At 69.4% G+C, this 53,768-nt stretch carries 65 protein-coding genes, 2 tRNA genes, 1 pseudogene and 1 riboswitch (2 of these 69 running past the window's edge); of the genes and pseudogenes, 37 read left to right on the forward strand and 31 right to left on the reverse strand.

Annotation, left to right across the window (positions count from 1 at the left end; genetic code table 11):
* On the reverse strand, positions 1–588 hold the 5' portion of the coding sequence (locus tag HHX40_RS19050) for a nuclease-related domain-containing protein (RefSeq protein ID WP_244302161.1). The gene continues 114 nt to the left of window position 1, outside the view; the window shows 588 of its 702 coding nt (coding positions 1–588); it begins with the start codon at positions 586–588; its stop codon lies off the left edge, out of view.
* A 273-nt stretch (positions 589–861) separates the two neighbouring features.
* Here HHX40_RS19050 and HHX40_RS19055 point away from each other — a divergent pair, with 273 nt between their 5' ends.
* Entirely contained in the window at positions 862–2,289 is a 1,428-nt protein-coding gene (locus HHX40_RS19055; protein ID WP_117409534.1) for an amidase, read from the forward strand.
* A 4-nt stretch (positions 2,290–2,293) separates the two neighbouring features.
* Here HHX40_RS19055 and HHX40_RS19060 read toward each other — a convergent pair whose 3' ends face one another.
* The 4 genes from HHX40_RS19060 to pepN form a co-directional block, all read right to left on the reverse strand.
* Positions 2,294–3,262 (reverse strand): hypothetical protein, encoded by a 969-nt coding sequence (locus HHX40_RS19060; RefSeq protein ID WP_182881629.1) that lies wholly within the window; start codon positions 3,260–3,262, stop codon positions 2,294–2,296.
* Between the two features lie 9 nt (positions 3,263–3,271).
* On the reverse strand, positions 3,272–4,756 hold the full coding sequence (locus HHX40_RS19065; RefSeq protein WP_182881630.1) for a DUF2207 family protein: 1,485 nt from the start codon (positions 4,754–4,756) through the stop codon (positions 3,272–3,274).
* A gap of 2 nt (positions 4,757–4,758) precedes the next feature.
* Positions 4,759–5,301 carry a LemA family protein gene (locus HHX40_RS19070; protein WP_182881725.1) on the reverse strand — a complete coding sequence of 181 codons (543 nt, stop codon included), beginning with the start codon at positions 5,299–5,301 and terminating at the stop codon, positions 4,759–4,761.
* Positions 5,302–5,568: 267 nt separating this feature from the next.
* Positions 5,569–8,133 carry an aminopeptidase N gene (pepN, locus tag HHX40_RS19075; protein WP_182881631.1) on the reverse strand — a complete coding sequence of 855 codons (2,565 nt, stop codon included), beginning with the start codon at positions 8,131–8,133 and terminating at the stop codon, positions 5,569–5,571.
* Between the two features lie 203 nt (positions 8,134–8,336).
* Between pepN and HHX40_RS19080 the strand changes: the two genes are divergently transcribed.
* Positions 8,337–9,743, forward strand: a complete 1,407-nt coding sequence (locus tag HHX40_RS19080) for an aldehyde dehydrogenase family protein (protein WP_182881632.1) — start codon at positions 8,337–8,339, stop codon at positions 9,741–9,743.
* 9 nt (positions 9,744–9,752) lie between these two features.
* Here HHX40_RS19080 and def read toward each other — a convergent pair whose 3' ends face one another.
* Entirely contained in the window at positions 9,753–10,241 is a 489-nt protein-coding gene (gene def, locus HHX40_RS19085) for a peptide deformylase (RefSeq protein ID WP_117409540.1), read from the reverse strand.
* 111 nt (positions 10,242–10,352) lie between these two features.
* Here def and HHX40_RS19090 point away from each other — a divergent pair, with 111 nt between their 5' ends.
* Positions 10,353–10,823, forward strand: coding sequence for a ribose-5-phosphate isomerase (locus tag HHX40_RS19090; protein WP_182881633.1), 471 nt, complete (start codon positions 10,353–10,355; stop codon positions 10,821–10,823).
* Between the two features lie 95 nt (positions 10,824–10,918).
* On the opposite strand, the gene HHX40_RS19095 is transcribed toward HHX40_RS19090, so the two are convergent.
* A complete protein-coding gene (locus HHX40_RS19095) occupies positions 10,919–11,083 on the reverse strand; it encodes a hypothetical protein (RefSeq protein WP_165900879.1) in 165 nt (54 codons plus the stop codon).
* A 195-nt stretch (positions 11,084–11,278) separates the two neighbouring features.
* On the opposite strand from HHX40_RS19095, the gene HHX40_RS19100 reads away from it, so the two are divergent.
* Positions 11,279–12,391 carry a PP2C family protein-serine/threonine phosphatase gene (locus tag HHX40_RS19100; protein ID WP_182881634.1) on the forward strand — a complete coding sequence of 371 codons (1,113 nt, stop codon included), beginning with the start codon at positions 11,279–11,281 and terminating at the stop codon, positions 12,389–12,391.
* 19 nt (positions 12,392–12,410) lie between these two features.
* On the opposite strand, the gene HHX40_RS19105 is transcribed toward HHX40_RS19100, so the two are convergent.
* On the reverse strand, positions 12,411–13,016 hold the full coding sequence (locus HHX40_RS19105) for a LuxR C-terminal-related transcriptional regulator (RefSeq protein ID WP_182873698.1): 606 nt from the start codon (positions 13,014–13,016) through the stop codon (positions 12,411–12,413).
* Between the two features lie 191 nt (positions 13,017–13,207).
* Between HHX40_RS19105 and HHX40_RS19110 the strand changes: the two genes are divergently transcribed.
* Positions 13,208–14,512 carry a M50 family metallopeptidase gene (locus HHX40_RS19110; protein WP_182881635.1) on the forward strand — a complete coding sequence of 435 codons (1,305 nt, stop codon included), beginning with the start codon at positions 13,208–13,210 and terminating at the stop codon, positions 14,510–14,512.
* 73 nt (positions 14,513–14,585) lie between these two features.
* Here HHX40_RS19110 and HHX40_RS19115 read toward each other — a convergent pair whose 3' ends face one another.
* Positions 14,586–15,095 carry a DinB family protein gene (locus HHX40_RS19115; protein WP_117409724.1) on the reverse strand — a complete coding sequence of 170 codons (510 nt, stop codon included), beginning with the start codon at positions 15,093–15,095 and terminating at the stop codon, positions 14,586–14,588.
* 222 nt (positions 15,096–15,317) lie between these two features.
* On the opposite strand from HHX40_RS19115, the gene HHX40_RS19120 reads away from it, so the two are divergent.
* Positions 15,318–15,746, forward strand: coding sequence for a hypothetical protein (locus tag HHX40_RS19120; protein ID WP_182881636.1), 429 nt, complete (start codon positions 15,318–15,320; stop codon positions 15,744–15,746).
* Between the two features lie 56 nt (positions 15,747–15,802).
* Here the strand turns inward: HHX40_RS19120 and HHX40_RS19125 are convergent, their stop codons facing one another.
* The 3 genes from HHX40_RS19125 to HHX40_RS19135 all read right to left on the reverse strand — a co-directional run bounded on the left by HHX40_RS19125 (position 15,803) and on the right by HHX40_RS19135 (position 18,873).
* Complete coding sequence (locus HHX40_RS19125; RefSeq protein WP_310738185.1) at positions 15,803–16,714, reverse strand: hypothetical protein; 912 nt, start codon at positions 16,712–16,714, stop codon at positions 15,803–15,805.
* Between the two features lie 34 nt (positions 16,715–16,748).
* Positions 16,749–16,886: riboswitch (cyclic di-AMP (ydaO/yuaA leader) on the reverse strand.
* 73 nt (positions 16,887–16,959) lie between these two features.
* Complete coding sequence (gene galT, locus HHX40_RS19130) at positions 16,960–18,018, reverse strand: galactose-1-phosphate uridylyltransferase (protein ID WP_182881637.1); 1,059 nt, start codon at positions 18,016–18,018, stop codon at positions 16,960–16,962.
* 48 nt (positions 18,019–18,066) lie between these two features.
* Complete coding sequence (locus tag HHX40_RS19135; protein ID WP_117409720.1) at positions 18,067–18,873, reverse strand: DeoR/GlpR family DNA-binding transcription regulator; 807 nt, start codon at positions 18,871–18,873, stop codon at positions 18,067–18,069.
* 138 nt (positions 18,874–19,011) lie between these two features.
* On the opposite strand from HHX40_RS19135, the gene HHX40_RS38240 reads away from it, so the two are divergent.
* Positions 19,012–19,089 (forward strand): 50S ribosomal protein bL37, encoded by a 78-nt coding sequence (locus tag HHX40_RS38240; protein ID WP_396697758.1) that lies wholly within the window; start codon positions 19,012–19,014, stop codon positions 19,087–19,089.
* A gap of 18 nt (positions 19,090–19,107) precedes the next feature.
* On the opposite strand, the gene HHX40_RS19140 is transcribed toward HHX40_RS38240, so the two are convergent.
* From HHX40_RS19140 to HHX40_RS19155, 4 genes are all read right to left on the reverse strand, one after another.
* On the reverse strand, positions 19,108–19,674 hold the full coding sequence (locus tag HHX40_RS19140) for a TIGR03086 family metal-binding protein (protein WP_182881638.1): 567 nt from the start codon (positions 19,672–19,674) through the stop codon (positions 19,108–19,110).
* A gap of 87 nt (positions 19,675–19,761) precedes the next feature.
* Positions 19,762–21,480, reverse strand: a complete 1,719-nt coding sequence (locus tag HHX40_RS19145) for an ATP-binding SpoIIE family protein phosphatase (protein WP_182881639.1) — start codon at positions 21,478–21,480, stop codon at positions 19,762–19,764.
* A 194-nt stretch (positions 21,481–21,674) separates the two neighbouring features.
* The gene (locus tag HHX40_RS19150; protein ID WP_182881640.1) at positions 21,675–23,033 is read right to left on the reverse strand and encodes a TrpB-like pyridoxal phosphate-dependent enzyme; all 1,359 of its coding nucleotides are present in this window, start codon (positions 23,031–23,033) and stop codon (positions 21,675–21,677) included.
* 64 nt (positions 23,034–23,097) lie between these two features.
* On the reverse strand, positions 23,098–23,595 hold the full coding sequence (locus HHX40_RS19155) for a DUF2087 domain-containing protein (RefSeq protein WP_182881641.1): 498 nt from the start codon (positions 23,593–23,595) through the stop codon (positions 23,098–23,100).
* Between the two features lie 50 nt (positions 23,596–23,645).
* On the opposite strand from HHX40_RS19155, the gene HHX40_RS19160 reads away from it, so the two are divergent.
* Positions 23,646–24,038, forward strand: a complete 393-nt coding sequence (locus HHX40_RS19160; protein ID WP_117409730.1) for a VOC family protein — start codon at positions 23,646–23,648, stop codon at positions 24,036–24,038.
* Between the two features lie 5 nt (positions 24,039–24,043).
* Here the strand turns inward: HHX40_RS19160 and HHX40_RS19165 are convergent, their stop codons facing one another.
* Complete coding sequence (locus HHX40_RS19165) at positions 24,044–24,457, reverse strand: SRPBCC family protein (protein ID WP_182881642.1); 414 nt, start codon at positions 24,455–24,457, stop codon at positions 24,044–24,046.
* 71 nt (positions 24,458–24,528) lie between these two features.
* On the opposite strand from HHX40_RS19165, the gene HHX40_RS19170 reads away from it, so the two are divergent.
* From HHX40_RS19170 to HHX40_RS19185, 4 genes are all read left to right on the forward strand, one after another.
* On the forward strand, positions 24,529–27,594 hold the full coding sequence (locus HHX40_RS19170) for an ATP-binding protein (RefSeq protein ID WP_182881643.1): 3,066 nt from the start codon (positions 24,529–24,531) through the stop codon (positions 27,592–27,594).
* A 149-nt stretch (positions 27,595–27,743) separates the two neighbouring features.
* Positions 27,744–28,907 (forward strand): FAD-dependent monooxygenase, encoded by a 1,164-nt coding sequence (locus HHX40_RS19175; RefSeq protein ID WP_182881644.1) that lies wholly within the window; start codon positions 27,744–27,746, stop codon positions 28,905–28,907.
* A 425-nt stretch (positions 28,908–29,332) separates the two neighbouring features.
* Entirely contained in the window at positions 29,333–30,784 is a 1,452-nt protein-coding gene (locus tag HHX40_RS37750) for an HNH endonuclease signature motif containing protein (protein WP_182881645.1), read from the forward strand.
* Positions 30,785–30,851: 67 nt separating this feature from the next.
* The gene (locus HHX40_RS19185; RefSeq protein WP_182881646.1) at positions 30,852–31,724 is read left to right on the forward strand and encodes a hypothetical protein; all 873 of its coding nucleotides are present in this window, start codon (positions 30,852–30,854) and stop codon (positions 31,722–31,724) included.
* Positions 31,725–32,462: 738 nt separating this feature from the next.
* Here the strand turns inward: HHX40_RS19185 and HHX40_RS19190 are convergent.
* On the reverse strand, positions 32,463–32,888 hold the full coding sequence (locus HHX40_RS19190; protein WP_182881647.1) for an NUDIX hydrolase: 426 nt from the start codon (positions 32,886–32,888) through the stop codon (positions 32,463–32,465).
* A 10-nt stretch (positions 32,889–32,898) separates the two neighbouring features.
* Positions 32,899–33,648, reverse strand: a complete 750-nt coding sequence (locus HHX40_RS19195) for a GntR family transcriptional regulator (protein ID WP_182881648.1) — start codon at positions 33,646–33,648, stop codon at positions 32,899–32,901.
* Between the two features lie 150 nt (positions 33,649–33,798).
* Between HHX40_RS19195 and HHX40_RS19200 the strand changes: the two genes are divergently transcribed.
* From HHX40_RS19200 to HHX40_RS19290, 22 genes and pseudogenes are all read left to right on the forward strand, one after another.
* Positions 33,799–34,161 carry a hypothetical protein gene (locus tag HHX40_RS19200; protein WP_182881649.1) on the forward strand — a complete coding sequence of 121 codons (363 nt, stop codon included), beginning with the start codon at positions 33,799–33,801 and terminating at the stop codon, positions 34,159–34,161.
* Between the two features lie 98 nt (positions 34,162–34,259).
* Positions 34,260–34,487 carry a hypothetical protein gene (locus HHX40_RS19205; protein WP_182881650.1) on the forward strand — a complete coding sequence of 76 codons (228 nt, stop codon included), beginning with the start codon at positions 34,260–34,262 and terminating at the stop codon, positions 34,485–34,487.
* A gap of 3 nt (positions 34,488–34,490) precedes the next feature.
* Positions 34,491–34,643: a hypothetical protein gene (locus HHX40_RS19210; protein WP_182881651.1), complete on the forward strand. Its 153-nt coding sequence runs from the start codon at positions 34,491–34,493 to the stop codon at positions 34,641–34,643.
* Complete coding sequence (locus HHX40_RS19215) at positions 34,643–35,815, forward strand: FtsK/SpoIIIE domain-containing protein (protein ID WP_182881652.1); 1,173 nt, start codon at positions 34,643–34,645, stop codon at positions 35,813–35,815. The genes HHX40_RS19210 and HHX40_RS19215 overlap by 1 nt, the downstream gene beginning before the upstream one ends.
* A gap of 99 nt (positions 35,816–35,914) precedes the next feature.
* A complete protein-coding gene (locus HHX40_RS19220; RefSeq protein WP_182881653.1) occupies positions 35,915–36,667 on the forward strand; it encodes a DUF2637 domain-containing protein in 753 nt (250 codons plus the stop codon).
* A 14-nt stretch (positions 36,668–36,681) separates the two neighbouring features.
* Positions 36,682–36,999 (forward strand): hypothetical protein, encoded by a 318-nt coding sequence (locus HHX40_RS19225; protein WP_182881654.1) that lies wholly within the window; start codon positions 36,682–36,684, stop codon positions 36,997–36,999.
* Between the two features lie 18 nt (positions 37,000–37,017).
* Positions 37,018–37,173, forward strand: a complete 156-nt coding sequence (locus tag HHX40_RS19230; RefSeq protein ID WP_182881655.1) for a hypothetical protein — start codon at positions 37,018–37,020, stop codon at positions 37,171–37,173.
* A gap of 35 nt (positions 37,174–37,208) precedes the next feature.
* Positions 37,209–37,388 (forward strand): hypothetical protein, encoded by a 180-nt coding sequence (locus HHX40_RS19235; RefSeq protein WP_182881656.1) that lies wholly within the window; start codon positions 37,209–37,211, stop codon positions 37,386–37,388.
* 2 nt (positions 37,389–37,390) lie between these two features.
* Positions 37,391–37,945, forward strand: a pseudogene (locus HHX40_RS38245) (NUDIX domain-containing protein); the annotation flags it as partial.
* A 317-nt stretch (positions 37,946–38,262) separates the two neighbouring features.
* Complete coding sequence (locus tag HHX40_RS38250; RefSeq protein WP_396788071.1) at positions 38,263–38,544, forward strand: Pycsar system effector family protein; 282 nt, start codon at positions 38,263–38,265, stop codon at positions 38,542–38,544.
* A gap of 44 nt (positions 38,545–38,588) precedes the next feature.
* Positions 38,589–38,750 (forward strand): hypothetical protein, encoded by a 162-nt coding sequence (locus HHX40_RS19245; protein ID WP_182881657.1) that lies wholly within the window; start codon positions 38,589–38,591, stop codon positions 38,748–38,750.
* Positions 38,747–39,142, forward strand: coding sequence for an RNase adapter RapZ (locus tag HHX40_RS19250; protein WP_182881658.1), 396 nt, complete (start codon positions 38,747–38,749; stop codon positions 39,140–39,142). Before HHX40_RS19245 ends, HHX40_RS19250 begins: the two co-directional genes overlap by 4 nt.
* Before the next feature lie 54 nt (positions 39,143–39,196).
* Entirely contained in the window at positions 39,197–39,340 is a 144-nt protein-coding gene (locus HHX40_RS19255) for a hypothetical protein (RefSeq protein WP_182881659.1), read from the forward strand.
* Positions 39,337–39,525 (forward strand): hypothetical protein, encoded by a 189-nt coding sequence (locus HHX40_RS19260; protein WP_182881660.1) that lies wholly within the window; start codon positions 39,337–39,339, stop codon positions 39,523–39,525. The genes HHX40_RS19255 and HHX40_RS19260 overlap by 4 nt, the downstream gene beginning before the upstream one ends.
* A complete protein-coding gene (locus HHX40_RS36825) occupies positions 39,522–39,647 on the forward strand; it encodes a hypothetical protein (protein ID WP_259403705.1) in 126 nt (41 codons plus the stop codon). The genes HHX40_RS19260 and HHX40_RS36825 overlap by 4 nt, the downstream gene beginning before the upstream one ends.
* 83 nt (positions 39,648–39,730) lie before the next feature.
* The gene (locus HHX40_RS19265) at positions 39,731–39,883 is read left to right on the forward strand and encodes a hypothetical protein (protein ID WP_182881661.1); all 153 of its coding nucleotides are present in this window, start codon (positions 39,731–39,733) and stop codon (positions 39,881–39,883) included.
* A complete protein-coding gene (locus HHX40_RS19270) occupies positions 39,880–40,023 on the forward strand; it encodes a hypothetical protein (RefSeq protein WP_182881662.1) in 144 nt (47 codons plus the stop codon). Before HHX40_RS19265 ends, HHX40_RS19270 begins: the two co-directional genes overlap by 4 nt.
* A 235-nt stretch (positions 40,024–40,258) precedes the next feature.
* Positions 40,259–40,393 (forward strand): hypothetical protein, encoded by a 135-nt coding sequence (locus HHX40_RS36830; protein ID WP_259403706.1) that lies wholly within the window; start codon positions 40,259–40,261, stop codon positions 40,391–40,393.
* Positions 40,390–40,626 carry a hypothetical protein gene (locus tag HHX40_RS19275; protein WP_182881663.1) on the forward strand — a complete coding sequence of 79 codons (237 nt, stop codon included), beginning with the start codon at positions 40,390–40,392 and terminating at the stop codon, positions 40,624–40,626. The genes HHX40_RS36830 and HHX40_RS19275 overlap by 4 nt, the downstream gene beginning before the upstream one ends.
* Positions 40,623–42,029 (forward strand): replication initiator, encoded by a 1,407-nt coding sequence (locus HHX40_RS19280; protein ID WP_182881664.1) that lies wholly within the window; start codon positions 40,623–40,625, stop codon positions 42,027–42,029. The genes HHX40_RS19275 and HHX40_RS19280 overlap by 4 nt, the downstream gene beginning before the upstream one ends.
* A complete protein-coding gene (locus HHX40_RS19285) occupies positions 42,026–42,229 on the forward strand; it encodes a helix-turn-helix domain-containing protein (RefSeq protein ID WP_182881665.1) in 204 nt (67 codons plus the stop codon). Before HHX40_RS19280 ends, HHX40_RS19285 begins: the two co-directional genes overlap by 4 nt.
* A complete protein-coding gene (locus HHX40_RS19290) occupies positions 42,229–43,383 on the forward strand; it encodes a tyrosine-type recombinase/integrase (RefSeq protein WP_182881666.1) in 1,155 nt (384 codons plus the stop codon). The genes HHX40_RS19285 and HHX40_RS19290 overlap by 1 nt, the downstream gene beginning before the upstream one ends.
* Before the next feature lie 76 nt (positions 43,384–43,459).
* On the opposite strand, the gene HHX40_RS19295 is transcribed toward HHX40_RS19290, so the two are convergent.
* A tRNA-Pro gene (locus HHX40_RS19295) sits at positions 43,460–43,536 on the reverse strand.
* A gap of 90 nt (positions 43,537–43,626) precedes the next feature.
* Between HHX40_RS19295 and HHX40_RS19300 the strand changes: the two genes are divergently transcribed.
* Positions 43,627–43,697: transfer RNA gene (locus HHX40_RS19300), tRNA-Gly, on the forward strand.
* A gap of 93 nt (positions 43,698–43,790) precedes the next feature.
* Here HHX40_RS19300 and HHX40_RS19305 read toward each other — a convergent pair.
* From HHX40_RS19305 to HHX40_RS19350, 10 genes are all read right to left on the reverse strand, one after another.
* Entirely contained in the window at positions 43,791–44,912 is a 1,122-nt protein-coding gene (locus HHX40_RS19305) for a tyrosine-type recombinase/integrase (protein WP_182881728.1), read from the reverse strand.
* Complete coding sequence (locus HHX40_RS19310) at positions 44,912–45,130, reverse strand: excisionase family DNA-binding protein (protein ID WP_182881667.1); 219 nt, start codon at positions 45,128–45,130, stop codon at positions 44,912–44,914. Before HHX40_RS19310 ends, HHX40_RS19305 begins: the two co-directional genes overlap by 1 nt.
* On the reverse strand, positions 45,127–46,701 hold the full coding sequence (locus HHX40_RS19315) for a helitron helicase-like domain-containing protein (protein ID WP_220499334.1): 1,575 nt from the start codon (positions 46,699–46,701) through the stop codon (positions 45,127–45,129). The genes HHX40_RS19310 and HHX40_RS19315 overlap by 4 nt, the downstream gene beginning before the upstream one ends.
* Positions 46,702–46,739: 38 nt before the next feature.
* Entirely contained in the window at positions 46,740–46,904 is a 165-nt protein-coding gene (locus HHX40_RS19320; protein WP_182881669.1) for a hypothetical protein, read from the reverse strand.
* The gene (locus HHX40_RS19325) at positions 46,901–48,322 is read right to left on the reverse strand and encodes an FtsK/SpoIIIE domain-containing protein (RefSeq protein WP_182881670.1); all 1,422 of its coding nucleotides are present in this window, start codon (positions 48,320–48,322) and stop codon (positions 46,901–46,903) included. The genes HHX40_RS19320 and HHX40_RS19325 overlap by 4 nt, the downstream gene beginning before the upstream one ends.
* Before the next feature lie 87 nt (positions 48,323–48,409).
* Positions 48,410–48,712 carry a hypothetical protein gene (locus tag HHX40_RS19330; protein WP_182881671.1) on the reverse strand — a complete coding sequence of 101 codons (303 nt, stop codon included), beginning with the start codon at positions 48,710–48,712 and terminating at the stop codon, positions 48,410–48,412.
* Positions 48,709–49,125, reverse strand: coding sequence for a plasmid replication, integration and excision activator (locus HHX40_RS19335; RefSeq protein WP_182881672.1), 417 nt, complete (start codon positions 49,123–49,125; stop codon positions 48,709–48,711). Before HHX40_RS19335 ends, HHX40_RS19330 begins: the two co-directional genes overlap by 4 nt.
* A gap of 122 nt (positions 49,126–49,247) precedes the next feature.
* Positions 49,248–49,979, reverse strand: a complete 732-nt coding sequence (locus HHX40_RS19340) for a GntR family transcriptional regulator (protein WP_182881673.1) — start codon at positions 49,977–49,979, stop codon at positions 49,248–49,250.
* Positions 49,980–50,134: 155 nt separating this feature from the next.
* Positions 50,135–50,428 (reverse strand): hypothetical protein, encoded by a 294-nt coding sequence (locus HHX40_RS19345; protein ID WP_182881674.1) that lies wholly within the window; start codon positions 50,426–50,428, stop codon positions 50,135–50,137.
* Complete coding sequence (locus tag HHX40_RS19350; protein WP_182881675.1) at positions 50,425–50,766, reverse strand: hypothetical protein; 342 nt, start codon at positions 50,764–50,766, stop codon at positions 50,425–50,427. The genes HHX40_RS19345 and HHX40_RS19350 overlap by 4 nt, the downstream gene beginning before the upstream one ends.
* Before the next feature lie 307 nt (positions 50,767–51,073).
* Between HHX40_RS19350 and HHX40_RS19355 the strand changes: the two genes are divergently transcribed.
* Both HHX40_RS19355 and HHX40_RS19360 read left to right on the forward strand, forming a co-directional pair.
* Positions 51,074–52,489: a helix-turn-helix domain-containing protein gene (locus HHX40_RS19355; protein WP_259403707.1), complete on the forward strand. Its 1,416-nt coding sequence runs from the start codon at positions 51,074–51,076 to the stop codon at positions 52,487–52,489.
* Positions 52,486–53,019: a flavoprotein gene (locus HHX40_RS19360; RefSeq protein ID WP_182881677.1), complete on the forward strand. Its 534-nt coding sequence runs from the start codon at positions 52,486–52,488 to the stop codon at positions 53,017–53,019. Before HHX40_RS19355 ends, HHX40_RS19360 begins: the two co-directional genes overlap by 4 nt.
* 2 nt (positions 53,020–53,021) lie before the next feature.
* Here HHX40_RS19360 and HHX40_RS19365 read toward each other — a convergent pair whose 3' ends face one another.
* A protein-coding gene (locus HHX40_RS19365; RefSeq protein ID WP_182881678.1) for a hypothetical protein crosses the window boundary here: on the reverse strand, positions 53,022–53,768 show its 3' portion. It continues 117 nt past the right edge of the window; 747 of the gene's 864 nt are visible here — the last part of the coding sequence; its start codon lies beyond the right edge, outside the window — the gene reads right to left on this strand; it ends in the stop codon at positions 53,022–53,024.

The raw sequence follows: 53,768 nt of genomic DNA on the forward strand, positions 1-53,768 counted from the left end.
GGAGAAGACGTCGACGTCCCGGATGTTGAGGATGCGCCAGGGGATCGCCGGCCCGTAGATGGCCAGGGACGGCACCACGGTGATCTCCCGGCCGAGCGCCTTGCTGATCAGGTCGCTGGCCTGGGCCGCCTCCCACCGGGCCTCGTCGAGGCGGGGCTTGCGGTTGAAGGGCCCGTGGAAGAGCTTGCGGTGCGTCTGGACCCTTACGGGCAGCCGCTTGTCCCACTTCTCCGAGTCCACCGCGTACACGCCGGTGGGCCCGACGACAAGATGGTCGATCTGCGCCTCGCTGCCGGGGATGGCCCGGGCGTGCAGCGTCAGGTAGCCGTTCCGCTCCAGCTTCTTGAGCTGGGCCTCGGTGCGGCGCTCCGCCGCCGAGGCCCGCCGCCAGGCGGGAACCGTGGACATGGTGCGCGCGCGGTAGACGGCGTCGGCCGCCCACGCGAGGATGGCCGCGGTGAGCCCGATCCGCCAGCCGCCCAGCAGAACGCCGAACACCACCCCCGCGGCGGCCGCGATCAGGGCGCGCCGGCGCAGGTGCCGGTATCTCGGGTCCTGCAGCAGGCCGCGGAGCGACGCCCGCTCCACCGGAGCGTACTCGGGGGGCGCAGCCGCCTCGGGCGGCGCCGAAGGGCGTTCCGCCTGCTCCGACGATTGGTCACCGACCCAGATGGGTGACGTATCGTGACCGTCTTCTGGCCTTAGACCGGTATCCACATCACTCACGGTAGTTGAGCCGTCTACAGCTTGCCTAGTGTTGAATGGTTCATACTTTTGTTGCCTGCATGAGCTGATTTGAAGCTCAGAAGGCCGGGTATCTTCTCTAGATATCCCCGGCCGGGCGGCCTACGGTTCGGAAGCGTGGCGCACATTCACGACCTTACCGCCCTTGAGCAGGCGGCAGCCGTACGAACGGGTGAACTCTCCCCCGTCGAGATCGTCGAGCACTACCTGGAGCGGATCGAACGGCTCGACCCCGGGGTGGGGGCGTTCGTCACGGTGACCGCCCAGCGGGCCCTCGACCAGGCCCGCGACCAGGAGGCCCGGATCGCCGCGGGGGACGCCGGCGACCACCCGCCGCTGCTGGGCGTGCCCGTTCCGATCAAGGACCTCAACTTCGTCAAGGACGTGCCGCTCTACTTCGGTTCGGCCACCTACGAGGGGTTCGTCTCTCCGGTGGACGACAGCGTGGTCGAGCGGCTGCGGGAGGCCGGGACGGTCATGCTGGGCAAGACCAGCACCCCGGAGTTCGGCCTGCCCTGCTACACCGAGACCTACGTGAGCGAGCCCGCCCGCACCCCGTGGGACACCGGGCGCTCCGCGGGCGGGTCGAGCGGAGGCGCCGCGGCCGCCGTCGCGGCCGGTCTGGCGCCCGTCGCCCACGGCAGCGACGGCGCGGGATCGATCCGCATCCCCGCCTCCGTCTGCGGCCTGTACGGCATCAAGCCCAGCCGGGGCCGGATCTCCTTCGCCCCGATCGTCCCCGACCTGGCGGGGCTGTCCACCAACGGGCCGCTGGCCCGGAACGTCGCCGACGCCGCGGCGCTGCTCGACGCGATGGCCCACCACAACCCCGGCGACCTCTACCACGCGCCGCCGCCCGCGCTGGGGTCGTTCTCGGCCTACGTGGGGCGCGACCCGGGCCGGCTGCGGATCGCCAGGTTCGCCGAGCCCGCCGTGCCGGGCGCGGAGGTCCACCCCGACGTGCTCGCCGCGTACGAGAGCGCATCGGCGGCGCTGGAGGCGCTCGGCCACGAGGTGGAGGAGATCGCGCCGCCGTTCGGCCCGGACATCGTGCCCGAGTTCGTCAAGCTGTGGTTCAGCTTCTCGTGCATCCACCCCGTCTCGAAGGAGCTCGAACCGAAGCTGCGCCCGCTCACCGCCTGGCTGCGCGAGCGGGGCCACGCGCTCTCGGCGCCCGAGTTCCTGCACGCGCAGTCGGCGCTCCAGCTCGCCACCCGCTTCGCGATGCTCGTCACCGACACCTACGACGCGGTGCTGTCGCCGACCGTGACCCAGCCGCCCGCGCCGGTGGGCTGGTTCGAGGACGTCGACTCCCCGGAGGAGACGTTCGAGCGGATGAAGCGGTTCGCGCCGTTCGCCGCCATCTACAACGTGAGCGGCCAGCCCGCGGTCAACCTGCCGCTCCACTGGACGCCCGACGGCCTGCCCATCGGCGTCATGCTGGCCGGCAGGTACGGCGACGAGGGCACCCTCATCTCGCTGTCGTCGCAGGTGGAGGCGTCCGTCGGCGGTTTCTGGGGCGACCGCAGGCCGGCCATGTGGTGACGACCTAACGCAGCAGCTCCACCACGTGCGCGGAGACGTCGGCGAGCAGCGTGGCGGGGCGCACCGGCACCGCCGCCACGGCGGAGATCAGGGCGGGCAGCCCCGGCAGCGGGAAGCCGTCGTCCGCGGTGACCGCGTGCGCCGCGTCGTGCTTGGCCAGCGCGGCGCGGCTGCGGTCCCACGCCTCCAGCGTCTCCTCCGGCGACGGCACGCCGAACCCGTGGCCGACCGGGGCGGCGTGGCGCAGCCGTACGAGCGGGGTGTCGGCGAAGGCCAGCGCGACGCGGCAGCGCGCCGCCAGGCCGCCGGCGTCCGGCACCCAGTCGAGGGCCCGGCAGGGGGTGCGGCACCGGCCCGCGCAGGTGCCGAGGGCCCCGGCCACCTGGCTGTGCTGCCGGTCGAAGTAGGCCCGCCAGCCCGTGGGCGGCTCCACCGCCACCCGCAGCGTCCGCTCGGCCGCCGACCGCTCGGCCCTGGTGTGGTCGCACTCGCGGTCGGCCATGGCCCCGAACCTGCTGCCGGGGGCGCGCAGGCCCTCCGGCCAGCGGGCGGGGTCGCCCGCGTGCCCGAGCGCGGGCTCGAAGGCCAGCAGCGGGAGATACTCGCCGCAGATGTGCACGGCCGCGATCATCGAGCTCAGCTCGCGCCGCCGCCAGCGGGCCTCGATCACCTCCAGGAGCAGCGCGTACGCCGGGCGCAGCGAGTCGAGCGCGCCCCGCGGCTGCTCCCTCGGCGTCTGCGGCATGTGGCAGGCGCGGGCACGGCGGCGCAGGTCGGCGGGCACGGTCTGGGCGTCGATCTCGGCCGCGAAGTCCTCGGCGTCGAGCGTGAGCAGCCGCTGGCCGAACTCGCAGACCGACGCAACCCGGGCCGCCCGCTCGTTCTCCCCGAGCACGGCCGGCGCGAGCGCGCCGACGTCGCCGAACGAGTACCTCCGGGCCAGGGCGATCAACAGGTCTCGGGCTGAGTGCACCCGACGACCCTACTCATTACGCCGGTGGCGGTATGGGCGGGTTTGATCAGTGGAACGCAGGGGCGCGGGATCGGGCAGGACCGGCACCTCGCCCAGGTTCTCCGGCGCGTCCACCAGGTGCTCGCCGGTGTCGTCGTAGGAGGCGGCGTTCCGGAGGCGCGAGCCCTCGATCACCTCGATCCGCCTGATCCAGCCGGTCCTGCGGCCCGCCGCGGCCCGCACCCGGTCGCCCTCGCGCAGGGGCTCCCACATGTCCCCGCCCAGGCACATCGCCCTGACCTCGCGGGCCCTGACCTCGGGGGCACGCCCTTCGTCGATCGCGCACCAGTAGGTCCACCTGGCGTTGTCGCCGCCCTTGCCGCCGTCCCGGAAGCGCCGCAGCCGTACGATCTGGCCCTCCACGGTGACCGGGCCGGTCAGGTCGGAGAGCGCGAACAGGATCGGCGGCCCGGCCACCGCCAGGCCCGCGAGGAGAGCGGCGGGCACGACGAGTCCGCGCGGCCACACGTCGAAGGCGGAGGCGGCCACCAGGAGCATCCAGGCGAAGAAGCCCGCGAACCAGCCGGCCGCGAGGCCCCGCACGACGACAGAGCCCGGCGACCGGCCCCACAGCAGGCGGGACGGATAGCGGACGTGGACGATGTGCCACATGCCGCCGTAGTCGGACCACGCGCGGCTGTCGTCGGCGGGGGTGCTGACCGGCAGGCTCGTGACGGCCCGCGGCGCCAGGCCGAGCGCGGCGGCGTACGCGAGGTGGCGGCCCCAGATCGTGACGGCGGCGGCGGGCTGCTCGGCGAACCGCCCGGTCGTCCCCAGGTGCGCGCGGACGCCGAGCCAGTGGGCGGCGGCCCTGGCCCCCTCGGCCGTGCCGCGCTCGCCGTTGAGCCGCCCCATGAGCGCCAGGAGACCGGCGAAGGAGACGACCGCCGCGCCGATCCCGGCCTCGTGGTCCTTGTCGGAGATGTTCGCCGCGATGCCGTTCGCCGCCGCCGGCAGCGCCGCCGCGACGGTGAGGAGCGCCGCGTGCGCCCTGCTCCAGCGCGCCCGGGACAGGCCGTGCTCCCGGGCCTCGGCGATCACCTTCCGGCGGAAGCTCTTCCACCACCGGCCGAGGTCGCGCGAGCCCTCGGCCAGCGCGCCCGTGGCCACCACCCCGTCGACGGCCAGCGCGCGGACGTGGTCGTAGACGAGCCGCTCGTACGGGCGCAGGCCGCCCGGTTCGCCCCGCAACCGGACGAGCGACAGCTCCGGCCCGATCTCCTCGACGCCGACGACGCCTCTCGCGGCGAGGTCCAGCAGGGTCGCCGAGGCCGCCTCGTCGCACAGTCGCCAGCCGCCGGTGATCAGGTCGACCACCGCGGGGGAGTGGGGGGCGAGATTCGCGGTGGCCGGTCCCGCCTCGACGTCCGGGTTCCTCGTCGCCGCGGCGAGCGCGAGCAGGAGCAGCAGCCACAGGCCGGTCACCGCCGCGGCGGCCGTCCAGGCGGCGGCCATGGTCAGAACCCGACCTGTACGGGCCCGCGCTCCTCGCCGGGAGCCCGGAAGTACTCACGGGGCGTGAAGCCGGTCATCCCCGCCACGATGTTGGCGGGGACCGTCTGGATCGCGTTGTTGTAGGTCAGCACGGCGTCGTTGTAGTACTGCCGCGAGTAGGCGATCCGGTTCTCGGTGGTGGCGAGCTCCTGCTGCAGTTCCGCGAAGTTGCCGCTCGCCCTGAGGGCGGGGTGGGCCTCCGCCACGGCGAACAGGCTCTTCAGCGCGCCGGACAGCATGTTCTCGGCCGCTGCCTGCTCCGCGGGGCCCTGGGCGCCGATCGCCCGGGAGCGGGCCGTGACCACGGCCTCCAGCGTGGCCCGCTCGTGGGCGGCGTAGCCCTTGACGGTCTCCACGAGGTTGGGGATGAGGTCGTGGCGGCGCTTGAGCTGCACGTCGATCTGCGCCCAGGCGTTGTCGACGGCGCCCCGGCCACGCACGAGGCGGTTGTAGAGGGAGACGAGCGTGGCGACGAGGACGGCCACGACGGCGAGGGTGACGATCATGGGGATCACGGAGGCCTCCTGCACGGACGACGATCCGTGGCCGCTCACCCGGTGAACGCCCGCCGCCGGCCGCACGCGTGCCGGTGGGGGCACGCATCACGGCCGGAGCGGCGGGGCGCGGCGGAGGGGGCCCGCCGCGCCCGCGCCGGGTGAACGGCCCGGCCCCTCATGTCACCCCGGTGGGCTTGCACGGGGCTTGCGCCCCGCTTTCACCCGGCACACCCGCCGGGCGACCGGATCAGGAAGGCGGGCGGGCGGGCCGCCCGGTCACGCGGAGGCGTCGCGGGCCTGGGCCCGCAGCGCCCGGCTGACGCCGTCGGCGCCCTCCAGGAGCAGGCGCCGCAGCGCGTGCGGCGGCTGCTGGGCGCTGATGAGGTCCTGCGTCCTCGCCACGGTCTCCGGGCGGATCAGCAGGGCCGGGTAGCACCCGACCGCGAAGCTCTGCGCCATGTCGGAGGTCCACTCGCTCCAGATCCGCCCGACCTCCTCGAAGTACCGGTCGCCGTACGGCTCCAGCAGCTCGGGGTGGTGCGGGTCGACGAAGCCGAGGATCGTGGAGCGCAGCAGGGCGCCGCTCAGCTCGCCCCCCACGATGGCCGCCCAGGACCGGGCCTTGGCCTCCGCGTCCGGGATCGCCGCCCGGGCGTTGGCGGCCGAGCGCTCGCCGGTCGCGGTGGCGTCGCGGACCAGCTCGGCGTCGATGTCGGCGGCGCCGAGGACCCCGCGGGACACCAGCCCGTGGATGAGCGTCCAGCGCAGGTCGGTGTCGACGGCCAGGCCCTCGGGCACCTCCGTGCCGTCCAGCACACCCTTGAGGAACGCCAGGTCCTCCTCGGAGGTCGCGGTGGCGGCCAGGGCGTTGACGTAGGCGAGCTGGTGGTCCGAGCCCGGCTCCGCCGAGGTGACGAGACGGCGCAGCGCGGCGGAGAGCTCGCCCATGCCGGTCGCCCGCCACGCCGGGTCGGCGTACTGCTGCACGGCCTGGCGGGCCTGCCGCAGCACGGTCTGCACCACCGTGATGTCGCGCACCGAGTCGATGCCGGACACGACCAGCCGGACGTAGTCGCGGGTGGCCATCTCGGCGTCCCGGGTCATGTCCCAGGCGGCCGACCAGCACAGCGCGCGCGGCAGCGACTCGGTGAACGCGGTGATCCCGCCGTTCACGAGCGTCTGCAGCGACCGCTCGTCGAGCCGGATCTTCGCGTACGTGAGGTCGTCGTCGTTGATCAGCACGAGGTCGGGCCGCGTCTCGCCGACCAGCTCGGGCACGGCGGTGCGCGCCCCGACGATGTCGAGCTCGACCCGCCTGGTCCTGGCGAGCACGCCGTCCCGCAGGGAGTACAGGCCGATGGCGACGCGGTGCGAGCGCAGCGTCGGGTGCTCCGGCGTGGCCTCCTGCAGGACCTCGAAGCCGAGGAACCGGCCCTCGTCGTCGGTGGTGAACGACGGCCGCAGGGTGTTGACGCCGGAGGTCTCCAGCCACTCCTTCGACCAGGACGACAGGTCGCGGCCCGAGGTGCGCTCCAGCGCCGACAGCAGGTCCTGCAGGGTGGTGTTCTTCCAGGCGTGCTCGTTGAAGTAGTCGCGCACGCCGGCGAGGAAGTTGTCCAGCCCGACGTAGGCGACGAGCTGCTTGAGCACCGAGGCGCCCTTGGCGTACGTGATGCCGTCGAAGTTGACCTCGACGGCCTGCATGTCCGGGATGTCGGCCGCGATGGGGTGGGTGGAGGGGAGCTGGTCCTGCCGGTAGGCCCAGGACTTCTCCACGTTGGCGAACGTCGTCCACGCGCCCTGGCCCCAGCGGGTGGCCTCGGCCTGGCACAGCACCGACATGTAGGTGGCGAACGACTCGTTCAGCCACAGGTCGTCCCACCACCGCATGGTGACGAGGTCGCCGAACCACATGTGGGCCATCTCGTGCAGGATCGTCTCGGCCCGGCGCTCGATGATCGCGTCGGTGACCCGCGAGCGGAAGACGTAGTCCTCCAGGAACGTCACCGCGCCGGCGTTCTCCATCGCGCCCGCGTTGAACTCCGGCACGAAGAGCTGGTCGTACTTGCCGAACGGGTAGCGCAGGCCGAAGACGCGGTGGAAGAAGTCGAAGCCCTGCTTGGTGACCTCGAAGATGTTCTCCGGGTCGAGGTGCTCGGCCAGCGAGCGCCGCACATAGATGCCGAGCGGGATGCCGTCGTGCTCGTCCCGCACCACCGCGTACGGCCCGGCGATGAGGGCCGTGATGTACGTCGACATGGGAGGCGTCGGCGGGAAGTGCCAGCGCTTGGCGGCCTGCAGCGTGCCGTGCCGCCCGCGGTGCTCCTCCAGGTCCTCGGCGGAGTCGGGGGCGCCGTTCGACACGACCTCCCACTCGGCGGGCGCGAGGACGGTGAGCTCGAAGGTCGCCTTGAGATCGGGCTGGTCGAAGCAGGCGTACATGCGGTGCGCGTCCGCCGTCTCGAACTGGCTGTGCAGGTAGATCTGCTGGTCGACCGGGTCGACGAAGCGGTGCAGCCCCTCGCCCGTCCGCATGTACGAGCAGTCGGCGTCGATGCGCAGTTCGTTGCGTTCGGCCAGGTCCGGCAGCGGGAATCGGCCCTTGTCCGCGTCGTAGGTCCGAACGTCGAGATCCCGGCCGTTCAGCACCACCTTCCGCACATGGGCCCCGTGCAGGTCGATGAACGTGCCCGCCCCCGGCCGGTCGGAGGTGAAATGGACCGTCGTGATGCTCTCGTACCGCTCCTCGCCCTCCGTCAGGTCGAGTTCGACCTGGTAGGACTGGACCGTGAGCAGCCGAGCACGCTCCCGAGCCTCGTCACGTGTCAGATTCCCTGCCACACCCACTCCTCATCGCATGATCAATCCCCCGGTTCCCCGTCGCCCCTTCGCGTACAGGGATGGATGAATCCTGCCACGTCACGGTCACAGGACGGATTCGACATCGCCCCTACCTTGAGAAGGAAGTTGTCCGACGGCCCTCTTGACAGGGGCCTTCCGGCCGGGGCTCGCGTTCTGACAGTCAAGGCGCGAGTATGAGGAGCATGCGTCAGATCTACGTCGACGGCGGCTGGACGCCGTCCTCCTCGCGCGAGGCCGTCGAGGTCGTCAACCCGGCGACCGAGGAGATCGTGGACCGGGTGCCCGCGGGGTCGGCCGCCGACGTGGAGACCGCGGTCGCCGCCGCCCGTGCCGCCTTCCCGTCCTGGGCGGCGGCGGAGCCCGCCGAGCGCGCCGCGCTCCTCGGGACGGCGGCCGGGCTGCTCAGGGACCGCGCCCGGGAGATCGCCGCGACGATCGCCACCGACATGGGCGCGCCGCTGCCGCTCGCGCTGAAGGTGCAGACGCTGATGCCCGCCGAGGTGCTGGCCTCCTACGCCGACCTCGCCAAGCGGTACGACTTCGACGGCGGGCGGGTGGGCAACTCGCTGATCGTCCGCGAGCCGGTCGGGGTGGTCGGCGCGATCACACCGTGGAACTACCCGCTCCACCAGGTCGTCTGCAAGGTGGCCCCGGCTCTGGCGGCCGGCTGCACGGTGGTGCTCAAGCCGAGCGAGGTCGCGCCGCTCGCGGCGTACGCGTTCGCGGACATCCTCCACGAGGTGGGTCTGCCGCCCGGCGTGTTCAACATGGTCAGCGGGCACGGCCCGGTGGTCGGAGAGGCCCTCGCCGCCCACCCCGGCGTGGACATGGTCTCCTTCACCGGCTCGACCAGGGCCGGGCGCAGGGTCGCCGCCCTCGCGGCCGGGACGGTCAAGCGGGTGGCCCTGGAGCTGGGCGGCAAGTCGGCGAACATCGTCCTCCCCGGCGCCGACCTGGAGAAGGCGGTGAAGAACGGGGTCGCCGGGGCCTACCTGAACTCGGGCCAGACCTGCTCGGCGCTGACCCGGATGCTCGTCCACTGGGACCAGTACGACGAGGCGGTCCGGCTGGCCGTGGAGGCGGCGGCGAAATACGTCCCGGGCGACCCGTTCGCCGAGGGCACCCGCCTCGGCCCGCTGGTGTCCGCCGCGCAGCGCGACCGGGTGGTCGGATACCTCAACCGGGGCCAGGAGGAGGGGGCCCGCCTCGTGCTCGGCGGGACCGGCAATCCCATGGGCCGCGGCTACTACGTCGAGCCCGCGGTCTTCGCCGGGGTGTCGCCCGGCATGGCCGTCGAACAGGAGGAGATCTTCGGCCCGGTGCTGTCGATCATCCCCTTCGGCACGGAGGACGAGGCCGTCGAGATCGCCAACGGCACGCCGTACGGACTGTCGGGGGCGGTCTGGGCGGCCACCGAGGAGGAGGGGCTCGCGGTCGCCCGCCGCCTGCGCACGGGCCAGGTGGCGGTCAACGGGGGCCGGTTCAACCCCATGGCGCCCTTCGGCGGCTACAAGCAGTCGGGCGTCGGGCGCGAGATGGGGGAGTTCGGCCTGGAGGAGTTCCTGGAGACCAAGGCGATCCAGCTGTAAGGGGCGGTCTCAGGGCGCCTGGAGGAGGATCTTGCGGCGCTCGTCCTTGCCCAGCCGGTCGACGTACAGCGTGCCCTCAAGGTGGTCGAACTCGTGCTGGAAGCACCGGGCGAGCATGCCCCGGGCCTTCACGGCCACGGGCCGGCCGAGCTTGTCGACCCCGCGCAGCGTGACTCCGGCGGCGCGGACGGTGGGGGCGTACAGCGGCTTGCCGGTCTCCTTGCCCGGCACCGACAGGCAGCCCTCCTCCTCGACGACCTCCCCGGGGTCGTCGATCGTCAGCTCCGGGTTGACCACGTGGCCCTTGCGGTTGCTGATGTCGTAGACGAACAGCCGCCGGCCCACCCCGATCTGCGGCCCGGCCAGTCCCACGCCGTCGGCCTGGTACATCACCGCGAACATCTCGTCGATCAGGCGGCGCAGCTCCCTGTCGAAGTCCGTCACGGGCTCCGCGGGGGTACGCAGGACGGGGTCGCCGACGTAGCGGATCTCGCGCATGACACTCCTGCTCCGGCATGAGGTGGTGTAAGAGCCACTGGCGGTATTCGTCTATTACCTTAGTGGAGGCCGGGGTGACCTCCGCCAGAACTCGTCTGGGAAACTTGTCCCGTGCGTGTCTACATCGGTGCCGACCATGCCGGCTACGAGCTCAAGAACCACCTGCTCTCCTGGCTTAAGGAGCAGGGCCACGACGTGGAGGACTGCGGCCCCCACGTCTACGACGCGGAGGACGACTACCCGCCGTTCGTGCTGCGCGCCGCGCAGGGCGTGGTCGCCGCCGAGGGCAGCCTCGGGGTGGTGATCGGCGGTTCGGGGAACGGCGAGCAGATCGCCGCCAACAAGGTGCGCGGGGTGCGCGCCGCCCTCGCCTGGAACGAGGACACGGCCCGGCTCGCCCGCGAGCACAACGACGCCAACGTCATCAGCATCGGCGCGCGGATGCACACGCCGGAGGAGGCCGCCCGGTTCGTCGAGGTCTTCCTCGGCACGGCGTTCTCGGGCGCGGAGCGGCACGCCCGGCGGATCCGCCAGCTCGCCGAGTACGAGACGACCGGCGAACTGCCGCCGCTGCCCGCCTGATCCGCCCGGCCGGAAGCACCGGCGCCGGAGACCGCCCGTCCGGGACACCGGGCGGGCGGCCGGTGAGCGGGCCGGTCAGCGCCCCAGGGGCGGCGTCAGCGGCCGTCCCGGTCACGGCCCCGGCGGGACTCCCGCCGGGGCGTCGTCTCGTCGCGCAGCGGCCGCCGTTCGGCGGTCTCCTGCTGCTCGGGGGTCGGCCGGGACACGTCGCGGGCCCGCATGGCCGTGATCGCGGTGATCTGCAAACTCTGCAGCGCCATACCGCGAGCGTACGCCCCGGGCCGTGAGCGTGCGATCGAACCGGCCGGACATCCGCTCAGGACATCCGGAGCGGGCGGCCGGCGGGTGGCCCGTGATCTTCGGCGGGGGTAGGCTGGAAAGATCACGGGACACGACCCCGGCGTCGGTCAAGCGGGTGCCGCCACCTGGGATGTCCGGATACAGTCGAGGCCATCATGACTTCCCGTCCGGCGCCGCTGATCTCTCCACGGCTGCGCGCCATCCTGGCGCGCGTGCCGCTTCTGGTGCCGTCGGTCCGTTTTGTCAGGAAAGTGTGGTCGAAGGACCGGTACCTCCTGATCGCCCTCGTCGCGGTCACCGTGGTCATCGGCGTGCTCGACGCGGAGGTCTCGGCGTACTGGTTCTCGCCGTCGCTGCTGATCCTCGTGACGCTGATCGGCGGCCTCCAGCTCCGCCTGCGCAGCCTGGCCATCCTGCTGTGCGCGGTCGCGGCGTCCCTCGCCTACATGGGAGCGACCAGGGGAGTGCTCGCCGTCGGGCCGGGCCTGCTGATCACGATGGGCTTCACCGCCGCGCTCGCGTGGACGATGGCGCGGACGCGGGGCAAGCTCGGCGTGCAGGGCCTGCGCGGTGACGCGATGCTGCTGGAGCTGCGCGACCGGCTCAAGCGGCAGAGCGAGCTGCCGCCGCTGCCCAAGGACTGGGGCGGCAAGGTCGTGCTCAAGCAGGCCGGAGGGTCGTCGTTCGGCGGCGACTTCGTCGTCTCCATGCGCGAGGGCGACCGGGTCCAGCTCGCCGTCGTCGACGTGTCGGGCAAGGGCGTCGACGCCGGCACCCGCGCGCTCATGCTCTCCGGCACGTTCGGCGGGCTGCTCGGTTCGGTGGACGACTTCCTGGCCTCCTGCAACTCCTATCTCCACCGGCAGATCGGCGACGAGGGGTTCGTCACGGCCGTCCACCTGACGCTCGACCTGTCGACGGGGGAGTACACGATCACCTCCGCCGGGCACCCGCCGGTGGTCCGGTTCGACTCCGGGTCGGGCACCTGGCGGGTGTCCACGGCCAAGGGGGTCGTGCTCGGCGTCGTGCCCGACCTGGCCTGCGAGACCGACAGCGGCGTGCTGCGCAAGGGCGACGCGCTCATGCTGTTCACCGACGGGCTGATCGAGCAGCCCGGCCGGGACATCGACGCCGGGCTCGACCGGCTGCTGGGGGAGGCCGAGCGGCTGCTGCCCTCGGGCTTCCGGGACAAGGCGCGGCAGCTCGTGCAGGCCATGTCGTCCGGTCACAACGACGACTGCGCGCTCGTCCTCATCTGGCGTCCCTGAGGCCCGCCGGGAAAGCTCCCTACAACCAGCCGTAGTCGGTGGCGATGCGGACGGCGTCCACCCGGCTGCGCGCCCCGGTCTTCACCAGGACGCGCGACAGGTGGTTGCGTATCGTGCCGACGGACAGGCCCAGCTCGGCGGCGATCTCCTTCGAGCGCGCGCCCCCCGCCGCGAGGCGCAGCACCTCGTGCTCCCGGGGCGTGAGGGGGCACTCGGCGGCCTCCAGGGCCGCGACCGCGAGCTCGGAGTCGACGATCCGGCGCCCGGCGATGATCCGCCGTATCCCGTCGGCGAGCTGCTCGGGGCACACCTCGATGCTCAGGTAGCCCAGGGCTCCCGCCGCGAAGGCCCGCTTGAGGTGGCCGGGGTTCGGCTGGGCCGACAGCAGCATCACCCGGCATCTGGGCACCTTCTCGACGAGCCGCGCGGCCAGGCTCGGCCCGTCCGCCCCCGGCAGGTCCGCGTCGATGACGGCGGCGTCCGGCAGTACGTCGAGGGCGGCCGGCACGATGTCCTCGGCCGAACCGACGTCCGCGACCACCGTGAGGTCGCTCTCCCCTTCGAGAGATGCGACCAGGCCTCGCCGTACCAACGGAAGGTGTTCGGCCACCAGGATCCGGATCAAGACGCTCCCCTCTGGACGGTCTCTCAAAGGGTGATCGACCCATTGCGTACTGTCAACGGAGTGTCCAGGTTCGGCCATGTATGGGCAACGCGCCGGTTCGCCGGAGCAGGTCTCTCCCTTGTTCCGGTGGGCTACTCTCGGAGGGTGCGACGACTGCCACGGCATCTTCTCCGACTCGGAGGTACGCGCTGATGAGCTGGCTCATCGTGGCCGGATTCGTGATCGTCTTCGTTGGTCTGCTGCTCTCCATCGCGCTGCACGAGATCGGGCACCTCGTCCCGGCCAAGCTGTTCGGCGTCCGCGTGACGCAGTACATGGTCGGCTTCGGGCCGACGCTGTGGTCGCGGCGGCGCGGCGAGACCGAGTACGGCGTGAAGTGGATCCCGCTGGGCGGCTACATCCGCATGGTCGGCATGCTCCCGCCGCGTCCCTCCGACGACCCCGGCAAGCTGCGCAGCGTCTCGACGGGCCCCTGGCAGGGCCTCATCGAGAACGCCAGGGCGGTCGCCTCGGAGGAGATCCGGCCGGGTGACGAGAACCGCGTCTTCTTCCGCAAGCCCTGGTGGCAGAAGGTCATCATCATGACCGGCGGGCCCGCGATGAACTTCGTGCTGGCGTTCGTGCTCTTCGCGGTCGTGATGATGGGCTTCGGCGTGCGGACGACGAAACCGGTCGTCTCCTCGGTGTCCAAGTGCGCTATCCCGGCGGCCGAGGCCGCGCACCGGGACTGCGCGTCCGGCGACCCGCTGACGCCCGCGGCGAAGGCGGGGCTGCGGCCGGGGGACCGGATCGTCGCCGTCGGCGGCACTCCGGTCGCCAGCTGGGAGGCGGCCACCCGGCAGATCCGGTCGCACGGCGCCGGGGCGACGACGCTCGGCATCGAGCGCGACGGCCGGACCACGACGGTGGACGTCGACCTGATCGCGCAGGACATGCCCTCGCAGACCGACCCCGACAAGGTGGACAGGAACGTCGGCTTCCTCGGCGTCAGCCCGACGATCGTCGTGGAGAAGCAGGGCCCCGGCTACGTCGTCGGGCAGATGTGGGACCTGACCAAGCGGACCGCCGCGGCCATGGTCAACATCCCCAAGAAGATGGTCGGCGTGTGGAACGCGGCGTTCTCGGGGGAGAAGCGCGACCCGAACGGGCCGATCGGGATCGTCGGCGCCGGCCGCATCGGCGGTGAGATCGCCGCGTCGGACATCCCCATCGACAGCAAGATCGAGGTGTTCATCAGCCTGCTGGCCGGGCTGAACCTCGCGGTCGGCATGTTCAACCTCGTCCCCCTGCTGCCGCTGGACGGCGGCCACATCGCCGGCGGCCTGTGGGAGGGAGTCAAGCGGGCCTTCGCCCGGGTGCGCCGGCGGCCCATGCCGGGCTACGTGGACGTCGCCAAGGCGCTCCCCCTGACGTACGTCATGGCGGCCCTGCTCGTCGTCATGGGCGGCCTTCTCATCTACGCCGACCTGGTGAACCCCGTCCGCATCTCGGGCTGAGCGGGGCTGAACCGGGCTGATCGGGTTGGGCCGGGCCGGGCGGGCCCGGCCCGGCGGGTGAGGGACGGGGTCCCTACTCGCCCGTCGCCCCGTCGATGCGCTCGCGCAGCAGGTCGGCGTGGCCGTTGTGCCGCGCGTACTCCTCGATCATGTGGACCATGATCCAGCGCAGTGAGTGGTGGACGCCCTGCCGGGCCGCCTTCGTCGTCGCGTCCAGATCGGCGCAGGCCGCCTCCGCCGCCCGCGCGTGCTCGATCTCCGCGCGCCAGGTGGCGAAGGCCTCCTCGGCGGACGCCGTGTCCACGTTGTCGAACTCGCCGTCCGGATCGTCGTCGGTGTAGTAGATGCCTTCGAGGTCCTCGCCGGCGAGCCGCCGCCGGAACCAGCTCCGCTCGACGTCGGCCATGTGCCGCACGATGCCGAGCAGCGACAGGGACGACGGCGGGACGGAGCGCAGCCGTAGCTGTTCCTCGGCGAGGCCCTCGCACTTCACGGCCAGCGTCTGGCGGTGGAAGTCGAGGAAGGCGCGCAGCATCTCGCGCTCGCCCGCGGCGAGCGGAGGATCGGTACGTGTGTCGGTCATCCGGACATCCTCCCCCTGGCCCCCGGGGTGCGACCACTTCATTTCCGCCCCGCCGGACGGCCCGCCTTCCAGGCGCAGGAGAGGGGGCGCGCTCTCGCGACCCGCTTGACTCGGGCGTGGACGAACCTTTGCCTGTACTTGTCCAAACAGCATGATCGAGTCAGAATCAGTTCAGCCTTCAACCATTTTGGTTGGAGGGTCGCTGCACGGATGAGGAGAGGCATGAAGCGCACGATCTCCGTTCTCGCCGTCGCCACCGGCGTCCTCGGCGCCACGCTCACCGGCGTCGGTCCCGCGTCCGCCTCCGCGGTCGACTGCTCCACGGGCGGGTACACCTACGCCCGGACCAGCTACGTCCCCACCAACGTCCAGCGGCCGTCGGTGGACGGCCGTAACTACAACATCGCCGGTCCGTCGGCGTACACGCACGAGGTCTGCCTCGACATCCCGGACACCGAGACGTTCACGATCGAGGTACAGATCCACTCCTCCGACGGGTCCACGACCGTGTTCGTGGACGACCGGCCCGGCGACAAGGTCTTCCGCTTCTCGCCCGGCACCAACAGCTGGTGGCAGGTCTACGGCACGATGACCGGGCCCGGCAGCACCTACATCTACTACACCTGGAACGAGAAGCAGATCCCCGCCTGACGCGGAACGGGCCGGCCGCCTCGCTCGGCGAGGCCGCCGGCCCTCGAAGCTCCTGCTCAGTACATCGAGATGTGGACGTGGTCGTAGTGGTTGGCGGTGACGCCGCCCCGGTCGGACATGGGGCGCCAGCCCGGGTGGCCGAGGTTGTAGATGCGCTGCTGCCAGATGACGTACATCACGCCGAGCTTCGGGCCGTTCTTGATGGCCCAGGCGGCCAGGCTGTCGCCGAGCGCCTTCATCTGGGCCGAGGGCATGGCGCCGCCCGAGCTCATCATGAAGTCGCAGGCCCGGCCGAGGGGGTGCTCACCGCTGTTCTCGGCCCGGTAGCAGCCGACCGGGAAGCTCAGATCGAAGTGCTCCTCCACCTCCGAGCGCATGAGCCGCATCCGGGGCGTGATGTTGTCCGCGCCCGCCGGCAGTTCGGGCGCCCACGACCCGCTGCCCCTCCGGCCCGGAGCGATCGGGACCAGGCGGTCGATCTTGTCCTTGATGTCGTCGATGAGCTTCTCGGCCTCCCGGCGCCGACCGGCGACCTCCGCGGCCTGCGACTTCAGCGACGCGGTGAGCGCCTTCGCCGCCTCGGCGGCCTTCTGCCGTTCGGTGCGGACCTCGTCGACCCGCGCGAGCCTCGCGGCCTGTTCCTCCTTGAGCTGGTACGCCACCGCGGAGACGGTCAGGTTGGGCAGGACCCGCACGCTGTCGGTCTGGTACCGCAGCCCGACGAACTCCCGGACCTCGTCGAGGGTCGCCATGTAGTCGGTTTCCGCCCTGGTCACGCGGGCGCGCGCCGCCGCCTCGTCGTCCCGCGCTCTGGCGAGCGCGACCCGCTTGGCGTTGTAGTCGGAGATGAGCCGGTCGACCTTCTTCTGCAGGCCGGCGAGCTGCTTCTTGAGCTGCCTCTCCGTCGGCTTGGGGGCGGCGGCGCCCCCGGCGGCCGTGCCGAGAACGAGGGCCGCGGCGGTCAACACACCGGCGGCCAGGGGGAACGCGCGGGGCAGAGCCCACTCCTCTCCATCTGCCGACCGGGTTAGCTGACGGGTGCGGGCTGGAGGAGCCCGGGCAGCGACGTGCCTTTACCCCAGAGGCGTGAATGGGTCCCCGGCTCCCGGGCGAGGCGCCCGGGATTAGGCGGCACCGGCTGTAACCGGTGGTGCCAGGGATACTAGTGGTAAAGAAATGGTGACTGCCACCCCAAGTCGCAACCGTACGGAGATCAGTCCGTTACCACCTCGCGCAGCATGCGGGCGGCCTCCTCCGGCAGCACGTCGTTGACGAAGGCGCCCATCGCCGACTCCGATCCGGCGAGGTACTTCAGCTTGTCCGCCGCCCGCCGGATCGTGAAGACCTGGAGGTGCAGGTAGGCCAGATCCCGGCGGTAGGTGACCGGAGCCTGGTGCCAGGCCGCGACGTACGGCATGACGACGCCGAACAGCCCGTCCAGGCGGCGCAGCACGTCGATGTACAGCGGCGCGAAGGCGGCCCGCTCCTCCGCCGACAGCGCCGGGATGTCCGGCACCCGGCGGTGCGGGTAGAGGTGCACCTCGAAGGGGTACCGGGCGGCGGCCGGGACGAAGGCCGTCCAGTGCTCGTTGGCGGCCACGACGCGGGGCCCCTTCCGCTCGGCCGCCAGGACGTCCGCGAACAGGTTGCCGCCGCGGTGCCGGGCGGCGGTCTCCAGCATCTGCCGGGTACGCGGCGTGACGTACGGATAGGCGTAGATCTGCCCATGCGGGTGCGGCAGCGTGATGCCGATCTCGGCGCCGCGGTTCTCGAAGCAGAAGACCTGCTCCACGCCGGGCAGCGCGGACAGTTCGGCCGTGCGGTCGGCCCACGCCTCGACGACCAGCGCGGCCCGCTCGTCGCCGAGGGAGCTGAAGGAGGCGTCGTGGTCGGAGGTGAAGCAGACGACCTCGCAGCGCCCGGTCCCCGGCCGCACCTCGCTCAGCCCGCCCACCTGCTCGTACGCGCCGGTGTTGAAGCTGAACGACGGGAAGCGGTTCTCGAACACCGCCACCTCGTACGGCGAGGGGATCTCCGAGCCGGGATGCCCGGGGCAGAGCGGGCACTCCTGGGCGGACGGCAGGTGGGTGCGGGTCTGGCGGTGCCGGGCGACGGCCACCCACTCGTCCATGAGCGGGTCGTGACGCAACTCGGACGCGAGGGGGCGCGCGGGCAGATCCCGGGGGTCGGCCACGTCGTGGTCGGCGTCGTCGCGGCGGTCGAAATAGATCAGCTCCCGGCCGTCGGCCAGATGAGCGATGGTGCGCTTCACGGTGCGATCTCCAGCTTCACAGGGCTCTTCTCCGGCGTCGCGGCGGCGTCACACGGAGGCGGTCTTCAGGGGCGCCTCGCCGGACGGATCCGCGAGGAGGAGCTCGCCGGCGTGCTCCGACAGCACGGCGCGGGCGTCCTCGGGCAGGCCCGTGTCGCTCACGACCACGTCGGCCTCGCCGAGGGCCGCGATCGTGCTGATGCCGACGGTCCCCCACTTGGTGTGGTCGGCCAGGACGACGAGCCGCTGGGCGGCGGCGATCAGGGCGCGGTCGGTCTCCGCCTCCAGCAGGTTGGGGGTGGTGAAACCGGCCCGGACGCTCATGCCGTGCACGCCGAGCATGAGGATGTCGACGTTCAGGGAGCGGACGGCCGCGACCGCGACCGGGCCGACCAGCGCGTCGGACGGCGTCCGCACGCCGCCCACGAGCACCACGGTCTGGTCGGGCCGTCCCGCCCGGTGGAAGACGTCGGCCACCTGGACGGAGTTGGTGATCACGGTCAGCTCGGGCACGTCCACCAGGTGGTGGGCCAGCGTCCAGGTCGTCGTGCCGGCCGAGAGCGCGACGGAGCTTCCCGGCCGTACGAGCGGGGCCGCGCAGCGGGCGACGGCCTCCTTCTCGGCCTGCTGCCGCATCGACTTGGCCGCGAAGCCCGGCTCCTCGGTGGAGCCGGCGCCGGTGGCGGTGGCCCCGCCGTGCACCTTAACGATCAGGCCGCGCTCCGCCAGGACCTCCAGGTCGCGGCGGATCGTCATGTCCGACACCCCGAGCTCACGCACGAGTTGCGCGACCCGGACCCCGCCGGACCTGCGGACTCTCTCCAGGATCGCCTGCTGCCGTTGCTGGGCCAGCATCCGCCACTCCTTTAAACAGATTCCAACAGATTATGCACACATACGTACAGGAGCGCTGAGCCGGGGTGCGGGTACTTGCCGCCGCCCGCCCGCGGGGGGACAGTGGGCGAAACCCGTACTCCAGGGAAGGCGGCCGCGATGGGCAGACGCGCACGCAAGTCGAAGGCCCGCAGGAAGAAGAAGGCCAACCACGGCAAGCGTCCTACGGGGCGATAGCCCGGTTCCGGGGCCGTCTCAGGGGGTTCTGCCCCACGCCGCGAGCAGCTTGGTCTGCTGGTCGGCGCCGGCCGGGACGTCGCGCTCGTCCCCGATCACGCCCGCCTCGCGGTAGCCGTCCCACGCCTTGGCGAACCATTCGGCGCAGGACGCGACGAGGTCGGGGTCGAGCCGTTCCGGACCGCCGACGGCCCGCGCGAGGTCCCAGGTGTGGATCAGCGCGTCCGCGAACAGCTCGGTGATGTACTCCTCGCCCGGCACGTCGCCGAAGGACAGATGAGCCACGCTCGTGAGGGCGCCCTCGGCGTACACCGCCTGGACGGCGCCCTGCGCGGACGCCTCGAACGCCTTCACCGGGTCGTCGCCGAGCACGTCGCCCTCGAACGCGTCGCCCACCTCGGCGGCCGTGCGGCCCGACAGCAGTTCGGGAGCCCACAGGTTCTCGGTCACCAGGTGGTTCACCAGCCCCCGGACGTCCCAGTCGACGCACGGCGTCGGCAGGTCCCACTGTCCGGGGCGGACGAGATGGAGGCGGTCGCCGAAACCGTCGAGCGCCCTGCGGTACGCGTCCCGGATGTCGATCATGTCCCCTCCTCGCCACGAGCTCCCCGATTCGACCGTAACTCCTCCCGGCGATCAGTCATGCCCGCCCGCCCGCGAGGAGGCGGCCGGTCACGGAAGATGCTGCTCGACCCAGACGATCTTGCCGTACGGGGTGGGCCGGGTGCCCCAGCGATAGGCGAAGCGCTTGATCAGCTGGAGGCCGCGGCCGGTGTCCTCGTCGGGGGTGGCCGTACGCGGGGCGGGGCTGGAGGGGGAGCCGTCGGCGACCTCGACCACCAGTGTGCGGCAGCGCAGCAGCCGCAGCTCGATCGGCGGCCAGCCGTGCTTGAGCGCATTGGTGACCAGTTCGCTGACGATGAGCTGGGTGCTGTCCACCAGGCTGCTCAGCCCCCAGGCGGCGAGGGTGACCCGGACGAACCGGCGGGCCTGGGAGACGAACTTCGGGTCGGCGGGCAGGGGGCAGGTCGCCACCTCGTCCGGGTCGAGCTCACGCACACGGGCCACCAGCAGGGCGATGTCGTCGCGCTCGTGGCTCGCCCGCTGGCTGCTGATGATGTCGTCGCACATGTCGTCGAGGTCCTCGACGGGCCCGGCCAGCAGGCGGCGCAACCCCATGATCCCGGCGTCCAGGTCCCGCTCGCGGCTCTCCACCAGGCCGTCGGTGTAGAAGGCGAGCACGCTCCCGGCCGGCAGGACCAGCTCGCGCATCTCCAGCGGGTCGCTGCCGATGCCGAGGGGAAGGCCCGACGGCAGCTCGACGATCTCGGTCGACCGGTCGGGATGCAGCAGGATCGGCGGCACGTGCCCGGCGCGGGCGAGCGCGCAGCCGCGCGTCACCGGGTCGTAGACGGCGTAGATGCACGTGGCGATCTGGGTCGGATCGAGGTCCTGGCTCATCAGGTTGAGCCGGAACAGCACCTCGTCGGGCGGCAGGTCCAGGCTCGCCAGCGTGCGCGCCGCCGTGCGGAGCTGGCCCATCGTCGCCGCGGCCCTGGTCCCGTGGCCCATGACGTCGCCCACCACCAGGGCCGTACGGCACCCGGGAAGGGCGATCACGTCGTACCAGTCTCCGCCGACGCCCATCAGGTCGCTCGCCGGAAGGTAGCGCGAGGCGATGTCCATCCCGAGCGGCTGCGGCAGTTCGGCGGGCAGCAGGCTGCTCTGCAGGGTCAGCGCGGTCCGGCGCTCGGTGGTGTAGAGGCGGGCGTTGTCGACGCACACGGCGGTGCGGGTGGCGAGGTCCTCGGCCACCGCGACGTCCTGCTCCTCGAACGGGGGCGCGCCCGCCCGCCTGGTGAAGACCACGCACCCGAGCACCCGTCCCCGGGCCCTTAGGGGCACGGTGAGGAACGAGGCGTCGGTCAGCAGGGCGGCGATCGCGTCCTCGCGGCCGAAGGCCGCGCCGATGAGCCGGGCGCTCTCCTTGTCCATGGCCGGATACATCAGCGGCTTGCCGCTCGCCATGCACTGCGCCTGCGGCAGGCTCGCCGGGTAGACCGCCACCTCGCCGACGGGGAAGGCGTTCACGCAGGCGTCCGCGTCCGCGCCGGCCACGCCCATCGCCGTCCGGCGGACGAGGGTCGTCCCGTCCACCGGGCGGGACGACAGCTCGCCGTCGTTGAGGAGGCGGTCCTGGAGCATCACGGCCGCGGTGTCGGCGAACCTCGGGACGGCCACGTCCACGAGTTCCCGGCTCGTCTCCTCGAGGTCGAGGGTGCTGCCGATGCGGCGGCTCGCCTCGTTCAGGAACGCCAGCCGTTCGTGCGCGGACGCGGCGCCGCTGCGCCGCCACTGTCCCCGGTCCGCCGGGGCGGGGTCCTTGATCACGCAGTTCCGGTTCAAAACGAATACTCCGGCGAGAGCGGATGGTGTCCCAGAATCGTATGGAGCTGATACCGCGCATTTCAGCCGTTTGGCATGAGTGCTTTGGCCGGCACGACGGCGCGATGGCGCAGCCGTACCCTGCGGTCAACGGACGAAACGGATATCAGTCAACATGCGTCACATCAGACAGTTTGCCATCAAACGGAAGGCAGGTGTGCGAGAGCCGCGTCGATCCGCTCCTGCGGGAGCGTGAAGTCCTCCAGGCGGCCGGCGAGGTGACGCTCGTACGCGGGCAGGTCGAAATGGCCGTGTCCGCACAGGGACGTCACGATGACCTTCTCCTCGCCCGACTCGGCGCACCGCAGCGCCTCCGCGATGGTCGCGGCCACCGCGTGGGCGGGTTCGGGAGCCGGCAGGATCCCCTCGGCCCCGGCGAAGCGGACGCCCGCGTCGAAGCACTCGGTCTGCGTCACCGCCACGGCCTCCACCAGGCCCAGTTCGTACACGTGCGACAGCAGCGGCGACATGCCGTGATAGCGAAGCCCGCCGGCGTGGATGGGGTCCGGCACGAACGTGTGGCCCAGCGTGTGCATCTTCATCAGCGGCGTGAACCCCGCCGTGTCGCCGAAGTCGTAGGCGTACGTGCCCCGCGTCAGCGACGGGCAGGCGGCAGGCTCCACCGCGCGCAGCACCGGGTCCATCCGCCCCGCGAGCTTCTCCCGCAGGAACGGGAAGGCCAGGCCGGCGAAGTTGGAGCCGCCGCCGGTGCAGCCGATGACCAGGTCGGGGGTCTCGCCGAGGACGGCCAGTTGCTCCAGCGCCTCCTCGCCGATCACGGTCTGGTGCATCAGGACGTGGTTGAGCACCGAGCCCAGGGCGTACCGCGTGTCGTCGTGCTGCCCGGCGACCTCGACGGCCTCGCTGATCGCGATGCCCAGCGACCCCGTGCAGTGCGGGTCCTCCGCCAGGATCCTGGCTCCCGCGGCGGTCACCGCCGACGGGCTGGCGTGCAGCGTCGCGCCGTGGACGCGCATCAGCGTACGGCGGTAGGGCTTCTGGTCGTACGACGCCCTGACCATCCAGATCTCGCACGCCAGGCCGAACTGGCCGCAGGCGAACGCCAGGGCCGAGCCCCACTGGCCCGCGCCGGTCTCCGTGGTCAGCCTCCGCACGCCCTCCCGCGCGTTGTAGTAGGCCTGCGGGACCGCGGTGTTCGGCTTGTGCGACCCGGACGGGCTGCCGCCCTCGTACTTGTAGTAGATCCGGGCGGGCGTGCCGAGCCGGCGCTCCAGGCGGCGGGCGCGGATGAGGGGAGTGGGCCGCCACAGGCGGTACACGTCGAGCACCTCATCCGGAACGGGGACGTACCGCTCCCCGGAGACCTCCTGCCCGATCAGCTCCGCCGGGAAGAGCGGCGCGAGGTCGTCGGGGCCGACCGGCTGGAGCGTGGCCGGGTGGAGCACTGGGGGAGGAGGCGCGGGGAGGTCGGGGACGAGGTTGTACCAGTTCCGGGGGATCCGGGACTCGTCGAGAAGGACCCTGGTCGGCTCACCCATGTCTCCCAGTGTCCGCGCGGCGGGCCGGTCGGGAAAGGGCACCCGCCGATGTGGCCGGACCTGGTCAGACGGTGCCGCCCGAGCGCCAGTAGACGCCGTCCTCCCGAGTGAGGAACCCCTCGTCCACCAGATATCGGCGCAGCGCGGCGTGGTCGTCGTGGAACGCCCGCAGCGCCACGTCGACCTCCTTCTCCGGGTACCGCGTGCCCACCTCGAAGACCTGGGAGACGTAGTCAAGCACCATCAGCCGCTTGGCCCGCTTCGTCGGTATGGAGAGGAGCCGCCCGTCGACCAGGAACGCGTCCAGCGGGCCCGCCGGTTCGGCGGGCACCGCGCGGAGCAGGTCGCGGAAGGCCTCCGGCCGCGCCCGCCACCCGTCCCCGTCCCGTACGGCGAGACCGCCCCGCTCCAACCGGCCGAGCGCCCGCCCGACCTCGTCCGGGCCGAGCCCGGTGAGCTTGCCGAGAGGCTCCCCGGGATGGAGGACGAGACAGGAGAGAACCCGCAGCGTGTCCTCCTGGCCGAGCAGCCCGAGCACGCGGGGAATGCGCTTGTCGATCACCCGTCCACGGTATGTGACCGATGAGTACCTTCGGAAACATGGAGGGCGCCGTGCCCGCTCGACTGGATCACACGATCGTGCACAGCACCGATCGCTTCGCCTCCGCCCGCTTCCTCACCGGCCTGCTCGGCGAGCCGGGGCCCGGCACGTTCGGGCCGTTCGCCACGGTCAGAGTCGCCAACGGCGTGACGATCGACTTCGCCGACTCGATCGTCGGCCGGGACCGGATCGTCCTCCAGCACCTGGCCTTCCTCGTCTCGGAGGACGAGTTCGACGAGATCTTCACCCGGATCGGCGAGCGGGGCCTGCCGTACTGGGGCGGGCCGCACCACCAGGAGCCACAGCGGATCAACCACCGGCACCACGGCCGCGGGGTGTACGTGGACGACCCCGACGGCCACGCCATCGAGTTCCTCACCCACCCGTACGTCGAGGAGGAATGAACGGGTCAGCCGTGCGCGGCGGCCTCGATCGCCTGCTTCATCTCCGCCGCGCCGCGTTCCATGCGGATCCGGATGTCGGCCGCCCGCGCGTGCGGCAGGACATCGGTGATCCAGATCAGCCGGCCCGCCCCGTCGCCCTCGGACCGGACCTCGAACGTGGCGTGGTGGAACTCCACCGGCGGCCGCGCGCCCTCGACGACGCAGTAGGCGAGGCGGCGGGCGTCGTCGTCGATCCCGACGACCAGTTCACGGACCACGTGCCCGTCGGGGAAGGTCAGGAACCGCTGGTCGCCCTCGATCCGGGTGCCGGTGACGCGGCCCGGCAGCAGGCGCTCGTGCACGGCGCCGACGTCGCGCAGGACGTCCCAGATGTGCTCCGGGGGTGCGTCGATCACGATCTCATGACGAACGGAGGCCATGCGGCGGGGGTCCTTCCAGGCGACTGGTCGAGACCAACCTAGAGCACCGCACGTGGGCCAGAATCGGTCTCGTGCAGTTCGGCATCCTGGGGCCGCTGGAGGCCCGCACGGCCGAGGGGGAATCGATCTCCGTCGGCGGATTGCGGCCGCGCGCGCTTCTCGCGTTGCTCCTGCTCGACGCCGGTCGGCTGGTCGGTGTGGACCGGTTGATCGACGGTCAGTACGGTGACGATCCGCCGGCCGGGGCGGCCAACGCGATCCAGGCCCACGTGTCCCGGCTCCGGCGCAGCCTGCCCGGCGACCTGATCGAGTTCCACGGCGCCGGATATCGGCTCGCCGTGGACCCCGACGACGTCGATGTCCACCGCTTCGAGCGGCTTGCCCGTGCCGGGCGACGGCTCCTGGCCGCGGGTCAGCACGAGCGCGCCGCGAGGTCGCTCAGGGACGCGCTGGGGCTGTGGCGAGGTCCTGCGCTGGCGGACGTGGCCGACGCGCCTTTCGCGTCGGCGCAGGTGGCCCGCCTGGACGAGCTGCGGCTGACAGCGCAGGAAGACCTCGTCGAGGCCGAGCTCGCCCTTCCGGAGGGCACGTCGGCAGCCGGGCTCCGGCAGCTGGTCGTGGCGTACCCGTTGCGTGAGCGGTTGCGCGGCCAGCTCATGCGGGCGCTGCACGCATCCGGGCAGCAGGCGGCGGCGCTGGCCGTGTTCGAGGAGGGCAGGCGGCTGCTCTCTGACGAGCTCGGCGCCGACCCCTCGCCTGAGCTGGCGGCGCTCCACCTGGCGATCCTCCGCGGCGAGGAGCCGCGCGAGCGGGCGACGGGCGGCCGGCTCCCCGCGCATCTCACCAGCTTCGTCGGCCGCGCGGAGGAGCTGGACCGGCTCCACTCGCTCCGGAACTCCCGGTTGATCACCCTGACCGGTCCCGGCGGCACCGGCAAGACCAGGCTGGCGATCGAGGCGGCCCGTCGCCGGGGACAGGAGGCCTGCTTCGTCGACCTCTCCCCGCTCGACGACGGGGCCCAGGTCCCGCAAGCCGTGCTGGGCTCGCTCGGCCTGCGCGAGGCGGGGCTGCGGGCACCGGCCCTCAGCCGAAGCGACGCCGTGGAGCGGCTGACGGCCGCCCTCGCGGAGCGCGAACTTCTGCTCGTCCTCGACAACTGCGAACACGTGGTCGCTCCGGCCGCCGTCCTCGTCCGCCGGCTGCTCGAGGCGTGTCCGAGGCTTGCCGTCCTGGCCACCAGCCGTGAGCCGCTCGGGCTCACCGGTGAGACGCTTGTCCCGCTGGCGCCGCTGGCCGTGCCGTCGCCGGGCACGGACCTCGATGAGGCCCTCGCCTACCCGGCTGTGAGCCTGTTCGCGGATCGGGCCGCCGAAGTACGGCCGGGCTTCACCATGGGGCCCGAGGTCATCGAGATCTGCGCGACCCTGGAGGGGCTGCCGCTGGCCATCGAGCTGGCTGCGGCGAGGGTGCGGTCGTTCTCGGTGGCGGAGATCTCCGCACGCCTCAAGGAGCACGGCAGGTTCACGCTGCTGTCGCGTGGTGACCGCACCGCGGTGACACGCCACCAGACGCTGCACGCGGTGGTGGATTGGAGCTGGAGCCTGCTCAGCCCTGATGAGCGAGTGATGGCCAGGCGCTTCTCCGTCTTCTCAGGCGGCGCGTCGCTTGAGGCGGTGGAACAGGTCTGCGGTGCCGGTGAGGTGCTGGCCGACCTGGTGGACAAGTCCCTCGTCGAGGCCAGTGGCGGACGCTACCGGATGTTCGACACCATCCGCCTGTTCTGCGCGAAACGGCTGGCGGAAGCCGGGGAGGAGAAGCGGCTGCGCGACGCGCACGCCGCCTGCTTTCTCGATTTGGCCCAGCGCGCCGACCCGTGGTTGCGACGGGCCGAGCAACTCGATTGGTTGGGCCGCCTCTCCGCGGAACACAGCAACATCGAGGCCGCGTTGCGCCATGCCGTACAGGAGAGTCCGGAGACGGCGCTGCGGCTGATCGCCGCCCTTTCGGCGTACTGGTGGCTGAGCGGGCGGCGCGGTCAGGCGGCCTCGTCCGCTCTCAGCCTGCTCGGCCGGCTGGGGACCGAGGTGCCCGCGGGGCTGGAGGAGGAGTACCTCCTCTGCGTGCTCCACGCCGTGCCTGACGTGCTTCCCGCGCAATGGGAGCGGGCCGAGGAGATCATGCGATCGCTGGACCGGGAACTGCGGCACCCGTTCGCGGCGGTCATGTGGGGAATGGCCGCAGGGCCGCCTGAACCGGACTCGCCCAGGAGGCGGCAGTTCAGCTCCGAACCGTGGAGCCGGGCCGTGGTGTCGCTGGGGCAGGGCGTCGTGAACCTGCTCGACGGCAGGGTGGCCGACGCCGACCGGGATCTGGAGGCGACGCTGGCGAGCTTCCGTTCGGTCGGTGAGCGCTGGGGCATGGCGCAGGCGCATGAGTGGCTGGCGTTGATCTCCAGTTGGAGGGGGGAGTGGGCGCGGGCGAGGCAGTTGTGGGAGCAGGCCCTGGACCTGTACGAGCAGCTCGGCGCGTTCGACGAGATGGTGGACGTGCTGTGCCGTAGGGCGAGTGGGCTGGTGCGGGAGGGCGACTTCCACACGGCCGCCGCCGACCTGCGGCGCGCCGCTGAGCTGGAGCGTAGGACGGGCAGGTCGCACCGACCGGCCCTGATCGGGCTGGGCTGGGGCGAGTTGGCCCGCCTCCGAGGCGATCACGCCGAAGCCCGCGCCCGCTACACGGAGGTGCTGGAAGCCGTCGATCTCCGCTCCTACGCCGGCGGGAGCATCAGGCTGCTGGCGCTCACCGGGCTCGGCCTGCTCGCCCAGGCCGAAGGCGACCTCACGGCGGCCAGGCTCCACCACGCCGAGGTGCTGGCGTGTGCGCGGGCGTCGCCGGCGACGGATCTCGCCTACGTCGCCGAGGCACAGGCCGGGCTGGCCCTCCTCCATGGGGCGCCGGACCAGGCGGCCTTCCTGCTGGGTGCGGGGCTGGCGCTACGCGGTGTGGTCGTCGCCGGCGATCGTGACCGCGAGCGGATCGCCGCACGCGTCACCGAGGTCATCGGCGCCGAGGCGTTCGCGTCGGCGTTCGCCAGGGGGGTCGCGCTGGACCGGGAACAGGCGTTGGCGGCTCTCTCCTGACCGGGTGGGAGGCTGGGAAAGCGACGACAGACCACCCGTTGACGAGGCAAGGCGCCGGCAGCGTCCGGGGCGAGTCTCGCTGACAGCTCCGTTCCGACTGTCAGTCGGCTGTCTGCGGGCCGTCAGCGCTCCCGGCGAATCTCGGGGACGTGGAAGACACCGACATCCTGATCTCCGGCGCCGGCGTCGCCGGCCCCGCTCTGGCCTACTGGCTCAACCACTACGGATTCAACGTGACCGTGGTCGAGAAGGCCCCCGCCCTGCGTCCGGGCGGCCAGGCCGTCGACTTCAAGGGCGGGACGCACCTGACCGTACTGGAGCGGATGGGCATTTTGGAGGACGTACGGCGGCTGCAGACCGGCGGGGCCGACCAGGAGATCGTCGACGCGAACGGCCGCAGGCTGGTGGTGATGCCCGGCGAGTTCACCGGGGGCGATCTGGAGATCCGGCGGGGTGACCTGTCCCGACTGCTGTACGAAAGGACGGTCGCCGCCGGCTGCGAGTACGTCTTCGGCGACTCCATCACCTCGCTCACCGAAACGGCGGGCGGTGTGCACGTGACCTTCGAGCGCGGCGCGCCCCGCGTCTTCGGCCTGGTCGTGGGCGCGGACGGAATCCACTCCAATGTCCGCCGTCTGGCGTTCGGGCCTGAATCCGACTATGTCCGATTCCTCGACTATTACTACGCCCTCGTTGATATACGGGGGAATTTCGGGGCGACGGCGAAGATGTACAACGAGCCCGGCCGGCTGGTCTCTACCGGGGGTCCCAAGTCTGCCGCGCTCTTCATCTTCGCCTCGCAACGGCTCGACTACGACCGCTACGACGTCGAGCAGATGAAGCGGATCCTGCTGGACGCCTATGCCGGGATGGGCTGGCGGACACCCGAGATCCTCGGAGCGGTCCGGCAGGCGGACGACGTCTATGTCGACTCGATCAGCCAGGTCCGGATCGACCACTACTCCAAGGGCCGCGTGGTTCTGTTGGGGGACGCCGCGTACGGCAACACGCTGGGCGGCTTCGGCACCGGCCTCGCCATGGTCGGCGCGTACGTACTGGCCGGTGAGCTGGCCGAGGCGGGCGGGAACCACCGGGTCGCCTTCCGGCGCTACGAAGAGGGGTTCCGCGGGTACGCGAAGATCGCCAAGTCCGGCAACGCGGGTCCCTTTCTCGCTCCGCGCACCTGGCGCGGGATCCGGATGCGCAACTGGATCTTCAGGGCCGGCTTGCTATTCAAGATCATGATGAGGATGGCCGACAGGTTCGCCACCGATATCAGGCTCAAGGACTACTCGTCCTCGGTGCGTCGCTGACCCACTCCTGAGACCACTGAAGGCCACCCCGATCCTGGGGTGGCCTTCTCGATGGTCGGGGCGACAGGATTTGAACCTGCGACTTCTTGCTCCCAAAGCTAACAGGGCGCCGCCTCCACATGAGCAGAAACGCCGAGTTACCTGTTCAAACTCTCCGGCGTCGTTCGCGGATGTTCGCCGGCGTCCGTGGCCGTCGTCACTCAGTTCGTCACTCAGGTTGCCGTTTGAGCGCTGGCGATCTGGTCCGCAACCCCTTGACCCCCAGGACGTTGAAGTAGGCGTTTTCACAGCTCAACGGCGTTCAGGCGGGTGCGATCGATGTCCGGTCGAATGCGGGTTGTTCGACCCGATGCATAGCGTGTGGTCCCCAGATGGTCCCCGCCCGGATCTTGCTGTGGGAAATGTCGTAGTGAGGCGCTAGCTTCGTGGATGTGTCGAGCCAAGCGATCACAGCCCGCGAGTTCATCAAGCAGGTGGGGCGTCTTGCCCCGCGGCGTCAGGGCGACTCCACCCCACTCCATCGGCCGTTGCTCCTGCTCTGGCTCCTGGGTAGGGCTGCTTCTGGAGCTCCGCGACTCGTCTACTGGCGTGAGGTATGGCCCGCCTTTGAGAAGCTGGCAGCCAACTATGGCAATGGTGCAGACGATGGCGCAGCCGTCTACCCCTTCTGGGTCCTGCACGCCAACAATCGACTCTGGGAGATTGAGCGTTCAGAACACCTGGTCTTCACCTCAGGCGGTAGACGTCCGACTCGCGCATCTCTCGACGTCGTCAACCCCGCCGCCGGCTTCCCGCAGTCAACATACGACTTGCTCGTCGCAAATCCAGAGGTGATAGCGCAGGCTGCCGCTAACCTTCTAGTTCGCTACTTCAATCCCATCCCCGATGGCCTACTGGCAGACCTAGGACTGCGTCACCTGGTTGCAGGCAATGAGGTCGAAGCACTTACACCAATCCCTGGCGTCGATATCTACCGTGATCGCACAGCGATATACGAGGCGCATGGAGGTCAAAGATACGCGGGCATCGGTCCACTGGAAGACGGCTTGCCATGCGTATTCTCGGACGAAAAAGGCCCGTACAACGATCGACACATTCCCGGTACTAGTCTGATCGAGTACCGCGGAGATGGGCTGATCGGCGACCAGCATCTCAAGGGCGGCAACGCGACTCTTGCTGAATGCCAGCGCCAGCAAATCGCCATAAGGTATTGGCATAAGCCTCACGGCGAACCATGGCGTTTCCAGACATGGGCTGTAGTAGTGGATCGTCGCTACGTCTGGGGCAAAGGTACCGATAAGAAGTGGCGTCGCGAATATGCCTGGATTCTCGCGCCAGTAGAGTCCCCGTTCCGCGACACCTGGGCACTTGAGGTACGGGAACTCCTGGATGATGACGATGGCGAGACCCATGACGATACCACCGGAACCGAGGCGCCGGCCGCGGATAACCCCAATGACGCTCGCCATCGTTACCAGGCGTTCTGTAACTCGGTCGAGTCTCGCGAGCACCGCAACCGAGGACGTTCAACTCGGCAACGATCAGAACGTTACTTCCGCTCGGCGCAAGCTCGTCTTGCTGTCCTGCTACGTGCTGTGGGGCGGTGCGAGAATCCTGAGTGCACGGGGCAGCCGGAGGACGTCACCGACAAGGGGGACCCAATCCTGGAAGTCGATCACGTTGACGAGCTGGCCAAAGGTGGCCGGGACCATCCCAAGTCTATGATCGCCCTGTGCCCTAACTGTCACGCTATCAAGACGCGTGGCAAGACTAGGCATAGCCTCCAGCGGAAGTTGAAGGCGGAGGCTCTCCGGCGTCACGTGGCATGGAGCGGAGCGCGCTCGGCGGAGTCCGACAACACCGCAGCTCTATTCTGAGCCGGCTTACCGCTGATAAATCTAATCAGCGGCAGTAGAAGTGGCGCCACAAAAAGGAGGAGATGGGATGGGTCGGCAGCCCTCGGCAGAACTCCGGATTTCTTGGAAAATCATCGCACTAAGTAGTCTTTTGCTGAACCTGGGGGCCATTGCGACTGTTGCAACGATGGCAGCGACCCAAAGTGCCGATGCCCTGAACACTGTGGCCCTGGCTTTAGCGGTGATTGCCTTCATTTGTCAGCTTATAATTTTCAGTATACAAACTGTACAGTCTGGCGATCAGCTCAAACAGGCCGAAACTCTTAATAGGGAAACATCTGAGCTGCTCTCCGAAATTCGTGTACGCATAGAGGGGACCAATCAGATGGTCTCGTCGCAATATCACGAGCTGCTACGACTCTCAGTGCTCAAATCTGTTTCCGAGGTGGCCAAGGAGGCGACCGAGGGCACAATGCCGAAAGAGCTCGATTTTGATCAGGTCGAGCAGGTGTTTGAGCGCGCCATGGATAATTTCGGGCCGATAAAGGCTCACTCTTCGACAAGTTCTAGGTCTATACCGCGAGATTATTTGCGCTGGCCGGAACACGAGCACATAGGCGACATTCTCAATGTGTTAGATAGTGTTGGAGCCGGAGGGCGTAGCATCTTTCTTGTCGAATTCATGGACGAAATCTCATCGACTACGCTTGGCTATCCTAGAGGGCTCCCGAGAACATCAATAGACGCCCCGCTAATCGATGCGGGCTTAGCCGAGGTGGATGAGGAAGATCCTGATACGGTGGTGCTAACTAAGTTTGGGAGGATGGCCGGTAGTATATATATTGCGTCCGGGCCGCCGCCATACCAATCTAAGGACGTTGTCGGCCGCATAGCAAGCTTGCGCGAATCTGCCGATCCGAAAATTATAAGCAGGATTTACGAGAGATTGCGCCCCGTGTGATTGCGGCATCAAGGGTGCTCGTCTCAACGGATCGCCGTTCACCTGTGCAAACTACTGGCAGTCGCACGCAAGTTGACCACATACCCGCGGCTTCTCTTCCTGATCGTCCCGTTTGCCTTCGACCCCGCCCCGAAGGGGCAGTGGGCCGGCGACGGAGGGTCAAGATCGGCTTCGCGTGTACATGTTCCTGGTGACCTTCCTCGCGCGCTGGTTGCCCTGCGTGCACAGCCGGGCTTGAGCTGGAGGAGTCGGTCTGCTGGGCTCTGCCCGGGTCGATGGCGGGCGGGACGATCAGGGTACCCACCTCAGCCCCGTATGCCCCGGTTTCACGGTTCGCGATCATCCCGGAGCCTGAGTGCCCCCGGGGTTTGGGGCAGCGCCCCAAGGTCTTTCCCTGCATCTTTGGGAAAGATCTTCATCAGTGCCAACGTTTGCAGCCAGCTCGCCGACGTTGCGCAGCTTGCCGGCAGGGGTGCGCGACCGCCGAGGCGGGACCGGCCGGAGAGCCGCAGCCCGCCGACGGCGGGGCGCGCGGCCCGTGGCCGGCTGATGCTTGTGCTCGCGTGGTCTCCGGTGCGAGCCGTCGTGATTCCGGCCTCCGGTGCGCCTTCTGCTCTCTCCCTTTGTCTGCTCTTGGGCCGGGCTTCTCCATGCCCCCCGCAGTGCTTCCCGCCGAAGGCGGCTTGATGGCGTAGGGAAACCTGTAACAGGGGACCAGGCGGAAGACCGTCGACCGGTTCAGAGCAGGCGTGTCCCATCGTGGACGCGGACGAACGGGCCGTCCTCTCGAAGCGCGTCCATGATGCGAATGCCACGGGCTTCGGGCATCCGGCTCTCTACCTCTTCGAGGGTCAGCCAGGTGGACTCCAGCGCTTCATCACTGGGCCTGGGCTCGCCTGCGACCGCATGGCATCGGAAGGTGAGCGAGACTACGCCGAGGACCATGTTCTTGTACACGCCTGTCAGGATCTCGGGCTTGATCTGGACGCCGGTCTCTTCGAGGACTTCCCGGATGACTGCCTGTTCCGGGCTCTCGTCCAACTCGACCACACCGCCTGGTGGGACCCAGCGCCCGTCATCTTCGCGCCGGATGGCTAGGACCCGTCCATCGTCGCGAAAGACGGCTGCGGTGACGCTCACGGAGTGCCGCGGTAGCTCAGACATGAGGGTTCTCCTACCCTGCCGTCCACTCGTATGACAGTCGCCATTGCTGGCTAGGGAAGATGTTGAACACGGACTCGGCCGCGACGTCCTCGGTGGTGTATGCGATCCGTGTGACTTCCAAGACTTGTTGCGCCTCCGTCAGCTTGAGGAACTCGGCTTCCTCTTCGGAGGGATGCCGCGCCTCGATCTCCTCGACGAAACGCGCGATGCGGTAGCCCCGTTCGCCGAGGCGACGGTAAAGGCCACTTGGCCCTGTGTCGGGAAGGGCAATCTCCTCGCCACCGGCGATGGTGAGCGGGATGTACGAGGTGGCTAGTTGAACCGGCCGATCGCCTACGAACATGTGGCGCTTGCGCATCACAACGGGATCGTTCTCTGAGATGCCGAGGCGTTCGGCTGCTACTGCCGGCGCCGGAACGGTGGCGAGCTCGACCAGCGGGGCACGAGGTTCGAGGCCAGCCTTGCGCATCTCCTCGGCGAAGCTGCTCCCGGAGCCATCGCCGCGGGGGATACGGCGTACCCGTTTGACGGTGGGGATCTCCTGCACGAAGGCTCCGCGGCCGTGCTCGACTCGGACGAGCCCTTCGGCGCGTAGCAGGGCAATGGCTCTGTTGATCGAGGTCTGGTTCAGTCCGTAGGCACGAGCTAGCTCGGGCTGGCTCGGGAGGGCGGAGCCGGGGGGGTACTTGCCCCGCTTGATGTCGTTCCGGATCTCATCCGCGACCTGGCGGTAGCGGGCTCGTGGTGTCTCCACGTTCATATCACGGCCTTGGCCTCGACTTATGACTTCTGTCACAGCTTACCCTGCCGAGTTGACCAGCGAATCTCCGAAAGCCTCTTGCTACTTATGACATATGTGTTAGCTGTGAGGGCACGCAAGGTTATGACAGATGTCAGAAGAGGAGCAGCGATGCGGAACATCCCGGTGGATATCTCGGGTCTGGCGTTCACGGTTGCGGGGGAGCCGGAGCCGAAGATCGCGGATCGGGCGACGGGGGAGGTGAAGAAGGACGCGGAGGGTCGGGACCTGTACACGATTCCGCTGCTGCCCAAGCCGAACGACGACCGGCGGAACCCGGTCATCACGGTGACGTTCCCCTCGCTGGACTACCCGCGTATCCCGGAGGGGGTGCAGGTGCGGCCGGTGGGGCTGGCGGCCTTCTACTGGCAGATGAACGGCCGTTCGGGGATGGGGTTTCGCTGCGAGGCGATCCGCCCGGCGAACGACCCCGCCGCCCCTGCCTCGGCGCCGGCATCGGTGCCGGGAGTCTGACCGGTCAGTAGCTAGGTCCCGGGACGGCTGTGCTTGGCGGCTTGGGCCGTCCCGGGGTCTCCCCACCACTCATCAACAGAGGAAAGGAGACCTCCAGTATGACCGATCTGCTGATCCGCGCGGCGGTGGTCGCGGCGGTCGTGGTCGTGGTGCTGCTGGTCTGGCGTCGGCTGCACCGGCCGTCGTTCTGGCTGGTCGTGGGCTTCCCGGTCAAGGCGCTGATGGTTTACAGCACATGGCGGGCGGTGGCCTCGGGGTGCGGTCTTGCGCGGCGTCGCCGGCGTCTGCGCTGGACTCTGCCCGGCTTCCCGTACATGGGGGGCTGAGCGATGGCGGGTGAGTCGTGGTCGTGGGACCAGATCAACCAGGCGCTTGCCGCGCTGTCGCCGGCCGAGGCTGAGTGCGCGCTGGCGTGGCTGGCCGATCAGAGCCCTGACGACGTCCGTACGGCGATTGCTTATGCGAAGGGCGGGTGCCGCTGATGCGCATCATGCAGGTGAAGCAGCGCCGTACGATCCGCCGGGTGGAGGTCGAGCGGGCGCCGCGGCTTGGGGTGATCCGCCCGACCGCGCTGGGCTTCCGCATCACGGTCCGGCTGCACGATGGGCAGACGCCGGAGGACTACACGCGGGTGCTGGACAAGCTCGCGCACGCCTGGAAGGTGCACTCGGTGCGGCTGGCTGGGTGGAAGCCCGGAAAGGTCACCTTGGTGGCGACGTTGATCGATCCCCTCGACCGGGTGACGATCCCGGTCCTGTCGGACGACTTGTTGCGGGTCCGGGTGGGGCTGCTGGAGACCGGTGACCCGTTCGTCATCGACTTCCGTACGGTGCCGCACTGGCTGAACGTCGGCGCGACCCAGTCCGGCAAGTCCAACCTCGCCAATGACCTCGTGGTTGGGCTGGCGCCGCAGCCGGTCGCGCTGGTCGGGTTCGACCTTAAGGGCGGGGTGGAGTTCACCCCGTATGAGGCTCGCATGTCCGCTCTGGCGACCGAGCGGGCCGAGTGCGCCGACCTGCTCGCGGACCTGGTCGGGGTCATCAAGGACCGGATGGCCTTGTGCCGGCGGCACCGGGTGAAGAACATCTGGCATCCGCGGCTGCCGGAGGCTGAGCGGCCGATCCCGATCGTCGTGCTGGTGGACGAGGTCGCCGAACTGTTCCTGATGGCCGACAAGAAGAAAGAGCAAGACGAGGTGTCGGCGGTCGCGACGAGGTTGCTGCGGGTGGCCCAGCTTGGCCGTGCGTTCGGGATCTATCTGGTGGTGTGTGGGCAGCGGGTCGGCTCTGACCTCGGCTCGGGCGTCACGGCGTTGCGTGCCCAGCTCACCGGGCGGATCTGCCACATGGTCAACGACGACGAAACCGCCAAGATGGCGCTCGGCGACATGGACCCTTCCGCGCTGGCCGCTGCCCGGCAGATCTCTCCGAACCGGCCGGGAACCGCCGTGGTGGTGGGCTCGGAGGGTCGCTGGCACCGAATGCGCTCGGTGCACGTGACCGAGGAACAGGCCGAAGCCGCCGCCGCGACGTACGCCCACCTGGCACCCGCCTGGGCGCAACTGACGAGCGGTGTCACGGCTGCGGTTGGTGACCTGGACCCGGCTGAGGTGAAGGAGTTCACCGAACCGGACCTGGAAGACCTTCCGGTCTGACTCCTGCACCCGTCCCACGGGCTGGCGTGAGCCCTCAATCGCGCCAGGTCCCTACCTGATCCATGCCAAAACCCGTTCCTCGCCTGCTGGGAGTCTGTGATGCTGCGTGGCCTGCGCTCGATGCTGGCCGATTCCGGGCCGGTGGTCGTGCTCGCGGTGATCGCGGCCGTGGGCTCCTTCGACCACATCAGCACCCTGGCCGCCAAGCACGGCCAAAAGGATTGGCGTTCCTGGGCGGTCGCGGTGTGCATCGACTTGATGTGCGTCATGGCCGCCCGGGAGATCCAGCGGGACAAACGCACCGGACGCCCCCGCCGGGGCTGGCTGTCGTGGCCGTCGCTGGTGCTGACCGGCGGCATCACGCTGACTTTGGCGGCGAACCTGGCCGAGGCCGACCCCACGGCGTGGGGATGGATCCTCGCCGCGACCCCAGCGGGGGCGTTCCTGATCGCCATGTCGATGCTGGAGCGCCGCGCCGGCCACACCCCGCCCCCTGGGGTGGTCGACGCCGAACTTCTCACCGACCAACCCAACGTCGCTGCCGAGGCGAGTACACGCGAGGACCGGCTGCACGTGGCGACCTCGACTGAGGCGCCGGCCGAACTCGACCCCGCCCCCTCGACGGCTACCCCCTCGACCCCTTCGGCGCCCGTCCGCTCGGTGACGGCTCCCGCCCCGGTGGTGAGTCCGGCGGTGCTCGATGACGCCCGGTACTTCGCCGCCGAATACCAGCGGCTGCATGGCGAGGTGATCCCCGCCGGGGAGCTCCAGCGCCGCATGCGGGTCAGCTCCGACGTGGCTTCCGAACTGCTGCATCACCTCACGACAGCCGACCACACCGTCACCCGTTGAAAGGACTGAAGGTCATGACGAACAACCCTGAGGCTCGGGCCGAATTCGTCGCCGGTCTGCGCCGCCTGGCCGCGTTCCTGGCAGACAACCCCAAGGTTCCGGTGCCCGACTACGGCGCGGAGATCTCCATCTTCGTGCACGGCACCGACGCACAGCAGCGGGCCACGGTGGACCGCATCGCGGAACTGATCGACGCCCCCGCCTCCGAGGGCTTGCACTACGTCACCGCGCGGGACTTCGGGCCGATCAACTACCGGGCCGTCGCGGTGTCCACGAACGACATGCGCGAGTGGGACGCGCTTATGAGCTACCACGGCGCCGTCTCGGTCTGAACGGCCAGGTGACCCGTGATGCTGCGCAAGCTCCTCGTTCGCTGCCTGCTGCTGTTCGCCGTGTTCTACCTGGTCACCAACCCCCTGTCGGCGGCCGAGGTGGTCAAGCACGCCGTGCACGTGCTGCACGCCGCGGCCGACAACCTCACCGGCTTCCTCACCCGCCTGAACTGACCCCCACCCATTCGCAACCCGAACGGAGGCGCGTCATGGCCAAGAACCTCAGCGAGGGACACAAGCAGCAGATCCGGCAGAAGGTCGCCGACGACCTCGCCGGCGACGGCGTCCACCCCGACGAGGTCGACGTCCGCGACGACGGTGAGATCGTCCTGGACCGCCGTAAGACGATCCCGTGGGCCAAGCCCGTCGCGATCGGCCGGTGGAAGTGACTATGCGCACCTACACACATCCCGACGTGCTGACCAAAGGCGTGCGCGAGGGGTGGGCCGACCCGGAAACCGACCCGGCCCGCATCGACTGGGCGCCTCGTCAGGCCCGCGCCGCGATCCCGTTCCGTGTGGTGGACGGCCGCCCGGTCAACCCGTGTGAGCGTACGAGCATCCGCTATGGCCGTAACCAGTTGGGGCACTGGGGCGAAGCTCTCGCCGCTGACGCCCTGGTCACGGCCACCGACCCGGACGGGCACCGCTGGATGGTCATGGTCGAGCGGCGCGACGGGTACGGGTGGGCGCTGCCTGGCGGTCACGTTGACCCCGGGGAAACCCCCACGCAGGCCGCAATCCGCGAACTGGCGGAGGAAACCGGTCTGAGGGGCATCACCTCCGGCTGGCAGGCAATGGCGCCGCGGTATGTGCCCGACCCCCGGGCCAGTGACGAGGCGTGGATGGTGACGGTCCCGGTCCGCACCCACCTGGGCATCTGCCGCCGGGAGGACCTGCCCGCGGTGACCGGGGCCGACGACGCCGCCCGCGCCGCCTGGGTCCTGGCCGACGACTACCCCCAGCTCCTCGGCTACCTGGCGGCCACCTATGGCGGCGATGTCTTCGCCGCCCATCGCCGAATGCTCGCCGAGATCCTGACCGGCACCTCCCCGACACCTGCGCCTGCGCCTGCGGCTGCTCCGGGGTCTGTCGTGGCCGACCTGCACGCCGAAGCCGCGACGGTCCGCGCCGAGCTGGCCCGGGTGGACGGCAAAGCCGGACTGCTGCTGTCGTGGGCCGGGGCCGCGCTCGCCGTCGTCACCACCGCAACGACCACGGCAACCTCCACTGTCCACCTGCCCGGCGTGATGCTGGCCGGCCTGTGGACGGCGGCGGGTCTGCTCGGGCTGGCCGTCGCGGTACTGCTGCTGTCGTCCGCCCGCACATCCCCCGCACCGGAGGGACCGCGTTCGTCGTCCACGCGCGGGCTGCATCCCCCGACGCGCTCGTGTCCACCATCACCACCAGCACCGCCGGTCGTGTGGCTGCTGACGTGTGGCTGCTGTCGCGCCTGGCCGTCGCCAAGTACCGGCGCCTGCGCCTGGCCGTGGATCTCCTGCTTGCCGCGCTGCTGGTCCTGGCCGTGGCGCTGACCTTCGCCTGACCCCGTCCGTCCGTCCCCCTGCGAATCGGAAGGAGGGCCTTGTCATGGGCCTGTTCAGGAAGAAGAACGGCGACACGCCGAAGCTCGCCCGGGAGGTCTGGCACACCTGCCGTCCGTGCAACGGCGTTGGCCGCCGCACCGTCCACGGCGTCCCGGACCGGCACTGCCCGGACTGCAACGGTGTCGGGCGGGTGCTGGCCTCATGAACCACGTCAACATCGTGTCCTTCGGCTACGGCCACGCCCCTGCCCCGCAGGCTGACATCACGATCGACACCCGCCGTCACCTGCGTAACCCGCACCACAACCCGGACATGCGCGAGCTCACCGGCCTCGACCCCGCGGTGCGCCGGCACGTGCTGGACACCACGGGCGCGCGCTGCCTGATCCGTCACACGGCCGTTTGTGTGACCGACCTGCTGAACGGTCTGCCCCGCTCGCCGGTCCTGGTCGTGACCATTGCGATCGGCTGCGTGGGAGGACGGCACCGCAGCGTCGCCCTCGCCGAAGAGCTCGCCGCCATCTTGCGGGAGCACGGGATCGGCGTGCAGCTCGCCCACCGCGACGTCACCAAACCGATCATCCAGCGCACCGGCTGACCCCGGCTCCGGGCACTGCCCCCGGGCAAATCAGCGAACCGAAGGAGTGCCCCTGTGAAGTCCCAGCGCCGTATCTGCGGCACCTGCCGCGGCTACCGCACCGTCGGCGTCCTCAAGTCCACCCGCGCCAACCGCAAGACCGTCCTCATCGAGGTCCGCCAGACCTGCCCGACCTGCAACGGCCGAGGCGAACTGTGACCCCCGCCCGCCGGACCCGCGTCAAGGCCAAACTGGCCGCGTGCGGCGACTGCGACGGCCAGGGCCAGGCCCTTACCGCGATGGTCATCGGCCGCGGCCCTCGCCGGCGCACGGTCGAGCAGTACGCCGTCTGCCTCACCTGCTCCGGAACCGGCATCGCGCCGAACGACGGTGCCACCGCATGACCTTCACCGAGGACCTGCCGGTCTACGCCTACCGCTGCTGCACCTGCAACGGAGCCGGCATCGACGCCGACAACGCCCGGTGCCGCGACTGCGACGGAACCGGCATCGACAACCGCACCTAGCCCGACCCCCGTTTTAGCCCGGGACGCGCCCAATCGACCAAGACAACGCGCGCCCCGGGTCCTCACAGAGAGGAACTTCCACAATGCCACCCCAGACCAGGATCAACCACCCCCCGCCCTCCAACGTGGGAGAGCCGCAGAGCGTGCGGGACGCCTACCAGCAGGAATGGGACCGACGGAAGAACCTGCCCGTCCTGCGCCCCTCGCAGGGGACCGGGAAGGGCGGCACGCAGTGAGCCGCCAGGACCTCCAGGACTACGCCCTGAACCTCGCCGCCTACGCCGACACGCGCACGCCCAAGCAGGACCAGAAGACCTCGAAGCCGTCGGGTGCCACGGTCACGGACCTGTCCACCCGCCGCGAGCCCAAAGGCTGATCGCGGCAACTTTCGACGCCACCACGGGGCGGCCAAAGCCTGCCAGCCCGCCGCCTCGTGGGGCGTCTCCCTCGCCTGTCAGCAAAGGAGACACCAGTATGCGCCACCTTCGCCCCGTCACGCCGGTACTCCGCTCCGGCCGGGCCTGGCTGCCGCCCGGCAGCGCCTCCACCTGGGTATGCCGCTGCGGCGGCATCAACCCCCGCACCTCGACCACCTGCGGGCGGTGCAGCAGATGAGCGTCGGCCGCTACCGCACCTGCCCCACCTGCAACGGGTTCTGCTACCTCGGGCGCGACCCCAACCGGTGCCCCATCCCGTGCCGCACATGCAGCGCCACCGGCCGCATCTACGTCAAGGGCCGCAAATGAGCCGCTACCAGGTCCAGGTCACCGACACCTACGCCCGCGGTGCGCAACGCCCCTGGTCCACCGTCCGCCGAGTGCTGGCCGAGGAGTCCGGGCCGTGCCTGACCCCGGTCCTGATCCGGTTCGGGCGGCTGCGCCGGTGGATCGCCTGCGGGCGCCGTCTCCCGCACGACCGGCAGTGCCGCAACTGCTGCCCCCGCATCGTCGTCACCGAGGTAAGGAGGATTACCGCTTGAGCGCCCCTGCGCCGCTCTCCAAGCTGGTCGGGCCGGTCATCCGTGACTTGGCCCGCCGCTCGGGCAAAGACCTCACCCGCTGGTTTGACCAGGTCGCCCGCCTGCGCGGCTGCACCGAACCCGTCCGCCTGTCCGGCGAGACGGTCACGGTCGACGCCGGAACGGGTGAGGTCCTGCACACCTACACCACCAACTCCGAACCGCATGGACAACTGCTCATCCGCTGCGGCAATCGCCGCGCCTCCCGCTGCCCCTCCTGCGCCGAGCTCTACCGCGCCGACACCTTCCACCTGATCCGCGCCGGTCTCCTCGGCGGGACCAAAGGCGTCCCCGAAACCGTTCGCACTCACCCCCGGGTGTTTGCCACGCTCACCGCACCGTCCTTCGGACCCGTCCACCGCGGCCCCGGCGAGAACGGCGCCCCCAAGGTGTGCCACCCCCGCCGCACGGGACCGGCATGCTTCGACCGCCACTCCGCCGACGACCCCCGCATCGGGCAACCTCTCGACCCCGAAACCTACGACTACGTCGGCCACGTGCTGTGGAACGCCCACGCCGGGGACCTGTGGCGCCGCTTCACTATCTACCTGCGCCGCCGCCTCGCCGGGGCGGTCGGTATGACTCAGGCAGCGTTCAACCGGCAGGTCAAGGTGTCCTTCGTCAAGGTCGCCGAGTACCAAGCCCGCGGCGTCGTCCACTTCCACGCCATCATCCGCCTCGACGGCCGCCCCGACGACCCCGACGACACCACCCCGATCCCGCCGCCGGACTGGGCCACCGTGCAACTCCTCGACAGCGCGATCCGCTCGGCCGCCGCCACCGTCCACATCGACGCCCCAGACCTCGGCCAACCCACCCTGACCCTGCGCTGGGGTGACCAGGTCGACGTCAAGGTCATCAACCCCGCCGACCTCGACCCCGCCGGGGAAGGTGACCAGCTCACCGAACACAAGGTCGCCGGGTACGTCGCCAAGTACGCCACCAAAGCCGCCGAGTCCGCCGGCACCCTGGACCGCCGCATCCGCTCCCACGACCTGATCCACCTGCGCGACAAGGGCGCCAGCGAACACGCCGCCCGACTAATCCGAACCGCCTGGACCCTCGGCGACCCCACCACGCACCCCGAACTCCTGGACCTCAAGCTCCGCAGGTGGGCGCACATGCTCGGCTTCCGCGGCCACTTCTCCACCCGATCCCGCGCCTACGCAACCACCCTCGGCAAGATCCGCCAGGAACGCGCCGACTACCGCCACGCCCAACTCCGCGAAACCGGCTGGGCCTTCGACCCCGACACCACCCTCGTCCTCGCGCATTGGACCTTCGCCGGCCAGGGCTACACCCCCGGCGAATCCCTGCTGGCAGGACATCTCAGTGATCAGCCGCCGAAGGAGGAACCACGATGACGCGGACCGTCAGCGAGCCCGCGATGTACCGCGTCCCCGACGCCGCCCGCGTGCTCGGCCTCGGCAAGACCAAGATCTATGAGCTGATCCGGGGCAAGCGTCTCCGCTCCGTCACCGAGGGCCGTGCGCGGCTCATTCCCGCCGACGCGATCACCGACTATCTCGCCCTGCTGACCAAGGAAGCCGAGGAAGCCGCCTGATGACCAAGCGCCGTAGCCGCGGAGATGGCGGCCTTCACTGGGACGAGGCCCGTCAACGCTGGATCGCCTCGGTCACGGTCGGCTACACCCCGCAGGGCAAAAGGATGGTGAAGAAGGCCAGCGGCAAGACCAAGACCGAGGCCAAGACCAAACTCAAGGAGGTGTTGCGCGACTACGAAGACGGCCTTGCGATCGCTCCTGCTGACTACACGGTCGAGCGGGCGGTACGTGACTGGCTGGCCTACGGCCTCAACGGACGCGATAAAGCGACCGTCGACTCCTACACCGCGCTCTGCCGTGCGCACGTCATCCCAGCCCTGGGCGCCCGGAAGCTTCGCGATCTCAGTGCAGAAGACGTAGACCGGTGGCTCGCGGAGAAGGCCAAGACGCTGAGCACTCGCACACTCCAGATCATTCGCTCGTGCCTGAACCGCTCGATCAAGCGGGCGATGGCGCGCGACAAGGTCAAGCGGAACGTAGTCGAACTGTGCTCGGTGCCGGTCGGCAAGCAGGGGCGCCAGTCAAAGGCGTTGACATTCGCCCAGGCGGAAGCCGTGCTCAAGGCCGCCGAGGGAACCAAGATGCACGCCTACATCGTGCTCTCCCTGCTCACTGGCGCCCGTACGGAGGAGCTGCGCGCACTGACGTGGGATCACGTAGACCTGAAAGGCGACGCCGACGCAACTCCTCCGGTGCCGCCTCACGTCGCTGTGTGGCGCTCCGTACGGTCGGGAGGCGACACCAAGACCCGGAAGTCTCGGCGTACCCTCGCGCTCCCCACGCTGTGTGTGGACGCTCTACAACGGCACCGAGAGGAGCAGCACGGAACGCAAGGCGATCAGTGGGCCGAGACCGGCCTTGTGTTCGCCTCGGCTGCCGGCACGCCGTTTGACGCAGCGAACGTCCGTCGTGCCTTCCGTGCTGTGATCAAGAATGCTGGGGGAGTGGATGCGTCCGAGTGGACGCCGCGGGAGCTGCGGCACAGCTTCGTCTCGCTACTCTCAGATTCGGGGGTCGCTCTGGAAGAGATCTCCCGGCTCGTGGGGCACAGCAGTACGGCCGTCACGGAGATCGTGTACCGCAAGCAGATCCGTCCGGTGCTGCAGACAGGTGCCGTGGCGATGGACCGCCTCTTCGGCGGTTCGGAGCCGTAGTCACTCAGTTAGTCACGCGGGGGACAGACAAGGCCGCTTCCGATGATCGGAGGCGGCCTTTGACGTCGGATGGTGCTGGTCGGGGCGACAGGATTTGAACCTGCGACTTCTTGCTCCCAAAGCAAGCGCGCTACCAAGCTGCGCCACGCCCCGTCCCGCCGGTTGCGCGAGCGCTCCGAGACTCCGGTACGCTTACGCCCTGACGACCGGATGAAGTCTAGACCAGATGGACACCGGGCGCGCGCGGACGTAGCTCAATGGTAGAGCCCCAGTCTTCCAAACTGGCTACGCGGGTTCGATTCCCGTCGTCCGCTCTCACCACGAAGGGCCAGGTCACCCCGCCCGGGGAGCCTGGCCTTCGTGATCTCACGATGCTGTTTTCGATCTTCCGTGCCACACGTGCCATTTCATGCCTCGATCTTGGTTTCGGCCGCCGTCTTCAACGCCTGCCTGAACGCTTTGGCGATCGCCTGATCACGGTCCTGCGTGGCGTGCAGGTAGATCAGCGCGGCCCGAGTGGACGAGTGACCCATGCGCGCCATCAGCTCCTTGAGGCTGGCACCGTTGGCAGCCGCCAGCGTGTTCCCGACGTGCCGTAGGTCGTGAAAGTGGAGATCGGGAAGGCCGACCGCCGTACGGGTCTTGTTCCAGGTCCGGCGGAAGCTGGAGCGCCGGAGACGAGCGCCCTTGGGGCCGATGAAGACCCAGCCGTCCGCCGCCTTGTCCGAGTAGCGCTCGACATGCTCCCGAAGCTGGGGGAGGAGTTCATGAGGAATGGCGACAACCCGACGACCGGCGCGCGACTTGGGTGTGTCGTCGAGCAGCTTGCCGCCGTCGAGTTCGGCCAGCGCTCCCACGACCCGGACCACGCCCGCCTCCAGGTCGAGATGTGTACGGCGAAGGCCGGCGAGTTCGCCCCATCGCAGGGTCGTGAAGGTCGCCAGGAGCACCAGTGCCCGGTACCTCTCCGGAATCGCGTCGAGGATCTCGACCACCTTGGTAAGGGGGATCACCTCGCGCTCCGGAGTGTCCGGAGTGCCGGCCCCTCTGATCCGGCAGGGGTTCCGCCGGATCTCCTCATCGTCAACCGCCGTGCTCATGATGGCCTTGAGCAGCGTGTACGCCTTGGCCACCGTCGATTGCCCGACCACGCGGAGACGTTCCTTGCGCCACCGCCGTACGTCCGCCTCCCGAATGTCGGCCAGGCGGCGGTTGCCGAAAAACGGCACGAGGTGATTCTTGAGCAGCGAGCGGTACAGGTCCTCTGTCCGAGGCTTGAGAACGCGATCGTCTACCCACTGCTTCGCGTAGACCTCGAAGGGGACCATCCCGGCGTCCGGGCTCGACCACTCGCCGCGATGGATCTCGGCTTCCTTGAGCGCCAGCCAGCGATCAGCTTCGCGTTCCGTGGCGAACGTCGTGGGGGCCGGGTACATGACGCCGTTCGGCCCTCTGTAGCGCGCTTGATAGCGGCCCGAGGGAAGCTTGCGGACCGCCCCGAAACGCCGCTTGGAGGACTTCTGAGCCATCACGCGGCCCTCCTACGCCGGAGAAGGGTCACCGGCTCGACCAGGCCCGCCGCGATGAAGGCTTCCAGCTCTGTCTCCGGGATGCGAACGTGCCGCCCGAGCCGTACGAAGGCGATGCGCCGCTCTTCGATCAGCCGACGCGGGAACCGCTCCGAGGTGTTGAGCCTCTCGGCCGCCTCGGCGATCGTCAGAAGCCGCCCGAGATCCGTTGTGTTCACGCTGCCCTCCCTTCGATTGCCGAAAGATCCGGTCCGTCTCCGAGCGCTTGGAGCTGGTTCATGTGGTTGCGCCAGCGCTGGCGTTCGTGGACCGAGCGGAGCAGCCGTACGCCGATGGGGGCCAGGTCGGGATCACCGGGCTTGACGGGTCGCCAGATGTAGCGGTGGGGGTCGACCGGTTCGTCTTCGACGCCGAGCGCTTCGAGGACCCAGGTACGCCGGTCCTGTTTGTGCTCGGTGAGGGTCTTGTTGGACCACTTGCGGGAGACGAGGACGCGGCGGCCCGCGTAGCCGAGGTGGTCGGGCTTGTGCGCCTTGCCCTTGCACCGGCCCGGAGCCATCCCCGGTTTGGCGCCCTTGGGCTGCACCCCGTACCGCAGCCAGTTCGGGCAGGTCGGCGAGCACGGCTCGAACCGCAGGGTGTCGAGGAGTCGTTCGGCGTGTGCCTTGCGGCGTGGGTCGTCGGTGCCGAGGGCATCGCCGAGTGACTTGGTCAGGTACTTGGACAGGTATTGGATGAGCTGGTCGGCGTCCGGTGTTCCGGCGAGCACGCTCTGAATGTCGAGCTGGTCGCCGAAGCGGAGCACGTGCAGGGGCTCGGCGTCCTCGTCGGCGTCGAGAGTGTCGAGGGCCTGGTCCCAGGTCGGCAGGACTTCCCCCGTGGCCGGGTCGAGGTAGCCGGCCCCGTCCTCCCACACCGGCAGGTGGTCACCCTCGAAACGGACTTCGTCGGTTGAGGGCCACCACACCTGGTGGTAGGTCGCGGCGATGATCTGCCGCAGCTCTGCCCTCGGGAGGGTGCCGCGGATGGCCATGTGCAGGTGTGGGGCGAGCCGTTTCTGAGGTTCGACGGTGGCGAAGTACTGCACGTCGTATCCGGCGACCCGGCGGAGGTTCTGTACGAAGCGGTCGACGAGCTTGGAGAAGTGCAGTGCGTCGCGGGCCGCGCGGGCGTAGTCGTACCGGTCCGGGTCGAGGGGAGCACCCTCCAGTACCCGCCCGTAGGAGGGCAGGGTGAGCGTGACGAACATCGAGGGCCGGTAGGTCTTGCCGTCCGAGCCGGTGAAGGTCCGGCCGAGCGTGGTCTTGGTCATCTGCCGCTTGGGCAGGTCCGGGGCGTCCTGCCGCCGTTTGGTGGACCGCGTGCGCTTGCCGGAGGTGCGGCCGAGGACGTTGCCGCGCATGCCCGCCCGGTTGATCTCCTCGTCCAGCTCCACGATCGCGGCGTCCAGGTCGGTGGTGTCCCCACCGGCCTTTTCCACCTCATCCCGCCACGCCTGGGCGTCGGCCCGCAGCTCCACGAGGTGGCGCTGATACTCATCGGCATTGTCGGGCAGGTTGGCTGGCTCGGCTTCCAGGTGCCAGCCCTCCCGGCACTGCGCCCGCCGCAACTGGCGATTCCGCTTCGCGCATGGCGGGCACTTGCTCTCCAACGTCGCCCCGCAGGGAACGTCGATGACCTCAACCTGATCGGTGAGGATGTCCTGACGCCGCAGCGGCACCGGCCGGATGCACACGCCGTAGTGCTTGGCGATCTCCTCGACCACGTCCCGTGCCAGCGGTTGAGCCATCCGGACGGCACGAGGCGTGGAGCGGTCGTGCGGGTTGATCACCAGTCACCTCCGAGGGAGTCGGCCCCATCGACCAGGACGGCGGCTTTCTGGCCGCACTCGTGGCACTCGACCAGGCCCCGCAGGGAGTCGAGCCACAGCACGTCGAGCGCGCCGCAGCCGGAGCAGCGCAGCCCGTCGAGGACGTGGGCCAGGCGCATCATCGGCCCACCCCCGCGAACTCGGCGACCATCGCGCGAATGTCAGCGTCGGAGACATACGCGGCCCGCACCCGCACCGGATCAGGACTGGTTTCGAGCCGGACGTATCCGACGCCCGCGCCCAGCTCAGGAACCGGTGAGATGTGGTCGGCCAGTGCGCCCCGGTCGCGTGCTCCGTCGCCGAGGACCATGTCCACCTGCTCGGACTCATCGAGCCGCAGCGCGATCTTGTCGGGGAATAGGTTGCGGATGTTCATGACCTCCTTGCGCGGGTCCTGGAGCGCGGCCATGACCCCGACACCGACCGCGCGCCCTTGCGTGGTGAGCGTGGCAAGGGCCGCCGTGATGCGCTGGCGAAGCTGCTTGTCGGATTGGTAGGCGGTCAGGAACGCCACCTCGTCCACGAGCACCAGGACGAACGGGTCCGCCAGGGTCGGGGTGTGGGAGCGCTGGAGGCCGGCGAAGCGATCGGCCCGCTCCTGCATCACGCTCACGGCCTCATCGAGTAGGTCGGCACACTCCTTCGGATCGGCCGCGTACCGGGAGCCGAACAGGGCGCGTCCGAAGGACAGTTCCATCCGCTTGGGGTCGAGCGCCCAGACCTGCACCAGGCCCGCCCGCATCGCCGGGAGAAGCCCGCGGATCGTCCCCCACAGATACGAGCCCTTACCGGCCCCGGTCGCGCCCGCGATCAGAACGTGTGTGCCATGGACATTGAGCCGGTACGGCGTGCCGTCCTCACACCGTCCGATCTCGATCGGCCCCACCGAGGCGACCTCAGGAGTCGGAACGGCAGGCAACGGGGCGGCCAGGGGATCATGCCGTGGGAAGGTGAGCACGAGCCGCCCGGCCCGAGCGACGGCCACCCGGCAGGATGCAGCGCCGAAGCCGTGGGCCAGGTGCCCGATGCGGTCGGCCCAGTCCTTGACCGCTTGGCCGTTGAGCATCTTCACCGTGACGCGGTCGGCCCAGCCGTCACACTCCACCCGCACCAGACGGGGCAGGTAGTCACGTCCCCGGATGTGCCGGCCAAGACCGGAGATGATCATGACCGGTTGCCAGTGCCGCCGGTAGACCCAGAACCAGCGGGCGAAGGCAAGCAGCCGCCAGCCGACCAGCCGCAGGAACGAGGCCCGATCCAGCAGCGCCCACGACAGTCCGGCCGAGGGCAGGAACCCGGCCATCACCAGGGCCAGGCCCCAGCCGTACAGGGTCCAGATGACCCCGAGGCCGACCGGCACGGCCACCGCGACCGGATGCCGCACGACCAGGCGGACCAAGCCCGCGACGAGCCGCGACAGCCAGATCAAGATGGTGACGATGGCGGGGGTTCGGACGACGGCTGGGCGGAAGACCACGGCGGTGTCCGGTGTGGTGGAGACGAGGTTGCGTGCCTCGTCGCCAGGTAGTTTTCGGAACATTAGACTTCGTGTCCTCTCGTGATTTCGCAGTCAGGGAGAGTTGAGGGGCCGCCGGAAGTTGCCGCTTCCTGCGGCCCCGCTTGCATGTCAGGCCGCCGAGTCGCTGGCCTGGGCGTGTTCGGCGTGGATGCGTTCGCAGTCGGCCAGATACCGCGCGGCGGCGTTGAAGATCTGCCGCGCGATGTCCAGGTCCTCGGCGGTGACCGGCCCGGCCCCGGTGGTCGAGACCGTCACGTCCGCCTCGTCGGACTCCAGAACCAGGTACGGCCGCCCGGACTCCAGCACCCAAGCCCGCGCCCGAGTGATCGAGGCGTAGAACGAGATCCCGATATGGGGACGCTCGCCCGGGTCGATCGACATCGACAGGTGCGTATACGGCCGCCCGGTCACGCCGCCACCTCCTTGCCGTTGCCGGCCGCCTTGGCCTGAGCGCGAGGAGCGCGCATCTCCCGAGCCCGAATCGAGTAGGCGAGCCGTCCGGACCCGTTGACGTACGGGGTCACGGTCAGCCCGTCGAACTCGACCGGCGTGAACGGCAGGCCCGCAACCGGGGCCGGGGGCACCGGCTGAACCGGAGCGAGGATCTTGACGGCCACGGTCTTCTGCGCCGCCTTCAGCGACGGGTCGGCGTCCATCACGGGGATCTGCCAGACGAGTTCGCCCGTCTGCTTGTCCCGCGCCTGGACGAACCGGCCGTTGCTCGACGCCTCGAAGTCCTTGACCGGCTCGACCTCACCTACCGCATAGCAGCCGTACGGGAAGATCTGGCCGAAGCTGATCGGAATGGGTCCCTGTAGAGCCATGTGGCACCACCTCCTCATCTTGTCCTGTCGGTCAGCTTGACTGACCAAGCTACCTCCCCATGAAACGCGAAACCCGCTTGGCTAGTCAAGTAGACCAAGCGGGTTCACGGAGGAAAGTTGGATTACCGGATGGGGTAGGCGTCTTCGAGCTCGTGGCGGTCGCCGGGGAGGACCGTCTCCACCACGATCCAGGGCTTACCGGTGGCGTCGCAGGCGACGGCATAGACGGCCAGCAGCGCGGCCGAGGCCTTGACGCCGAGGAGGTCTCGCTCCTCCGGTGTGGGGTTGCGGGCGGTCACGTGCTCGACGATGTGGTCCAGCTCGACGCCAGCCGCGGCTTCCACGTAGCGCCGTACGCCCTGCTTGAGATCGGCGGAGTCCGTCAGGGCCGTGCCTTCGGCCACGTCGGCCGGGACCCAGGTCGAGGAGACCTCGGACGCCTCGTCGTCACGGGTGACGAGGGTCTTTCGGAGCACGACCGGCGACTTCGGTGTGATGCCGAGATAGGAGGCGATGCGGTTGGGTGCTTCGGCCGGCCCCGCTGCGAGGAGTCGGCTGGAGACCTGGACCTCTTTGCGGTCGAGGAGTTCACGCCCCGTGCGCACCTGCTGAGTGGAGGCGATGGCCGGGCGTCCCCGGACGAACCGGCCCTTGCCTTGATGGGTGACGATCCAGCCGTGATCGCGCAGCACGCCCAGGGCCTTGACCACGGTCGGCCGTGCCATGCCGAACTCGGCCATGAGCTGATGTTCGCTCGGTAGGGGAGAGCCGGGCGGATACTCGCCGGACTCGATGCGCCGTTCCAGTTCGGCGATCAGTTGCGCGTATTTGGGAGGGGTGTATTCAAATGACATCAGAGCCCCACATTCAACATGCCTGTCTAGCCAAGCAGGCTAGCAGTGCATGCGATGCTTGCGAAGGGCTTCCGCCGACATGAACTCCTACCCCTTGAGCGCGACGGCGCAGGACACCCGCGCCTTGATGGAGTCGACCACGCCGCCGCGCCCGTCTATCGGACCTGACCAGTCAGCAACGCCGACCAGGTCTCCCAGCCCTGCCCCACCCGCCACCGATGGGTCTCGCTGATCTCAGGGGCGTCCTCGTTCTGCACCGTGCGCCGGATGAAGGCGACACCGCCCGACTGGCACAGTTCGTAGAACCGGGCCTGACAGTCGCACGTCCAGGCCAGCACCCGGACGCGATGCGCCGGCGACGGCTCCCACCACTCCAGTTCCCGGAAGTTCCCCCGCCGGATGGGGACATGTGCACTATGCAGGCGGTTCGGCTCGTCCAGATCGTTCACAAGCCCTCGCCAGCGAGGTACGGCGGGCACGGGTGGACGTGGCGGAGTTGCCTGTACCGATGCGCCACCCGGCGCGCGGCGGTGACGACGTCCGAGGCTGGGGCGAAGGCGTAGACCGGCCGCCCGCTGGTCGAGGTACGGCCCGAGCGCCAGCGGAACCAACGGCCATCGGTCCAGACGACCAGCTCGACCCAGACCGACACCAGCGCCAGCCCGTACCCCTCGTGCACGTCGGCCGCCACGCCGTACTGCTCCAGCTCCACACGCAGCCGCTCCGCAGTGTGGGCAGCGGTGACCACCGGGGGCCGCCGACCGTACACGAGCTGATCGGCACCCATCACGCCGCCGCCGGCACGCCGGTACCCGCACAGTCGAAGCACTCGACCGCCACCAACTCCACGGCCACACCGTCAAGCCGAAGCCGGGCATCGGCCGAGGACTTCCGAACGAACCGCCAGCCCTTCCCCCGGCAGGCTTTGCATCTGTCCATCTCCGTAACCATGGGATCAAGGGTCGGAATTCTCGTTCTCCCAGCCCATCCCCGCGTGGCATCCCTTGACGGGATAGGTCGCGACCGCGTAGCAGTGGGAGGCACTTTCCGTTGCCCGCCCGGTGCGAAGGGAAAGCCCGCGGATGCCGCCACGCATGGCCGAGCCGTACGAGGTCCCCGCCTCGCTATGGCACCGCCCCGACATGCTCACCGCGCTCAAGGCCCGCGACATCGGCGCAGTCTTCCGCCTGGTCCGCCAGTACGGCGGCTTGAGCCAGACCGCCATCGGCAGCCTGACCGGCTATAGCCAGGGCAAGGTCAGCGCCATCATGAGCGGAAGCCAGCAGGTCACCGCCCTGGAGGTGTTCGAGCGCATCGCCGACGGCCTGCACATGCCTGACCAGGCCCGTATGGCTCTCGGCCTCGCTCCTCGCGACCTGGCCGCCGCAGCCATCCCACGGCAGGATGCCCGCCCAGCAGGTCCGCCGCCTACCGTTGATCTCGTCCGACACGGAGAGGACGAGACCGAAGTGCGACGTCGTGACTTCGTCGGCCTCGCGGGGGCCGCCCTGTTCAGTGCCGTAGTAGCCCAGCCCCTCACCCGCGACGAGGAAGCCGCAGGCGCCGACGATCTCGCCGCAGCCCTCACCGAATACCCGGTCGCCGGCCCCCAGCTCCCGGAGCTGTCGCAACTTGCCACCGCTGTCGCCAGAGCGAAGCGGAGCTACCAGGCGTGCCGATACTCCGAGGTCGCGGCCATGCTTCCCACGCTGATCCGCTCTCTGCGCCTCGCGTGCGCCACGCTCGACGGGGACGCCCGACTCAAGGCGCACGCCCTGTCCGCCGAGGCGCACCACGTGGCCGCCTCCATCCTGCTCAAGCAGGAGGACAAGGGCCTCGCCTGGCTTGCCGCCGACCGCAGCGTCCACGCCGCCCAGGCCAGCGAGAGCCCGCTGATGATGGGCTCAAGCGCCCGCATCATCACCCACGCCCTGATGGACGGCGGCCACCACCGAGCAGCGACCGGCATGGCGAGCAGCGCCGCCCAACGCCTGAACGCCGCACTCTCCCAGCCGTCCCCGAACGACCTATCGGTCTACGGCACTCTCCTCCTACGCGGGGCCGTCGCCGCCGCCCAGCACAGCAACCGGCACACCGCCGCCGAACTCCTGGACGAGGCCGAGGACGCAGGCCGGCGACTCGGCTACGACGGCAACCACATGTGGACCGCTTTCGGTCCGAACAACGTCTTGTGCCACCGGGTGAACATCGCCCTCTCCCTTGGCGATGCCGGAAGCGCGATCGAGAACGCTCGCAGGATCGACATCAACGCCCTGCCCATCAACGAGCGCAAAGCGACCGTCCTTTTGGACACCTCTCGCGCGTTCCTCGCCTGGGGCAAGCACGACCGCGCCCTCTACATCTTGCGGGCCGCCGGAGACATCGCCCCTGAGGAAATCACCAGTCGCCCCTCCACTCATAGGCTGGTTCGCGACATCCTCGCCACCGCGCCCATCAGCATCCGCCGCGAAGCGCGAGAGTACGCCGAATCCCTGGGAGTCACCGCGTGACCGACACCGGCAAGGTCCTGTACATCATCGTCTGCGCCGCAGGACCCGCCGGCGACGTCGGCAAGCTCGTCACCATGGCCCAGGACGACGGGTGGACCGTCCAAATCGTCGCCACCCCGAACGCGCTCGACTTCATCGACGTCCCGGCCCTGGAGAAGCAGACCGGCCGCCCCATCCGCAGCCAATACCGCAAACCCGGCGACCCCAAGCCCCCAAGGGCAGACGCCATCATCGTCGCCCCCGCGACCTACAACACCATCAACAAATTCGCCCAAGGCATCGCCGACACCTACGCCCTCGGCCTCCTCGCCGAAGCCCCCGGCCTCGGCATCCCCGTCGTCGTCCTCCCCTTCGTAAACAGCGCCCTCGCAGCTCGCGAGCCATTCCGCCGCAACGTCGTCCAGCTAAGAGCCGAAGGCATCCGTGTCCTGCTGGGTTCCAATCAGTTTGAACCGCACGATCCCGGAGAGGGAAGCGAGCATGCCGCTGCATTCCCATGGCAATTGGCCTTAGGGGAGCTGTGTCTCTAGCCTCAAGAGATCCAGTTGACCATGATCCCTATCGGGATCGACACAGCGATGCCAAATATCAGGCCCAGCCTACGGGTAGCAGTGGACGGCGCCCCCTCCCCGAGTATTTCGAACTTGGGGAATAGCCACCTAGTGAACCAATCTGATGAAGATGTGAAAATAAAAACTAGGAATGACGCAAAGAAAATGAAACTTAGGCCATTCGTGGTGGCCTTAAGCTTGTCATAGAAAGCGGCTGTGACGGCTGCAGCTAGTAGTAGTGTCGCCAGTGCGCGAGGCCATATGTATCCGAATCCGCGATGTAGAATGAATTCCCATCGCGGTACCCCTTTTTCAATTTCGTCCATCAGGCGCGCGAACGCCTGATGTGCCCAACCAACGTCAGTGGATGCTACTTCTAGCTTGACTGCGAAAGCATCCTCTCGACTGAATGTAACCACAACCCTATCGCCCGGGTGCATTGCGCCAACGAATATAAGCTTCTTGACGCTACGCCGATCTACTTCGGTGAGAATATCGTCCATGTCCCCCCAGATTTTCCGCTTGGAAGCGATGATAAGCCCTAGGAAGGGATATTCGAAAATATCGTCGACTGCAGGGGGGGCGATGTAGTTTACCGTAGAGTGAACTGCATGTACTGTGAATTCGCCGATCGTGTTTTGATTCGACCCCCCTTCTTCTCTTCTTTCGTCATATTCTTGTCGGCGAACTTCTGATGCTATCGCATTTTGTCGTTTCTCGTATAAATC

Source organism: Microbispora sp. H10949, from assembly GCF_014161435.1.
GTDB classification, from domain to species: Bacteria; Actinomycetota; Actinomycetes; order Streptosporangiales; family Streptosporangiaceae; genus Microbispora; species Microbispora triticiradicis.

Bases quoted from the DNA above. Each gene is read 5' to 3' on its own strand.
- HHX40_RS19065 (WP_182881630.1), bottom strand. From the start codon at position 4,756: ATGGCCGCCGCCTGGACGGCCGCCGCGGCGGTGACCGGCCTGTGGCTG.
- HHX40_RS19070 (WP_182881725.1), bottom strand. From the start codon at position 5,301: ATGATCGTCACCCTCGCCGTCGTGGCCGTCCTCGTCGCCACGCTCGTC.
- HHX40_RS19080 (WP_182881632.1), top strand. From the start codon at position 8,337: ATGCGTCAGATCTACGTCGACGGCGGCTGGACGCCGTCCTCCTCGCGC.
- def (WP_117409540.1), bottom strand. From the start codon at position 10,241: ATGCGCGAGATCCGCTACGTCGGCGACCCCGTCCTGCGTACCCCCGCG.
- HHX40_RS19095 (WP_165900879.1), bottom strand. From the start codon at position 11,083: ATGGCGCTGCAGAGTTTGCAGATCACCGCGATCACGGCCATGCGGGCC.
- HHX40_RS19100 (WP_182881634.1), top strand. From the start codon at position 11,279: ATGACTTCCCGTCCGGCGCCGCTGATCTCTCCACGGCTGCGCGCCATC.
- HHX40_RS19110 (WP_182881635.1), top strand. From the start codon at position 13,208: ATGAGCTGGCTCATCGTGGCCGGATTCGTGATCGTCTTCGTTGGTCTG.
- HHX40_RS19115 (WP_117409724.1), bottom strand. From the start codon at position 15,095: ATGACCGACACACGTACCGATCCTCCGCTCGCCGCGGGCGAGCGCGAG.
- HHX40_RS19120 (WP_182881636.1), top strand. From the start codon at position 15,318: ATGAAGCGCACGATCTCCGTTCTCGCCGTCGCCACCGGCGTCCTCGGC.
- HHX40_RS19135 (WP_117409720.1), bottom strand. From the start codon at position 18,873: ATGCTGGCCCAGCAACGGCAGCAGGCGATCCTGGAGAGAGTCCGCAGG.
- HHX40_RS38240 (WP_396697758.1), top strand. From the start codon at position 19,012: ATGGGCAGACGCGCACGCAAGTCGAAGGCCCGCAGGAAGAAGAAGGCC.
- HHX40_RS19140 (WP_182881638.1), bottom strand. From the start codon at position 19,674: ATGATCGACATCCGGGACGCGTACCGCAGGGCGCTCGACGGTTTCGGC.
- HHX40_RS19150 (WP_182881640.1), bottom strand. From the start codon at position 23,033: ATGGGTGAGCCGACCAGGGTCCTTCTCGACGAGTCCCGGATCCCCCGG.
- HHX40_RS19165 (WP_182881642.1), bottom strand. From the start codon at position 24,457: ATGGCCTCCGTTCGTCATGAGATCGTGATCGACGCACCCCCGGAGCAC.
- HHX40_RS19185 (WP_182881646.1), top strand. From the start codon at position 30,852: ATGGGTCGGCAGCCCTCGGCAGAACTCCGGATTTCTTGGAAAATCATC.
- HHX40_RS19190 (WP_182881647.1), bottom strand. From the start codon at position 32,888: ATGTCTGAGCTACCGCGGCACTCCGTGAGCGTCACCGCAGCCGTCTTT.
- HHX40_RS19195 (WP_182881648.1), bottom strand. From the start codon at position 33,648: ATGAACGTGGAGACACCACGAGCCCGCTACCGCCAGGTCGCGGATGAG.
- HHX40_RS19200 (WP_182881649.1), top strand. From the start codon at position 33,799: ATGCGGAACATCCCGGTGGATATCTCGGGTCTGGCGTTCACGGTTGCG.
- HHX40_RS19205 (WP_182881650.1), top strand. From the start codon at position 34,260: ATGACCGATCTGCTGATCCGCGCGGCGGTGGTCGCGGCGGTCGTGGTC.
- HHX40_RS19210 (WP_182881651.1), top strand. From the start codon at position 34,491: ATGGCGGGTGAGTCGTGGTCGTGGGACCAGATCAACCAGGCGCTTGCC.
- HHX40_RS19215 (WP_182881652.1), top strand. From the start codon at position 34,643: ATGCGCATCATGCAGGTGAAGCAGCGCCGTACGATCCGCCGGGTGGAG.
- HHX40_RS19220 (WP_182881653.1), top strand. From the start codon at position 35,915: ATGCTGCGTGGCCTGCGCTCGATGCTGGCCGATTCCGGGCCGGTGGTC.
- HHX40_RS19225 (WP_182881654.1), top strand. From the start codon at position 36,682: ATGACGAACAACCCTGAGGCTCGGGCCGAATTCGTCGCCGGTCTGCGC.
- HHX40_RS19230 (WP_182881655.1), top strand. From the start codon at position 37,018: ATGCTGCGCAAGCTCCTCGTTCGCTGCCTGCTGCTGTTCGCCGTGTTC.
- HHX40_RS19235 (WP_182881656.1), top strand. From the start codon at position 37,209: ATGGCCAAGAACCTCAGCGAGGGACACAAGCAGCAGATCCGGCAGAAG.
- HHX40_RS19245 (WP_182881657.1), top strand. From the start codon at position 38,589: ATGGGCCTGTTCAGGAAGAAGAACGGCGACACGCCGAAGCTCGCCCGG.
- HHX40_RS19250 (WP_182881658.1), top strand. From the start codon at position 38,747: ATGAACCACGTCAACATCGTGTCCTTCGGCTACGGCCACGCCCCTGCC.
- HHX40_RS36825 (WP_259403705.1), top strand. From the start codon at position 39,522: ATGACCTTCACCGAGGACCTGCCGGTCTACGCCTACCGCTGCTGCACC.
- HHX40_RS19265 (WP_182881661.1), top strand. From the start codon at position 39,731: ATGCCACCCCAGACCAGGATCAACCACCCCCCGCCCTCCAACGTGGGA.
- HHX40_RS36830 (WP_259403706.1), top strand. From the start codon at position 40,259: ATGAGCGTCGGCCGCTACCGCACCTGCCCCACCTGCAACGGGTTCTGC.
- HHX40_RS19275 (WP_182881663.1), top strand. From the start codon at position 40,390: ATGAGCCGCTACCAGGTCCAGGTCACCGACACCTACGCCCGCGGTGCG.
- HHX40_RS19285 (WP_182881665.1), top strand. From the start codon at position 42,026: ATGACGCGGACCGTCAGCGAGCCCGCGATGTACCGCGTCCCCGACGCC.
- HHX40_RS19290 (WP_182881666.1), top strand. From the start codon at position 42,229: ATGACCAAGCGCCGTAGCCGCGGAGATGGCGGCCTTCACTGGGACGAG.
- HHX40_RS19305 (WP_182881728.1), bottom strand. From the start codon at position 44,912: ATGGCTCAGAAGTCCTCCAAGCGGCGTTTCGGGGCGGTCCGCAAGCTT.
- HHX40_RS19315 (WP_220499334.1), bottom strand. From the start codon at position 46,701: ATGGCTCAACCGCTGGCACGGGACGTGGTCGAGGAGATCGCCAAGCAC.
- HHX40_RS19320 (WP_182881669.1), bottom strand. From the start codon at position 46,904: ATGATGCGCCTGGCCCACGTCCTCGACGGGCTGCGCTGCTCCGGCTGC.
- HHX40_RS19325 (WP_182881670.1), bottom strand. From the start codon at position 48,322: ATGTTCCGAAAACTACCTGGCGACGAGGCACGCAACCTCGTCTCCACC.
- HHX40_RS19335 (WP_182881672.1), bottom strand. From the start codon at position 49,125: ATGGCTCTACAGGGACCCATTCCGATCAGCTTCGGCCAGATCTTCCCG.
- HHX40_RS19340 (WP_182881673.1), bottom strand. From the start codon at position 49,979: ATGTCATTTGAATACACCCCTCCCAAATACGCGCAACTGATCGCCGAA.
- HHX40_RS19350 (WP_182881675.1), bottom strand. From the start codon at position 50,766: ATGGGTGCCGATCAGCTCGTGTACGGTCGGCGGCCCCCGGTGGTCACC.
- HHX40_RS19355 (WP_259403707.1), top strand. From the start codon at position 51,074: ATGGCCGAGCCGTACGAGGTCCCCGCCTCGCTATGGCACCGCCCCGAC.